Consider the following 55,848-nt stretch of genomic DNA (forward strand, 5'->3'; position numbering starts at 1 on the left):
ATAGAGCGCATCGAGGGCGCCAGCGCTCTGCACCAGGGTGGCTCCTTGCAGGATACCGTCGGCATCGGTGCCGATAGCCACCAGTTCCCCCTTGAGCAGGGGCTTGAGATCTTTACCGGCAGGCAGGGCGAAGGCGGCAGCATCCTTGAGATGCGGATATTTGGCCTGCTGCTCGGCAGTCAGGCCGGTCGCGGTCAAGCTGATATAGGGGAAATCGAACACCCCATCGGCATTGGCCTTGATGGTGCCCGAGTCGCTGTAATAGAGGCGAACGTGGGGCTTGTCCTTGCCTCCTTGCCAAATCAGGATATTACCATCGATCAGATGAGCGCTGGCCCCCGCCACGCCAAAGGCGGCGGTAAAGGCTTCGGCACGGCTGCCAAACAGATCTTTCTTGCCCGCGACGATGGCCACGGTGCGATCCGGATGCTCACTGAAGCTCACCTTCATATCGCTGCCGGTCAGGTTGGCCAGATCGCCGTTGCGAGCGATAAAGTTGATGCACCCTTCCACATTTTTGAGCGGAACAACCCAGGCCGGACCAAAGCTGTCGGCAGTGGCAGGAGTCTTGCTCTTGTCATCCCACCCGGTATTCAGGCCACTATCAGCCGTTGCCTGGCAGGCGTCGTTGTTCCAAAGGTGCAGGCTGTGGCTGTCAAATGGTGCCTTGGCCCCTTTGGCTGCCGACTGGGTATCCACCAGCGCAATGACCACCTGATTCTCCCCGGCAACCAGCAACTCTTTCGGGGGATCCATTTTGGGCAGACGAGCGACAGGCCCATCGGTGACTTCAGGTGTAGGCGGTGTAGGGGGGACGGGGTTCACACCGGAGGCATCAGAGCTGTTGTCATTACAGCCAGACAAAAGCGCGAGCAGTGAGGCTGTTACCAGCGCCACTTTGGTCTTTTTCATATCCATATTTTTATAATTCCCGCTGTAGTTAGTCTCGATAGTCGAGCACCCGGTCATTGCCAGGCGGTGCCATATTAATCAGCGGCAATCGATTCAAATGTGAGCGGAAGGGCAAAAAAACCATCCAGTTTCAACAAGATAACGTTTTCAGATTGAAACTTCGATCCGGCTCACAGACCTCGCGGCCATTTGGCCTCATATCTGGAAAACGGCAGTCACGGGGTCAGAAAAGCAATGTCTGATCAAGTGGATAGACAAGGAGTAAACAATGAAACGGATTGAAGAGCAGGCAAGACGACTCGATCAGGAGTATCAGGCGATCGGGCAGCTGTTCGACCAATTCTGCCAGCAGGCTGGCGCCCTGGCCGAACAGTATCACTTCTTCAACTGGCCCGATTATGAAGACTCGCCCCCGCTGAGCCGCGCCTTCACCCTGCTGGGGGAACCCCGCGAGCTGCGGCTGCGCTGTCAGCCCGGCGAGCGCTCCGCCCTCCATGGCCTGATCCAGGTGGTCTCTGAGGATGGCACCATAGATGCCAGCCTCGGGTTTCGCGCAGATGGTCAGTTGCTGCTGGAGTCCGGCAAGCTGCTGGACAACCCGCCCGGGCTACTGCTCAAGCTGCTGCTCGGCGCTGTGTGGCAACACAAGCCCCAGGATGAGATCACCGGGCAGCCGCACTGACATCAGGGAACCAACGGCACTGAAACCAAGGGGGCCAACGGCCCCCGTTATTTATCCTGTTCGCTGGCGATCTCGATGGTCACATGCACCAGCTCTTCATGGATCGCCAGCCGCTCGCGGATCTGCTGCGCCGGTAGCGGATTGACCATCAGCAAAGAGAGCACGCAGGCATACTGCTGCTGCCCTACCCGCCAGACGTGAAGATCGCGGATATCAGTGCCCGGCAGCTCGGCGATGACCTCGCGGATCTCCGCCACCAGCGGGGTATCCATCTCGGCATCCAGCAGCACCCGACCGGAGTCGCGCAACAGGCCCCAAGCCCATACAGCAACCAGCCCTGCACCCACTATGCCCATCAGCGGATCCAGCCAGTCGGCCCCCCACAACATACCCCCAGTCAGCGCCAGAATCGCCAGCACGGAAGTGGCCGCATCCGCCAGCACGTGGATATAGGCGGCGCGCAGGTTGAGATCCTGATGGCCGTGGTGATCGTCATGGTCATGATGATGGTCGTGGCCGTGATGCTCATGATGGTGGTCATGCCCATGGTGATGGTGGCCGTGATCATCCTTGAGCAGCCAGGCACAGGCGAGATTCACCAGCAGCCCCACCAGCGCGATGGCGATCGCCTGTTGATAGTGGATCGGGCTGGGATCGAGCAGCCGGAACACCGACTCGAACAGCATCAACCCGGCCACTCCTACCAGCAACAGGGCGCTGGTGAAGCCACCCAGCACCTCGATCTTCCAGGTGCCGAAGCTGAATCTGTGGTCGCTGGCGAAATGGCGGGCGGCGCGGTAGGCCAGCACAGAGAGACCGAGCGCCAGTGCGTGGGAGCTCATGTGCCAGCCATCCGCCAACAGCGCCATGGAGTTGTAGAACCAGCCGCCGCCAATCTCCGCCATCATCATGATGACGGTCAACAATACGGCCCAGCGGGTCTTCTGTTCGGCCAGCGGATTGCCCTCGTGGATGACGGGTTGATGGCAGTGTGATTGAGCGAGGGATGACATGGATTTCTCCTGAGAGCGATGATGCAATATACTATACCCCAGTATAGTTTTATTGATCGAGAGGATCCGTCATGTCCCACACCATTCACGACAAAAAAAAGCTGCTGGCACGGGTGCGCCGCATCAAGGGACAGGCCGGTGCGCTGGAGAGCGCGCTGGAGCAGGAGAGCGACTGCGCCGCCATTTTGCAGCAGATCGCCGCCATCCGCGGAGCCGTCAACGGCCTGATGCTGGAGGTGCTGGAGGGACATATGCGCGAGCATCTCGGCGCCGCCGATGCCACCCCGGCCGAGCGGCTGGAGGATCTGGATCAGGTGGTCAGCGTCCTGCGATCCTATTTGAAGTAAGCAGGATCGCGGCGACATCCCTTCAGGCTCGACCAGCGTCGGGCTTGAGCCACCGCCAGCTTTGCGCCATGATGTCCAGCCCGGCTGACCGCCGGTTTTACTGGACAGTCAATTTCAAGGATCCCCCATGTTTGAACACGTCGATGCCTATGCTGGCGACCCCATCCTGACGCTAGTCGAAACCTTCCACAAAGACACCCGCGAGCAGAAGGTGAACCTGGGGATTGGCCTCTATTACGACGAGCAGGGCCGCATTCCGCTGTTGCCGTCGGTGCAGCAGGCCGAAGCCCAGCGCGCCGCCGCCCCTGCCCCGCGCCCCTACCAGCCGATGGAAGGCGCCGCCAACTACCGCACCGCAGTGCAACACCTGCTGTTTGGTGCCGACCATGAAGCGGTCAAGGCGGGACGTATCGCCACTATCCAGACCATCGGTGGCTCCGGCGCACTGAAGATTGGCGCCGACCTGCTCAAGCGCTACTTCCCGACCTCCGAGGTGTGGGTCAGCAATCCCACCTGGGACAACCACAAGGCGATGTTCGAGGGAGCCGGCATCAAGGTGCATGACTACCCCTACTACGATGCGGCCACCGGTGGTGTGCAGTTCGATGCCATGATCGACTGCCTGAGCACCCTGCCGGCCAAGAGCATCGTGCTGCTGCACCCCTGCTGCCACAACCCGACCGGGGTGGATCTCTCCCGCGCCCAGTGGGATCGGGTGATCGCGCTGGTGGTCGAGAAGAACCTTATCCCCTTTATGGATATTGCCTATCAGGGCTTCGGTGACGGACTGGAAGAGGATGCCTATGCCATCCGCGCCATGGTGGTCGCCGGGGTCAGCTTCTTCGTCAGCAACTCGTTTTCCAAGAACCTCTCCTTCTACGGTGAGCGCTGTGGCGGCCTGTCAGTCATCTGCCAGGATGCCGAAGAGGCGGGCCGGGTGCTGGGCCAGATGAAGGCCACCGTGCGCCGCAACTACTCCAGCCCTCCCACTCACGGTGGCCAAATCACCGCGGCGGTGATGAGCCAGCCCGAGCTGCACGCCATGTGGGTCGATGAAGTGACCGAGATGCGCACCCGCATCAAGGCGATGCGCCAGAAGCTGTTCGAGGTGTTGAGCGCCAAAGTGCCAGGCCGAGATTTCAGCTACTTCATCAACCAGCGCGGCATGTTCAGCTACACCGGCTTCACCCCGGAGCAGGTAGATCGCCTGCGCGAGGAGTTCGCCGTCTATCTGGTGCGCTCCGGCCGTATGTGCGTGGCGGGCCTCAACAGCCGCAACGTCGACTACGTAGCCGACGCCATGGCGGCGGTGCTCAAGGGCTAATCCGCATCAGCCCCGCTTTGGCGGGGCTTTTTTGTCTGTTGCGTTCGCAGTCACCTCTTGAGGAGTCTGCTCACCCTCCCCCTGCTGTGAGAGAATGTCAGCAGGTCACGCTGAATCTCCCTGATTCCAAGCCTGTTTATCTTCATCAATTTCAGGAGCCACTATGGATCTGATCGCTCTCTCTAGGCTGGGAGGTCGCCATCTGGTCACCCTGCACCTGCTGCTCGACAACCAGAGCGTCACCCGCACCGCCGAGCGGCTCTGCACCACCCCCTCCACCGTCAGCAAAACCCTCAACCAACTGCGGGATCTGCTGGGGGATCAACTGCTCTACCGTCAGGGAAACCAGCTGTTGCTCACCCCCATGGCCGAGCGACTGGCTCCCACCCTGCATCGACTACTGGGGGAGCTGAACGGCCTCACTCGCCAGAACGCCTTCAACCCGCAGCAGTGGCAGGGCACATTGCGGCTGGGATTGCGCGAGAGCGTGATGACCTGGCCGGTGGGCCCCATTCTGGGTCAGCTGATGAAAGAGGTGCCGGGCATGGTGCCGGAGATCTGGAACAAGGATGAACAGGGGCTGGAGGCGCTGGCAGCGGGCAAACTCGACTTCGTGATCCTGCCCCATGACCAGAGCCAGCCGTTGCCGCGCCAGCCCGGGCTGGTGTGGGAGACCCTGCGGGAAGAAAAACTGGTCTGCCTGCTGCGCAAAGACCACCCCGCGCTGGCCAAACCCTGGGATCTCGATGCCTACCTGAGCTGGCGCCACATCGCCATCCGGGATCAGGAGCTGGCCAACCCCTTCTTCGAGCAGAGCCTGGCCCAGCAGCAGGTGCGTCGCCAGATTGGCGCCACCCTGCCCGATTTTGCCAGCGCGGCGGCTCTGCTGCCTCAAACCGACCTGATCCTCACCGCCATCGGTGGCTGGGCGGCCTGCATGGCCAGTCAGCCGGATCTGGTGATGCGTCCGGCACCGTTCGATTACGGCAAGGTGAGTCACAGTCTGGTCTGGTATGGCCCGGCCGGTGATGGCTCGGCCCGTCACTGGTTCCGCCAGCGGATCCTGCAACTGGGTCGCGAATTGATTGAGCCCTGAGCCGGACGACAGCGAGCAGAGATTGATGTTTCACCGCGGTGAAACATCAACGGCAAGCAGGGACTAGGGACGTTTGGTATAGATGGGGCTGGGGAAGGAGGCAACGTTGCTGCCCAGATCCGTGATGCGAGCTGCCCCCTGCTTTTTCACCTGATCGATGCGCAGCACCTGATGCATGGGAATAAGGGTCTGGCGCACATCGGCAAATTCGCTCTTGAGCTTCTCGTGACTGGGATCGACGATAAGCGCCGTATGGTTATCCCAAACAAAATCGGCGATCTCGATAAAACCAAACAGTTGGCCCTGATTGACTTCGCGCACATAAACTTCGTAGCGCTCGCTGTGGCAAATAAACTGAACCCGATATAACGCCTTGCTTTCACTCATGATTATCTGTCATTGAGGGGGTAAGAAGATGGCCATTATTCTAGCCGCCGTTCTCGCCCCCTCCAATAGACAGAAATCACAGTTGCGGCCTTTCCATGCCGCACCTCACGCCATGACGGTCACCGGATGACGCAGCCACTCAGCCCATCAAGGCAGGCAGTGAGACCGGCCCCAATCCCGCTGCACGCAAACGGCTGGCCAGCTGTTCCAGCTCGGTTTGGTGAGCCTCTGGCCATTGCGCCGCCTCCCCCCGCACCCCGTGGTGGCGAAAGCCGTTGAGGCGAATGGGCACAGCGCCGAGCTGGCGCAGAAAATCGGCGAGACCGCGATCGAGCCTCCTCTCTGCGTCCAGAAAATCGCTCTTGCCCGGCACATGGAGCAGCCGCAGTTCGGTCAGCTTGCCGTGGCGTGCCAGCAGTTGCAGCGATGCCAGCACCCGCTCGCGACCATAGCCGGTCAGGGTGTGATGCACCGAGTCACGCCACCCCTTGAGATCGAGCATGGCGCCGTCGAGCACCGGCAGCAGCCGCTGCCAGCCGGTTTCGGCCAGAGAACCGTTGCTGTCGAGCAGGCAAGTGAGATGGGTCAGATCCGGCGCGCCCTTGATGGCGGCAAACAGCGCAACCACAAAGGGGAGCTGGGTAGTCGCCTCACCGCCTGAGACGGTAATCCCGCTCAGCAGTGGGCCGTAGCGGCGCAGCAGGGCCAACACGTCGGCCACCGTCATGGTGGCAGTCTTGGGATTGGCACTGCGCGGGCAGACATCCAGACAGGCGTCGCAATCGGTACAGAGCGCCGCCTGCCATTGTATCTTGCCTTCGCTCAAGGTGAGGGCACCGCTTGGGCAGACCGCAAGGCAGTCACCGCAATCGTCACACAGCCCTATGGTGTGCGGGTTGTGGCAGCCGGGGCAGCGAAAGTTGCACCCTTGCAGAAACAGCACCAGCCGGTTGCCCGGCCCGTCGACACAGGAGAACGGCAGCACCCTGCTCACCAGGGCGCTGCGTGTTGGCAAGGCGTCAGCCATCAGGTTCGAGCTCAATACTTGCAGATGGTCGATTCGTGGGCGACCACCCGCGGTGCCCGCTGCCGGATGGCAGTCACTTCACTCGCCTCGGCACCAAGACAGGTGGTCTGCAAGCGCGACCCCTCGGCTGCGAAGCGGGCCACGTCGCTCTTGCGGATCATGTAGCCGGTCACCCGCACCAGATCGCTGTCGGCCACGTTGGCGGTGAACTCGCGCATACCGATAGCGAGCGCCCCTTTGCAGAGCTGCAACAGCGCCTGCGGGTTCTGGCGGATGGTGGGATCCAGCGTCAGGATCTCGCTGATCCCCGAATGGTAATAAGTGTGGTGCGGTGCCAGTGCCAGCACATGGCTGGCCGGATCCGGCTCATGCCCGTAGGGAATGCGCACCCCGGGGGTAACAGCCACATCGATGCTGAGGCCACCTTGCGAGTGCAATAAAGCGCGGCCACCCCAGGCATGGGTCTGCGGGGTCGTGGTCACATAGGCGGAGAGTTGGGCCGAGATGCGATAGCCAAGCTGGTTCGCCTCCTCGCCATGGCCGTAGCGATCAGGCAGATTCTCTTTATCCATCAAGATATTGACCGCTTCCGCCATGCCGTAGATACCGAACATGGGGACGAAACGATCCTCATCCAGCAGCCCCTCTTTCACTAGGAAGCTGTCGAAGAAACCGGACTCATCATGGAGGAAAGCAGCCCGCGCTTCGATCAGCTGAGAGGCCAAGCGGCAGTAATGGGGCAGCAGGCAACCGAGGAAGTCATCGATCCCCTGACACTGCTCGGCGACCCGCTTGAGGGAGATGCGCACCAGGGTATTGGCGCCACCGGCCTGCGGCAGGGCGTTGTAGCAGCTGACGATGCCAAAACCACGCTGGTCAAAGGTATCGCGATGGATCGGGTAGTTGGCGATGTGCGGCTTGCTGCACTCGGCGATGTTCTTCACCGCCTGCAACAGCAGGCTGTCCGGGGTCTGCTCCGGATCGTGGAAAAAGGTGAGGTTCGGCGCCACCTGCTTGAGCTCGTTGTCGATGCGCAGGATCAGGCGGCAGATGCGGTTGTCATCCGGCCCGATGTTGACGTGCATGAAGGCATCCGGCAGCACCCGATCCAGATAGATCCAGAACCCCTTCAGCTTGCGATAGAGGGTCTCGTCATCCAGTTCGCCGACAAACGGCAACAGCAGATGGTCGAGCCGCCCCAGCCAGACCGGCATGCCGGTGACGGAGGGGACATGGTGATAGAGGATGCGCAGGGCGTTGAGCGCCTCGTCGAAATCCTGCGGCGCCGCCAGCTCCAGCCAGGCAGAGCCCTGAGTCAGGAATTTTTCATAGTCCGGCAGCACATAACGTGGCTTGTAGGGGGCGTGCCCTTCGAACATGTCGCAGATAAATCCCTGCTCCATCGCCTCGGCGACTGCGGCAGGCAGGTCGGGGTAGGGCAACGCATTCTCGGCGGCCAGCGCCAGCGCGTGGCTCTTCTGGGCAGCGGAGAGATGGGGATCGCGCACGATGCGCTGACAGGTTTCGATCAAAGACATGGGACACTCCTTCACGGATAGAGCCCATATCCTCACCATTTGCAGGCTTTTTTTGAAGTGACATTCACAACAATACGAATGTCTCAAAAAGACATCCGTGAGAGAGGATCACACCCCAAACAGAACGGGGGCCTTGTCTGCCGACAAGGCCCCCGTTGTGCGGATCAGGGTTCGATGACGATGGGCGTACCCGGATCAATCGCGTCCCACACCTCATCCAGCTCGTGATTGAGCATGGCGATACAGCCGTTGGTCCAGTTGGAAGGCTGAACCCTGCGGTTGCCAATGCTGTTGCGCTGGCCGTGGATCATGATCATGCCACCCGGACGAACACCCAGCTCATTGGCACGCTTGATGTCATCCAGGTTCGGATAGTTGATATGGATGGCTTTGTAGTAGCCGGAATTGGTCTTCTTGTAGTCGAGGGTGTAGCGTCCTTCCGGCGTACGCTGATCCCCTTCCTGCTGCTTGTGCCCCTTGGGCGCCGGGCCCAGAGCAATCCAGTAGCGCTTCAGTTCTTTGCCATCCTTCATCAGGGTCAGGCTATAGGTCGACTTCTTGACCACCACCAAATCGGCTTTTTCGGTAAAGGCAAAACTCAATGCGGGCCAAAGCCCCAACAAACACAGTAATACGGCTCTCATTCCATCCCTCGACAAGCCTCTGGTGCGGGCTTTTCTTGTTACCAGATCATCTGAACGATGCCCGCCGAGCGGCGAGCGAGCGCCATGATATTGGATCGCCATCAATACTCAATATGCCCGGCAAAACATATCTTGCAGCAGCCAGGCCATCTTCCTTGAACGCTGTCATTTTGCATTGGTAATTAACAGTTAAAACAACAAGATACAAAAAATTATCGCGCTGGCACCCGGGGCAATGATCGGCGAAGATAACACTCCACTCCCCGACAGGATCATGCCATGCGCTCTTCGTGCCGCCTCGCCACCCTGCTGTTCTCGCCACTCCTGCTCTGGCTGCCCGCCAGTGTCGCCGCCGATGCACTCTGGCTGCGCGAGCCCGCCCTCTCCCCCGATGGCAAGCAGCTTGCCTTCACCTGGCAGGGGCGCATTTTTGTCGCCAGTGCCGAGGGTGGCCCCGCTACGGCGCTCACCGGCAGCGACTACCTGAGCCAGCGGCCAATCTGGTCGCCGGATGGCAAACAGCTCGCCTTTGCCGCCAATCTCTACGGCAACGAAGATGTGTTCGTGGTACCCGCCAGCGGCGGCGAGATGGTGCGCCTCACCCGCGATTCGCGCACCGATCTGCCGCAAGCCTTCAGCGCCGATGGCAAACGACTGCTGCTGAGCAGCCAGCGCCTGGGTGCGCCCGATGCCGACCATTTTGTCGCGGAAGGCTACCAATGGGGCGAGCTCTACTGGACCCCGATCACCGGCGGCACCTTGCAGGCCGATCTGCCGCTGCCTGCGACCCTGGCCCGTCCCCACGGAGAGCGGATCGCCTATCAGATGCCCGCGGCGGATCAATCCTTTCGCAAGCATCAGCACTCGTTCGCGGTACCCCGTCTCTGGCTGTTTGATGGCAAGCAGCACAAGCAGCTGACCGAAGATCGGGTGGCGGCCACCGATCCGGTCTGGAGCGACAAGGGGGACAGCCTCTTTTACCTGAGCGAGCGCAGCGGCGATTTCAACGTCTGGCGCCGGGATCTCGCCAGCGGCAAGGAGCAACAGCTGACCCACTATCAGGGCCATCCGGTGCGGGGGCTCAGCGCCTCTCGCAATGGCGATCTGGTCTGGTCATGGCTGGGCGAGCTCTATCGCCTCGATGCCGGTAGCAGCGAGCCACGCAAGCTGTCCCTTAGCCCGCAAGTGGCGAGCGCGCCGGATGAGGCGAGCGAGGCCCTGACCCAGGCAGATGAAGCGCTGGTCAGCGAAGAGGCGGACGAGCTGATCCTGGTGAGCGAGGGCAACCTGTTTGCCGTCGACCCCGAGCGGGAGCGGGTGCGCCAGCTGACCCGCGATCCGAGCGAGCAATCCAGCCCCCTCTTTGCCGAGCAGGGGCGCGCTCTCATCTATCTGTCGGAGCAACAGGGGCACGCCGCCCTCTATCGCTTGCGCAAGGGGGATCCGGATCTGCTGTTCAGCGATCCCGGCACCCTGACCGAGAGTCTGCTGCTGGCCATTCCCGACAAGGGGATCAGCCGTCCGGTGCTCTCCCCCGACGGCAAGCAGCTCGCCTTCGTGGTGGATGGCCAGGCCATCCACCTGCTGGATCTGGCGAGTAACAAGCAGCGGGAGCTGGTGCCTGCCAGCTTCAACCCGTCGCGCCACGAGGTGCATCTCGCCTTTGCCCCCGACTCACGCCATCTGGCGCTCACCTTCCGCCCCGATGCGGCAGAGCAGGAGATCGCGGTGATCGATACGGCCAATCCCAAGGCCAAACCGGTCAATGTCAGCCTCAACGGCTATCAGGATGGGCAACCGGGCTGGAGTCAGGATGGCGCCATTCTCTACTGGCAATCGACCCGGTTTGGCGCACTGGGGCCCGATGGCGAGCCCCTCGTCACCAACCTGCTCGGCATCTACAGCAGCCGCGCCGCCAGAGCCGATGCCATTGCCGAGCTGGAGCCGCCGAAAGGGGGATACGGCTTTGAGAGCGATCGTCTCAACCATCGAGAAGCGCTACTGCTGCAACCCATCGGCACCCTGCTCGCCAGCCGCATCATCGGCGACCAGCTGATCTATCTGGTGGAGGAGATGGGGGTCAACAGCGAGAGCGAGATCAAGGGCTACAGCCAGGATCTGCGCAAGGGCAAAACCAGCGAACTGTTTGGCGAACAGGCCGGCCCCGCGCTGGCAAGCCTCAACCAGCAGGGCACCCTGGCGACCCTGGTGCGGGATGGGGAGATCACCCGGATCCACCTCGACTCCGGCGAGGCCACCAGTGCCCCCTTCGCCTTGCAGCCCACCAGCCGCTGGCAGGCACGCATGACCGCCGCCTTCGATCAGATCGCCCGGCTCACCCGGGACGAGTTCTATCTGGACGACATGAACGGGGTGAACTGGGAGAGCTATGTCGCCGCTTACCGCCGCCTGCTGCCGGGCATCGGCAACCCGCGGGACTTTGGCAACCTGTTGGCGGAGCTGGCTGGAGAGCTCAATGTCTCCCACACCTGGGGCAGCGGCCCCGCCCCCTTCCCGCGCATGGCGGACGAGACCGCCAGCCTTGGCGGCTACTGGCAGGATGGCGAGCAGGGGGTGATGCTCACCGCCCTGCTCTCTGGCGGCCCGCTGGATCAGGAGAGCGATATCGCCCCGGGCGCCCGCCTGCTCGCCATCAACGGCGTCCCGATTGCCAATCTGACCGAGCTGGATCGGGCCCTCAACCATCAGGCTGGCGCCCGGCTTGCCCTCACCTTCCAGCAGGAGGGCAACAAGCAAACTGACGAGGTGGTGCTCACCGCCATCGACAAACAGCAGGAGTACCAGTTGCAACAGGATCGCTGGATTGAGAAACGGCGGGAGCTGGTGGCCAGGCTGAGCGGAGGACGGGTCGGCTACGTCTATCTGCCGGCAATGAATAGCGAGGTCTACGATGCGGTGGTGGCGGATGCCCTAGGCAGACAGCGCAATCGCGATGCGCTGATCGTCGATGTCCGCTTCAACAGCGGTGGCTATCTCGCCAATACCCTGGTGGAGTTTCTGACCGGCAGCGGCAGCGCCAAGGGGATGGCCAGCAGCTGGCCCCGTCAGGGCAAGGGGGAAACCGATGCCGCCACTCGCCAGTGGACCAAGCCTTCGGTGGTGCTGGTCAACGCTGGCAGCTACTCGGAAGGCTCCGCCTTCCCCGAGTACTACCGCACCCTCAAGGTCGGCCCCATCGTCGGCGATCCGGTGCCCGGCACCGGCACCATGGTCTACAGCCACGACTCCCGGCTGATCCCGGGACTCTCCTACGGCATTCCGACCCTGGGGCTGCGCAAACCGGACGGTACCTTCTACGAGAATCAGGAGCTGATCCCGGACCAGCAGGTGCCCCTCACTCCGGCTGACATGGTGGCTGGACGCGACCCGCAGCTGGAGGCGGCGGTACAAGCCGCCCTCAAGCAGTTGCCAGCCAGCGCCAAATAACGGCGCCCATCGAGCTCAACGAAAGCGAAACAGCTCGCGATGCAGATGCCCGTCCGGCAACAGCCGGGTCAGGGCATCTGCCATCCCCTCCGGCCCGCAAAACCACACCTTCTCAGGCGCATCATGCGCGATGCGGATCAGATCCAGCCGCCCGGCTGTCTTGTCCAGATGCAGCTGATAGCGCACGCCGGTGCGATGACAGAGCTCGGCCAACCGTCGGTGGTAGACAGCTCCCGCCAAATCCGGCGCGCACTGGATCAGGGTGATCCCCTCGCCGCGCTCCCCACGGGCAGCCAGCCCCTCCAGCCAGGCGACGAACGGCGTGATACCTATCCCGGCCCCCAGCCAGAGGGCTCTACCTCCCCCTTGCGGGGCGACAAAGGCGCCATAGGGCCCGGTCACCACCACCCCATCCCCGGCGCGCGCCTCTGCCACCAGCTGACGGGTATGATCCCCGAGCGCCCGCACCGCGATCACCAGCTGGCGTCGATCCGCCGACACCCGCACCAGGGTAAAGGGGTGCGGCCCCTCTTTGGCGTCAAATTCGAAAAAGGCAAACTGACCCGGGCGGTAATGGGCGAGCGGCCTCTCCAGCTGCATGGTCAGCTCGCAGGTCTGATCCGCCAGCGTCCGCACCGCAACGACCCGGCCGGGATGGCGCTTCCGCGCCCCCACTTGCCCCAGCAGGGAGTAAAGGGCACCGATAGCGCCGATCCCGCCGATCAACCAGATTGATACCCCCACGGGAGTCATGGCCCCCACCTGAGGCAACAGACAGAGCCCGTGCCCCCACCCCGCCAGATAGATGAGCGGCGCCAGCCGGTGGATCAGCCGAAAGCGACCATAACTCACCAGCGCCAGCAAGCTCACCACCACCAGCGCGATCAGCAGATAGAAACTCCACTCACCCAGGGTATTGCCAAGGGCATGGAGCGAGATGCCATTACCTGCACCAGCGCCAGCTGTACTGGCCCCACGCCGCGCAGGACGACTCAGCCAACCCGCCGAGACTGCCCACTTGGGCACCTCCACCAGCAGCCAGTGAGCGGTCAGTGCCAATGCGCCGCCGATGGCCGTCTGACGGTGCAATCGCAACATCCGATCCAGACCGCCACACCACACCTCCAGCTGCGGCAGGCGCAATGCCAGCAACAACGAAATGGCCATATAGGTCATCCCCAGCAGGCCGGTCAGTAACAACATCTCATGGCGCCAGGGCCACACCCCGTTGGCATCCCCCGCATACCCGAGCCACCAGACCCCGACCGCCAGCAGTGGCAACAGCCACCACACCCGTTTACTCGTCATAACATGCTCCCTGGTTCCATCGCGGCAGGGCCTCATCTCCCTGCTGATGGCACCATTACACACCCGTCCGGTCACAAGACTTTGCCAGAGGGGGAAGCTTGTGTGGCAATGTGTGACAAACGGAAACAAAAGAGGGGCCGACCGGCCCCTCATGATCACCCTTGTTGGCTCGCCCCTTTTCACAGGAGATGGCGCACAATTCGCCTCAGCTGTGATTGACGACCTGCCAGCAGAAGGAATCAAATGGGGATGTTACATATCTGCGGCGGAAAACCTGCCGCCCACTCCCCCGGACAAGGAGCCCCCCTTGCTTTCATCCACCGAACAACGCGTCTGCCCGAGTTGTCAGTGCGAGACCAACCATGTCGTAGTGCTGGTTGACAAATCCTATGGAAAAGAGGTGAAACCAGAGCAAAAGCGCACTGCATTTATCAAAGACTTCATTACCGGCTGGGCCGCCGGCCCCTTTCTGGCCAACATGGATCGCTTTGAACGACATGCCATCTGCGAGCATTGCGGAAATAAAGTCATTGATGAATGAAAAATTAGGGGCAAAACGACTGGTTTTGGGAGTGTCGGCGACATCGCTATGGCAAACCGGCCCGAAAAAAACGCTTCGAGTACCCCGCCCGCTTCGCAGTGCTTGATCGGTGATAAAAAGTGAGGGGCCGACCTGCCCCTCATGATTACGGCGCTTTTGAGGCCGTTCGCTTGCCCACCAACCGGTGCAGCAGCCTGTTGTATTTCGCCCAGGAGTGGATCAACAGGAAGATGCCGAACAGCAGGGCAAGAAACAGTTGCCCCACCTCGATGGCATCCAGCGAACCGATAAAGCTCTCATCCTCCTCCGTCTCCAGATAGTTGAACCAGGGTTGCAGGGCCAGAAAAATCCAGCCGACCCAGGTCACCAGCAGGATCAGCAGATCCCGCAGCCGATACTTCCAGCTGCGCCGGGCACCGTTGCTGATGATCATCTCCTTCGCCAGCTTATGTTTTGTCACGGAACGACTCCCCCCTGTCAGGACTCTCCCACACCGCCAGCTGGCCACGACGACGCAGGATCGCCTTGGGCACCGCCACCACCACGGTCACCAGATTGAGCAGCCAGTAGATGAGCGGATACCAGACGCACCAGATAAAGCTGCGGGCCATGCTCTTGTCGTAGTGGTTGTCGATAAAGATGCTGACCCCGAACTGCACCAGACAAATCGCGGTCATCATCACCCCGGTCCACTGGAACAGATGACCCACCGCCAGTCCGCTCAAGTCAGGCTCAATCAGCCAGATCAGCGCCAGCAGCAACATGCTGTAGCACCAGGCCACGCTGGAGAGATACTCCAGCAGCAGCAACCAGAAGCGGCGGTTGCGCCAGCGCATCGCCTGCAACCCGTAGCGCAGAAACACCTCGGCGCCCCCCTGCGCCCAGCGCAGCCGCTGCTTGTAAAGACCGCGTACCGTCTCCGGCATCAGCACCCAGCAGAGCGCTTGGGGCTGATAGTGGATGAGCCAGCCGGCCAGCTGCAGCTTCCAGCTGATGTCGATATCCTCAGTCACCATGTCATTGCTCCAGCCACCGACCGCCTCGACCGCCTGCTTGCGAAAGGCCACCACCACCCCGGAGACGGTAAAGACAGTGCCGTAGATCCGCTGGGCCCGCTTGATGAGGCCGATGATGGAGCTGAACTCGCCGGTCTGAATCTTGCCGATGATGGTGGAGCGGGTGCGTACCCGCGGATTGCCGGTGACCGCTCCGACCCTCGGGCTCTCGATGAAGTGCTTCACCATCCAGCGCACCGCGTCATAGTCGAGCACCGCATCGCCGTCGATGCCGACCAGGATCTCCCCGCTGGCCACAGCCAGCCCGTTGTTGAGCGCCATCGCCTTGCCCTGATTGTGCTGGTGGAGCACGGTCAGGCGCGGATCCTGCTGTGCCAGCCGATCCAGCCGCGCGCCTGTGTCGTCCTTGCTGCCGTCGTTGATGGCCAGCACCTCGAAATCGGGATAGCGCTGGCGCAGCAGGTGGCCGATGGTCTCCTCGACGTTGGCCCCCTCGTTGTAGCAGGGCACCATCAAGGTCACTCTGGGGTAATAGGGGAGCTCCAGCCCCCGCTTGGCCAGCGCGATATCCCTTCGCTCCCACTGGAAGTAGTAATAGAGACCACCACAAACCCACACCATGGCCATCAGACTGGGATAGGCCAACGTAAAGATGGCTATCCCTTCCAGAAGATCCTTCACCGCATCGCCTCCCCTTGGGTGGCTTTAGCGGCACTGACTGCGACCGGTGTCACCGGCAGCTGGGTTGGCTGAGGCTGGGTCTGCACCGAGAAGACCGGCTTGAGCACGGCCGGATCCGGCTGGTTGTTGTGAAAATCATCCGGGTAGTAGCCAAAGTTGGTCACCCCCTTGCGCTGGATGATCTGCATCCAGCGCACCAGCTCGGCATCGGGGATAGGCTGGTCGGTGCGCCAGTTGCGGCTCTGCAGTTCGAACACCAGCCGATTGGCCGGCACCTGTGCCAGTGAATCCTCCGCCAGCCTGGCCAGCCACTCATCGGGGTTTTCTGCCTGCTCCATATAGGGCATCGCCATCACGGCGGTGTAGTCATAGGCCTTGGCAAACGCCGCCATGCTCTGGGCAAACCACTGCTGGGATTGCGGCTCTGTCACCAACGCCGCATAGATGTTGCGGGCAGTCTTGAGACCGTCGGCGCCCCCTTGGCGGTAGCGGGCGGCGGCATCGCGCAGCGCCATGGTGAAGTCGATCAGCAAATCGGTCTTCTGCTCCCCCTGCGCCTGCAGCGCATTCGGGGTGCGAGCCAGCGACATCGGCCCCTCGTAGTCGCTGAGGAACGCATCGTCATGGAACAGCAGGCCATCGAACTTGGTGTAAAAACCGAGATCCTCATAGATATCCAGCAGCAGCTGACGGCTGGCAGGATCCCAGGGCGAAAGGCGTAGATACTGCCCCTTGGCGGGGGCGCCGGTACGACTGTCGGTGACATAGGCGTGGTTCGGCCCCATGTCGTAGGCCATCACCGGCATCCAGGCGAACACCTTGACCCCGGCACGGGTCTTGAGCTGCCAGGCCACCCGGTTGAAGAGATCCGCCTTGACCGGCATATGACGGTTGGGGAAATAGAGCGCCTCCGCCACCCCGTCGCCGTTGTCATCGGCATAGGCCTGCAGATAGACGGTGGTGATGCCGTAACCCTTGATCCGGTCCAGCAGCATGTCGATGTTCTTGTTCATCTGCTGCGGATCCTTGTCGTAGACATAGTCCAGATCCACGTGCACCAAGCGCTCCACCTGCCGCTCCCAGGTGTTGCCCCCCATGATCTCGTCCAGGGTTTCGAGGCTGGTGTCCTCCTCCAGCAGATAACGGCGCACCGTGCTGCCCGAGTCACTCAGCTTGTTGAGCCCTTCCGCCAGGGTGAAGGTGTAGGGCATCCCCGCCGCACGGGCCAGATCCAGCGCAGTCTGGTTGAAGGCGCCGTAGGGCCAGACTAGGATCCGTGGTGCCCGACCGGTCTGCTCCCTGAGCTGACTGGCCGATGCGTCGAAGTCGGCTTTTATCCGGGCCCGATAGTCGGCCATGCTCTCGTAGCCATTCTGGCTCCAGCCTGCGGTGGTAACCGCCGGTTGCACGTTGCCCTGCGGGTTGGCGAGCAGCCCATAGTGGGAGGTAAAAGTGTGGGAGGCCAGCTCCACCAGTCCGGAGTCCTGCATCTCGCGGATCTGCGGCCAGCCGACGAAGTAGCTGCGCGGCAGTTTGTCATTGCCGTAGGGGACCATCTTGTCATCAGCCACATCCAGCCAGCTGCCCACCAGCGCAAAGACCGCCGGATAGTTGTAGAGCTTGAGCAGCGGATAGACCAGCCGGTAGAAGCTCTCGTAGCCGTCATCGAAGCTGAGCAGGATCGCCTTCTCCGGCAGCTGTGCCTTGCCCGCTTTGGCATCCAGGATCTGCTGGAAGCTGACCGGGTGATAGCCCTGCTGTTTGATCCAGTTGAAGTGGCGGATCAGGGTGTCGCGCCGGATGGTCTGGGGATAGAGCTTGAGGTTGGGGGTCAATTTCAGATCGACGATATCGTGGTAGCAGAGCACCACGTAGTCATCGGGTTGCCGGGCCGCCTGCGTCAGCGAAGGCAGCAGTGCAAGCAGCAAAACGAAAGAAGCAAGCCAGCGTTTCATCACATGAAACTCCATTGCAGATTGGCGAAGATGAAATTTCCGAACTCGGGGTTGCCGTCATAGATGGCCTGACGGCGGCCCAGACCATAGCCCAGGCTGAGAGCGGGAGAGAGGATCCAGTCATGGCGATAGCTGAGCTGCCACCCCTGATCGCTGCCATAGCCCTGCTGCCAGTAGTGATTGCCACTCATGGTCAGGCTCTGCAGCAAAGAGCGACGGCCGTCCAGCGGCAGTCGATAGCGCCCCGCCAGCTCCAGCTCCAGATTGCGATCCTGCAGGGGGTTGAAGTAGTCGACCTCCACCGCCTCGTTGCGTGAAGTGGCGCCGCGCAAGGTGGTATCGAACCACCAGCGATCCCGACGCCAGAGATCCTGACGCAGCCAGCCGGAGGCCGTCAGCCGCCGGTTGCCATCGCTGATATCCATCCGCTCCAGCCGCAGCGCCCCCTCGCGGGTCTCATCCTGACGCCAGCCCAGATCGAGCTGGTATTGATCGGCGTAGTTGCCGCGCGCCAATGCCCGCAGCGGGGTATCGGCACTGTTGAGGTTGATGGCCGTGCCCAGCGTCCAGTGATCATCCAGCCGCCAGTCGAGGCGACTCCACAGATAGCCTTTGTGGTTGAGCTCGCTCCCCGTGCCCCCCTCCAGCGTCAGCTGCAGCGGGTAGAAAGAAAGCTCGGCCCCCAGCCCGGTATAGGCGGCGCGTTCGGGCCGCTGGTCGAACTCGCCAAAGCTGCCCTGACGACGGACAAACAGCCGATCACCGCCATCGCTGCGAGCGCTGTAGAGGCGGCTGTCGTAGCTCCAGTCACGGCTGGCCTGCACCGAGCCCCCTTCGTTGCGGCCATGGGTCAGGTCGGTGACAAATTTCGGGGCCTGCTCCAGAGCCAGCCGCTGCTGCAACTCCTGACGATCCCGGGTCAGGTTGCCGAGGGTGCGCACGGCCTGCGGCGTGCCCTGCCAGTCGCCCTTGTCGAGCCGGGCATTGAGGCGGCCGGGATCGGCCAGCACGGTGCGTCCGGCAGGCAGCCAGCGCACAGCCTGCTGATAGGCCTGCTCGGCTTCATCGGGATGACCCCGCCAGCGGCGGATATCCCCCAGTTGCAGCCAGAGCCAGGGATTGGCAGGCGCGGTTTTCAGCCACGCTTCCAACTGCCGCTCTGCCGCGCCCGCCTCACCACGCCAGGCCTGCAGCAAGGTTTTCAGCTGCAACACCTTCTCGTAGTCGTCGTTGGCCATCCGCATGTTGCCGGTGAAGTCCCAGCGAGTCGGCGGCTCCTGCCAACCGGCCAGCAGCCCCTGCGCCGCGCCATAGCGCTCTCCATCCGAATAGGCATAGAAGCGCTTCTCCAGCAGGCGTTTGTCTTTGGCCCGTGCAGGGGTCGCCAGTTGCTGGTAAATCACGGAGGCCTCATCCACCCGCCCCAGCCCGGCCAGTGCATCGGCGCGCGCCTCCAGCACATAGTCAGGCAATGGCCCCTCGGCCTGCAGCGTAGCGGACTCCCGTTCGGCTCGGGCAAACTCGCCGAGGGCCACCAGGGTCACCACTACATCTCGGCGGGCACTGATGTAGAGCACATGATCGTGAGGTGCACGGGCCAGGATCCTGTCTTGCAATGCCAAGGTGCGAGTCAGGGAGCGGCGGGCCAGCACCGGATCCTCGGTCTGGGCCGAGATCCGCAGCAGATTGACCGCCTGGTAGTAGTCGAGCCAGAGCCGGTCGACCGGTTTGAACAGCTTGGGGTAACGGCCCATCAGGTCTGCAGCCGCAGGGCCTGCCCCCAGGCTCACGGCTACCCGATAGAGTGCCAGCACCTGATCGGGGTTATCCGGCTCCAGCTCCAGCCACTGCTGGCGGGCCAGCAGCTCGCCCATGGGGTCCTCACCCTGACGGGCGGCATAGATGCGGGCTTCGAGGATCGCCTGATCGCGGCCAAAGTTGGCCTCATATTCACCCGCAGCGTGGCGGGCCAGCTCGCGGTTGCCCTGATCACTGGCGGTGAGAAACAGCCCGAGCCAGCCATTGCGGTTGGCAGGATCGCGTCCCTGCAGGATGCGGTAATAGCTGATCGCCTCGGAGTAGCGCTTCTCGTCGCGAGCGGCACGGGCCACCCCTTCCAGCGTACTGTTGCTGATGGGGTTGAGCTCGCACGGCTCACAGGCGGCCAGCGCCCCCTTGCGATCACCCCGCCACAGCTGCACGGCGATCAGATCATCGAGCACCTTGCCATCACCACTTTGTCGATAGAGAGCATCCAGCCCGTGCGCTGCCGCATCCAGCTCTCCCGCTCGGGCCTTGATGACCCAAGCTTCGCGTGCACTGTCCACCTCACTGGCGCACACCAGCAGGGGCAGCAGCGCCAACATCAAAAAGATGCGATTCATTCGCAACATACCACCCATAACAAACGCTGGTCGTATCGTCCCTGCACGACCATACGGATATACACACCCGTCCGCTCCTGCCTGATGAGCAAGAGGGCTTCCTGACTTGTGTGCTGATTTCGAGGGTGAAAGGCGGGCAACGGCCACACCTTTCCTATGTGCGGCCCAGCCATCTCCGGGCGGAGATCTGAGGCTTTCCGAACCCGATTCACATCGGGGGTGGCAAGGAGGGCGATTTTGCAGCTGTGGACAATTTAGTCAATCCAGCAAGATGGGAATGATTCTCAAAAAGATGAATAGATCAATCTTTATGCACAAAGGTGAGTGCAAAAAACACTATTAACAAAATAAACAAAGATATGAGGCGATAAGGTTCCATGAGCTTATGGCCTACTCTTCACAACCCTATTCATATGAATACATATTTAATCTGAAATCTGCATACCAAAACCATCATGCGACAGTCTGTGTCGTCAACATATCTACAGCTGTACCAGCCATCACCGCGAGCATACATCAGAGCCACGCCAAGAGTGCCCCCGGCTCAAGAACCGGGAGCATTCCAGCTTACGCAACTGAGGCTCGAGCGCTGTGGCTCAGGATCCACGCTTCGAAATCGGCCAGCATGCGGGTTTCCGACTCGCTGTTGTCGGCGATAAGCTCGGCGCCGTGTACCACCCGGATATGGGCGTCGAGCGGGCCTCCCTCGCCAGCCGCGGGGCGCTGCTGGGCGGCGGCCATGCAGACCTGAGCCTGTTGCCAAGCCTCGGCGGCGCTTAGGTTGCATGCCTCGGCCAGCGGCACTGCGCTAAACCCCTCGCCGGTCAGGCTGCGCAGGGTCTCATCATGACTCATGCCGTTGCCCGGCCCCCAGTAGTGGGCGGCCAGATCCGGTCCGATACACGGGTTGTCGGTAAGGTAGCCATCGCGCTTGAGGAAGTAAGCTCGGGTCTGCTCCACCGCCATCAGCGCCAGCAGGTAGCCGTGATAGGCGCAGGCCGACTCCTGATTAAGGAGGTGCGGAATAGCCAGCAGCGGACGCGGGCTCTCCACTCCGACAATCTTGCGCTCCCACTGGCGAGCCAGCGCCAGCACGGCATCCGGGGTGCGTTTGGCCTCATCCATGGCGTAGAGATCCCGCTCGAAGTAGGCCACCAGCGCGATCTGGCGTTCGTTAAAAGCGCGAAACGGCTGACGCGCTTCAATCATCTCCTTGATGAGTGCGTCGGGAACAGCCTCTCCCGCCGCATTTCTGGCGTAGCGTTTGAGCCAGTCGGCATCGTCCAGCAGGCTGTCGCAGAACATCGACTGGGTCTCGGCATAAGCCATAGAGGTGGGCGGGAACTCCTGGGAGAAGCAGGGCGCGTTGCCGGTGACATTGGCAAAATGCGCGGCGTGCCCCCCCTCGTGGAACAGGGTGTTGAGGCCGTTCCAGCCGCTGCCCACCTGCGCCGGATCAGCCAAGCTGGTGAAATTGACCACAGCCGGCACCCACTCCCCCTGCTGGAAGAAGCTCGGTACCGGGCCGTGGCAGAAGCCGTTCTCGTATTTCCCTTCCCGGGTCAGCAAGTCCAGGGTCAGGGTCGCCCCGCGATACTGGATGCCGAGCCGGCGGAAGCTCTCAACCCAATCCCGCAGCGCCCGCGAGAAGGGCACGTAAGGATCTAGCTGGCGGGTCACGTCGCCGCTCACGCTGTAACGCAGGTTGTGAGGCAGCAGTGCCGCCTCCCCCTTGGCAACCTTCAGCTCTTCCAGACTCTGCTGCAACCGGGCGTCGGTGCGGGCGATAAAGTCGTCGAGGATGGCGAACAGCTGCTCCGGGCTCATCTGCTCGTTCTTGCGCACCTTGTAGTCGAAGTAGTCGCGATAGCCAATGGCGCGGGCAAAGCGGTTGCGGATTGCCACCACCTCGAGAAAACCGTTGCCGACCACCCACTGCTCCAGGGTGTGGAACATGGCGAGCGCGCTCTGGCGCACCGCCTCGTTCGGGCTGGCGGCGAGCGAGGTACTGGCGGCAGGCAGGCTGCCTGCGACCTGCTGGCCCTGCTCATCCAGCAGGGTCAGTTTCAGCCCCTTGCGGCGGGCGAACAGCGCCGCCTCGGCAGCCACCAGCTCATCCATCAGGGCGGCAGCGGCGGGATCTTCAATCACATTGCACTCGAAGAAGGCGATCCAGCCTTGCAGACCGCGCTTGAGGTCATCCTCGTCGGCCTGCACCAACATCTCCCGCAATTCGGGCAGACGGGCCGGATTGGCACAAAAGGCCTTGTAGGCCTGCTCGGCCGCGGTGAAACCGGCCTGATCATCGCTGGTGCCCATATAGGTGGACCAGAAGAGATCCTCCTTGCGCCTGTGCACCTGCAGGTAGTCGGCGTTGAGCTGGTTGAAGTAATTCCTGGCAATGGAACTCATAAATTCCCTCTTGTTATGGGGTCACCCGCAGCGGGGCCCACTCCTTTTTTTGAAGAAATGCCAAACCATTCACACTCTTTGGCAAAAATTGCGCTGGGATGCGCATCAACACGCTACCAAAAAGTGGGGGTTGCTGTCTGCTGACTATACTGATGTTAAAACGCTCATTTGAGAAAGCTCGGCAAGAGACTGAAAGTAAATGAGTTGTTAACTCTTACGAACTGGCTGCCGCGGTACAGAGCCACATAAAATCAACAGGGAAATGAGGGTTTAGTCATGTTCAAGCTCGGTGATATTACCGTGAGCCGCAAATTGATTTTGCTGCTCACACTGGCGTTTGTCGGTTTTGTCTCGCTGCTGCTTATCTCGGCCAACGCGCTCCAGCGCAATCTGATGAGCGAGCGAGAGGCGCGGCTCAATGCGGTACTGGAGCAGGCCATGAGCCAGATCCAGTTTCTGGCCAGCACCCTGCCAGCAGAGCAGGCCCAGCAGGAGGCGCGCAAGCTGCTGACCAATACCCGCTTTGATGGCAACAACTACCTGTTCGTCATCGACGAGAACCGCACCATGGTGGTTCACCCTATCCGCCCCGAACTGGTCGGCCAGAAGATGGGTGAAGGGGGCGCCGCCACCGCCGGGCAGTTCTGGTATCAGATGGTGGATATCGCCAAAGGAGGCAAACAGGGCACTCTGCAATATGTGTGGGTCGGCCCGTCGGGTGAGACCGCCGACAAGCTCTCCATGGTATCCGGCTATCAGCCCTGGGGCTGGATCCTCGGTTCCGGCATGCTGCTGCAGGATATTCAGCAGACCATCTGGGCCCAGTACATGAAGATGGGTACCGCCACCGCCATCGTGATCCTGCTGATGGGGCTGCTGGGCTGGCGCATCACCCACTCCATCGTCTCCCCCCTCAGCCAGATCAACCACGCCATGCAGCGGGTCGCCAAGGGGGATCTGGTGGTGAGCATCCCGGTACAGGGCAAGGATGAGCTGGGAGTGGTCGCCCGCTGCACCAATCAGAGTCTCGATGCCATCCGTCACGCCCTGCTGGAGGCCAGTCAGGGGGCTCGCAACGTGGCGGATGCCGCCCTGCGCATCGCCGCCTCTGCCGAGCAGACCAATCAGGCGGTGACCAGCCAGCGGGATCAGCTGGCCCAGCTCGCTACCGCCATGAACGAGATGAGCGCCACCATCTCCGATGTGGCCGGGCACGCCGAAAATACCGCGCGGGATACCCAGGAAGCGACCGGTGAAGCAGGTCTCGGCAACCGTGATGTTCATGCCAGCGTGCACGGCATCAAGGCGCTGGCCACCGAGGTGGAGCAGGCCACCCAGCAGGTCAACCAGCTCAAGGAGGGAGTAATGCAGATCAGCGAAGTGACCGCCGTCATCAGCGCCATTTCGGAGCAGACCAACCTGCTGGCCCTCAACGCCGCCATCGAGGCAGCCCGTGCCGGTGAGCAGGGCCGCGGTTTTGCCGTGGTGGCCGACGAGGTGCGCCAGCTGGCCAGCCGCACTCGCCAATCCACCGAAGAGATCCAGAGCACCATTGCCCAGCTGCAGCAACGGGCCGTCACCGCCGCCAACGCCATGGATACCAGCCGCAAACTGGCAGAGAGCAGCGTCAACCAGTCCCAGCAGGCGGGGCAGGATCTCACCCTGATCGTCAACCACATCCAGCATGTAAGCGACATGGCGACCCAGATCGCTACCGCCGCCGAGCAGCAGAGCATGGTGGCCGAGGATATGAACCGCAATGTCAGCGGCATCAACGACTCGGCGCTGGAGATGTCACAGTCCGCCTCGCAACTGGCGCAGGAGAGCGAGCTGCTGGCCGGTCTCTCCCGCAGCCTGGATGAGCGGCTTGCGGTGTTCAAACTGAGTAAGGAGTCCTCCACTGCGCCGATGATGGCGCCCCTGTCTCCCCCCTCCGGAGAACAGCGCCCCCGTCATTGAGGGCGTCAACCCGTGTCGCCTTGTCACCCGACCTGCCAGCCAAGCTGGCAGGTTTTTTTACGCCGCCAACACGCAATCAGCATGCATCTTATCGGCATATTCAACGTTAATCGGCGCCATTCACAGATAAGAGAACAATTTAAAAACAGTCAGTTAGAATAATTTTCGCGCCATGGGATGATGCATTTAAACATTCAACTTCAAATAACGAATCAATGCAGTGCACAATGCTGATGGCCGAACATTTGGCCCATCACTAATCATCTAGTCATTTGGCAAACTGACCGAAAGGTCGGGACGCAAAGCCTCCGGTCTACAGACGTTTTGTCCAGGATAGCGGGGTTGCCACACGCAAGTGTGTATCGGGGAATCCCCAGGCCAACTGACTGCCCACATCTGTCGAACAGAGGAATGTATGGCAGCAAAAATCCAACTCAATCACATCGCAACGGTGCTGGCTCTGCTGGCCAGCGGCAGCGCCCTGGCTCATGGCTACATCAGCCAGCCAGAGAGCCGCAACTATCTGTGCAAAACCGGTGGCAACAGCCAGTGTGGCGGCGTGCAGTGGGAGCCCCAGAGCGTGGAGGGGCCATCAGGTTTCCCGCAAACCGGCCCGCAGGATGGACAAATCGCCTCGGCGGGCAGCCCGCGCTGGAGCGAGCTGAACATCCAGACCAGCGACCGCTGGACCAAGCGTGAAGTACAGCCCGGCCCCTTCGCCATCAGCTGGACCTTCACCGCAAACCACGTCACCCGCAACTGGCGCTACTACCTCACCAAGCAGGACTGGAACCCCAACCAGCCGCTCACCCGCGCCTCGTTCGATCTGACCCCCTTCTGCGTCATTGACGGCAACATGGTGCAGCCGCCCAAGCAGGTGACCCACAACTGCATCCTGCCGGAGCGCACCGGTTATCAAGTGATCCTCGGCGTGTGGGAAGTGGGCGACACCAGCAACAGCTTCTACAACATCATCGATGCCAAGTTCAAAGATGGCAGCCAGCCGCCGCTGGAGTGGAGCCAGGCAGGCACCATCTACCCCTCCATCGACCTCACGGCAGGCGACAAGGCGATGACCCGGGTATTCGATGCCAACGGCGAGCGCCCCGAGCTGCAGACCGTGCTGACCATCACCACCGCCGAGCAGGGCCAGAAGAATAACTGGGCCCATGCCCTCGCCAGCAAGATCAACGCCGAACAGAGCCTGATCCGCGCCGGTCAGCAAGGAGCCGATGGCCAGTTCAATCCGGTCTATGGCATGAACCCCGTCTATCTGAAGCGAGACAGCAAGCTGAAGCGGGTCGAGATTGACCTGCAACAGCAGCAACCGCCGGTGGTGGACAGTATCAGCGTCAGCGGTCTGGCCAACGACTATATGCTGGACAACGGCAAGGCAACCCTCGATTTCACCGTCACCGCACAGGGCGATCTGGCCGTCTCCAACACCCTCTATGACCACGGCGGCGTGGCCAAAGGTGAAAGCAGTGCCGACATCAAGGACAGCAGCCACACCTTCACCATGGCGCTGGAAGGGCTCAAGGCAGGTCACCACCAGCTGGTGATCAAGGCCACTCCGAAAGCGGGCGGCGAGACCATCCAGCAGACCATGGATCTGATGTTCAAGGAGCAGAGCAGCGGCGAATATGACTTCGTCTTCCCGAACAACATCAAGTCCTACACCGCCGGTACCAAGGTGCAGCAGCCGAAAAATGGCAAGGTCTATCAGTGCAAGCCCTTCCCCTACAGCGGCTACTGCCAGCAGTGGACCACCACAGCCACCCAGTACGAGCCGGGCATCGGCTCCCACTGGCAGATGGCGTGGGATGAAGTGAAGTAACTCCCCACTGGATAGCAAAAGGGGAGCCAATGGATCCCCTTCTGTCATCTCTTCCGATTCAAATCTGGAAGTCGAGGGCGGGCTCGCAGCCCATGGCGCGGGCCTGAATATCCGCCAGCGCCAGCTCGGGGTTGCAGAGCTGGATAAACTGCCAGGCAAAGTTGTGCTGGAACTGCCCCTGCTTGAGGCCAATCCAGGCGGTGTGGGGGGCAAACAGATGGCTGCCATCAAGCTGCACCAGCCCCTGATCACGCTGGCCGTCGAACGCCATGTCGGCCAGTATGCCGACCCCCATCTCCAGCTCGACATAGGTCTTGATGACATCGGAGTCCTGCGCCGTCAGCAGGATCTGCGGTTCGATGCCAGCCGCAGCAAAGGCTTCATCCACCCGCACCCGCCCGGTCAACCCGGCTTGATAGGTGACGATGGGCCAGTTGGCCAGCGCCGCCAGCGTCAGATCCCGCTCGCCTGCCAGCGGATGTTGCTCGGGTACCACGATATTGTGGTGCCAGCGGTAGTAGGGAAATGCCACCACCCCTTCGCTCTTGTCGAGTTGCTCGCTGCTGATGCCGATATCCACCTCGCCGGTCTGCACCAGCCGCACTATCTCCTCCGGGCTGCCCTGACGCAGCTCCAGCTGTACCAGCGGAAACTGCTCGCGAAACGCCTTCACCACCCGCGGCAGGGCATAGCGGGCCTGGGTATGGGTGGTCGCCACCAGCAAGCGGCCCGAGTCGCGGTTGGCAAAGGTACTGGCCAGTTTGCGGATGTTGTTGGCGTCATTGAGAATGCGCTCGGCAATCACCAGCAGCTCCTTGCCAGGCTCGGTCATACCGAGCAGCCGCTTGCCGTAGCGGATAAAGAGCTCGATACCGAGCTCCTCTTCCAGCTCGCGGATATGGCGACTCACCCCGGATTGCGAGGTAAAAAGGGCGTTGGCCACCTCGGTCAGGTTGTAATCCCGCCGCGCTGCCTCCCGGATAATTCGTAACTGCTGAAAATTCACCTTGTCGCCTCCTGCGAAGAGTGGGTGACACAAGCTGGTCACCCCCTCATTTTTGTTATTTGGCCGGATCATGCCCCGGCAGAGCGCCTGAACCCGGGTGGCCATGCCGCCCGCAACAAAAAATCAAATCTGGTAATCGGGATAGAACTGCGCCTGTCTGGCGACCAGCCGCACCCCCTGTCCCGGAGCAAACTGCTTGGCCGCCTCCTTGCTCAGCTCCGCCTCATAGTGGGCCCCTTTGGTTTCGCCATCGCCACGCAGCTCCACCCGAATGCGTGGCCCCATGGGCAGCAGACGGGTGATGGTGGCACGGATCCCGCCCGGCGCATCGGCTGGCAGAATCTCCAGTTCATGGGGACGGACATAGGCGATGGCGGCACTGCCGTGGGCCAGATGAGAAGCCGACGGCCCGCCGAGCAGCTGCTCGCCGACACCGAATCCCTGCTCCGCCACCCGACCGCGGAACTGGTTCACGCTGCCAAGGAAGCTGTGGACGAAGGAGCTGGCGGGCTGGTCATAGACCTCGGCCGGGGTGCCAATCTGCTCGACCCGTCCGGCGTTCATCAGCACCACCCGATCTGCTACCTCCAGCGCCTCCTCCTGATCGTGGGTGACGAACAGGCTGGTGACGTGCAGCTCGTCGTGCAGCTCGCGCAGCCAGCGGCGCAGCTCCTTGCGCACCTGCGCATCGAGGGCGCCGAAGGGCTCGTCCAAGAGCAGTACCTTGGGCTGTACCGCCAGCGCGCGGGCCAACGCAACCCGCTGACGCTGACCACCGGAGAGCTGGGTCGGATAGCGCTCGGCCACGTGGCTGAGTTGCACCAGATCCAGCAGCTCCTTGACCCGGGCACGAATGGCCGCCTCGGCCGGGCGCTCGCTGCGCGGTTTGACCCTAAGGCCAAACGCCACGTTCTCGAATACCGTCATGTGGCGAAACAGGGCGTAGTGCTGGAACACGAAGCCGACGTTGCGCTCGCGCACATGTAGGTCGGAAGCGTCCTCACCGCGGATGATGACGCTGCCACTGTCGGCCTGCTCCAGCCCGGCGATGATACGCAGCAGGGTGGTCTTGCCACAGCCGGAGGGGCCAAGCAGCGCCACCAGCTCACCGTCGTGAAAGTCGAGGTTGATGTCTGCCAGCGCCGCGTACTGATTGAAATGCTTGTTGAGTTGTTGAACCTGAATGCTCATGGCTGCCTCTTTAAAACGGTGATCAGTGAGATTTGGTGGGCTGGGCACGCAGCCGGGCCAACAGGGTTTCCCCCAGCAGGGTGAAGATCCCGAACAGAGCCAAGAGGCTTGCCACTGCAAAGGCGGCACCGGTCTGGTACTCGTTGTAGAGGATCTCGATATGCAGCGGCAGGGTATTGGTCTGGCCGCGAATATGACCGGAAACCACCGACACCGCGCCAAACTCCCCCACCGCGCGGGCGGTACAGAGCAGCAGGCCGTACATCAGGCTCCAGCGAATGCCGGGCAGGGTGACGCGCCAGAACATCTGCAGGCCGCTCGCCCCCAGCATGATGGCCGCCTCTTCCTCTTCCGGGCCGCGCGCCTCCATCTGGGGCAGCAGCTCGCGCACCACGAAGGGCACGGTAATGAAGGTGGTGGCCAAGATGATCCCCGGGGTGGCGAAGATGATCTTGATATCGTGTTCGCTCAGCCAGTCACCGAACCAGCCGCGGCTGCCGAACATCAACACCAGCATCAGACCGGCGATCACCGGCGACACCGAGAAGGGCAGATCGATAATGGTGATGAGCAGCTGCCGACCGGGGAAGCGGAAACGGGCGATAGCCCAGGCCGCCGCGATCCCGAACAGCAGATTGAGTGGAACGGCGCAGAGCGTCACCAACGCGGTGAGACCGAGGGCGCTCAAGGCATCCGGCTCGCTGATGGCGTGCCAGAAGAAGACGAGCCCCGGCGTCAGCGCCTGAATAAAGACGGTGGCCAACGGCAGCAGCAGCAGAGTGGAAAACCAGCCCAAACCGACCGTGATAAGCAGCCACTTGACCCACTGGGGTTCACGGATCACGACCGGTGCCTTGCGAGCGGGGGCAGTCTCCACAGGGGCCACCTCAATGGCGATAGCAGATGAACTCATATCCGGCTCCCTCCGATGCGAGACCAGCTCCAGGCCTGCAACTTGTTGATTAGCAGTAACAAAATGAACGAAATCAGCAGCATCACCACGGCGATGGCGGAGGCACCGGCGTAGTCATACTCCTCCAGGTGGCTCATGATCATCAGCGGCGCGATTTCGGAGACCATCGGCAGGTTGCCGGCGATAAAGATGACCGAACCGTACTCCCCTACCCCGCGGGCAAACGCCAGCGCAAAGCCGGTGAGCAGGGCCGGGATCAGGGTCGGCCAGAGCACCCGCAGAAAGGTCTGCCAGCGATCGGCGCCGAGGCTGGCGGCGGCCTCCTCCTGTTCGGTTTCAACCTCCCGCAACACCGGCTGCAGGGTGCGCACCACAAACGGCAATCCGATAAAGGTGAGTGCGATAACGACGCCGATGGGGTTGTAGGCGAGCTGGATGCCGAGCGGTGCCAGCAATTGGCCGATCCAGCCATTGGGGGCGAAGATGGCGCACAGGGCGATGCCGGACACGGCGGTCGGCATGGCAAACGGCAGGTCGATCAGCGCATCCACCAGACGACGACCGGGGAAGGTGTAGCGCACCAGGATCCAGGCCAGGATCAGGCCAAACAGGCTGTTGAGCAGCGCCGCGACAAAGGCCGCACCAAAGCTCAGGCGAAAGGAGGCGAGCACCCGGGGTGAACCGATCACCTGCCAGAACTCGGCGGCGGTCAGGTTGTTGACCGCAAACAGCACCAGGGCCGAGAGCGGCAACAGCACCAGCAGGCCCAGATAGAGCAGGCTGAACCCCAGGGTGGGGCCAAAACCGGGCAGGACAGAATAAGAACCAAATCGCATAACACATCCATCTGTTATGAAGAATTTTCGATATGGTGATTCTGCGCACTCCCCTCATCGGCAACAAACATCAATTGCGACTTTGCTAATCACTTTTTTGTCTAACCGCAGAGTCACAAGGCTCTTGGCGCACTCCAAATAAAAAAGGTCTTTTATATAAATAAAAGACCTAAGAAATGGAGCAATACGGAGCGGAGCATTCAAAGAACGGGGGCATGGAGTAGCCAGCGAACAGCGCGCTCGCCAACCCTCCAACCACTTCACAGATACCTAGCGAAAGCCCAATACGACCGGCCGGGGCGATGCGGCCTTGACCGGTGCCACTACCAGCTCACCACGGCGGTAGAGAGCCCCCAGCAAATGCAGCCCCTGATGCCAATCCCCATGACCGGACTGGGCATTGATATGGCCCGCCTCACCGGCATCGAACAGCGGCACCTGCCACTGACGGCTCCAGTATTCGGCCCGTTCAAAGCTCATCCAGGGATCATTGCGGCTGGCCACCAGCTGGGCCGACACCTGCAGCGGCCCGGCCAAGGCCTCATCCGCAATGCCAAAACGGGCGGGATCGGCGGGCGCCACCAGAAAGATCGAGGCCACCTTCTCCGGCTGCAAGCGGGCCGCTGCGATGGCGGTCAGGGCGCCGAAAGAGTGGGCCACCAGATGGACCCGGCTGCGGCGACGTTTCAACTTGCTCGCCAGCTTGGCACTCCAGACCCTGAGGTCCGGCTTGTCCCACGGCAGCCCGGTCATCCGCTGCCATTGGGGAAAATGATCGTGCCAGCGGCTCTGCCAGTGATCCGGCCCACTGTTGTGCAGACCGGGAACCAGGAGGATCTTGTTCATCTTGGTGCTCCTATCGGCTGGCACAGGGGCCAGTTCAAAGGGGTTATACGGAGTTACCTGCCTCAGCCACCGGGTTGGTAGATCTGGTCAAACAGACCGCCCTGGGCGAAGTGTTTCTTCTGGGCTTTCTCCCAATCCCCTTCCAGATCCTTGACGGTAAATAAGGCAAGCTGCGGGAACTGGGCTGCCGTCTCCTTCAGGATCGCCGGGTTGCTGGGGCGATAGTGATGTTTGGCGACGATATGCTGCCCCTCGTCAGAGTAGAGATAATCGAGATAGGCCTTGGCCACCGCTTCGGTACCGTGCTTCTTGGCCACCTTGTCCACCACCGCGACCGGCGGCTCCGCCAGAATGGAGACCGAAGGCACCACCAGCTCGAACTTGTCGCTGGCCCCCGCCTGACCAAGCACCAGCAGGGCTTCGTTCTCCCACGCCAGCAGCACGTCACCGAGACCGCGCTCGGTAAAGCTGGTGGTGGCACCGCGGGCGCCTGAGTCCAGCACCTTCACGTTCTTGAATAGATCGCCAACAAACTGCTTGGCCCCCTCTTCACTGCCGCTCTTCTTCAGGGCATAGCCCCAGGCGGCCAGATAGTTCCAGCGTGCCCCGCCGGAGGTCTTGGGGTTGGGAGTAACGATGGCGACATCCTTGCGCACCAGATCATCCCAATCCTTGATCTGCTTGGGATTGCCCTTGCGCACCAGGAAGACAATGGTGGAGGTATAGGGCGAGGCGTTGTTGCCGAGGCGACTCTGCCAGTCGGCAGCGGTCAGCCCCGCCTTGGCGATGGCATTGACATCGTAGGCCAGCGCCAGCGATACCACGTCGGCCTCCAGCCCATCCACCACAGCACGGGCCTGCTTGCCGGAGCCACCGTGAGACTGGCTCACCACCACGTCGTCGCCGGTTTTGGCCTTCCACTCCTTGGCAAAGGCGGCGTTGTACTCCTGAAACAGCTCGCGGGTCGGATCGTAAGAGACGTTGAGCAGGCGGATCTCGGCGGCATTGGCCTGGCCAAATGCCAGCAGAGAGAGCAGGGTCAGGGCGGTCATTCGCAGTTTCATGGTGATACTCCATATCTTGTTGGGTTGAGAACAGCATGCCGTGGAGTTGTTATGCCCAGAAGAAAGAAATAACTCTTTGCTTATCTCTTTTGCTCATATCAACTCAGCCACCCGCACCGGGAGCCGGACGCAGACTCTGTGAGCCATGCCCCTCAGTGACCTCAAGCGCTGTGCCATCATGGGAACAAGGCAGGCAGATGACGAAAAGGAAGTTGTTATGTGGATCAATGCAGAACCGGTCAACGGAGCCCTGGTCTCGCTGGCCATCGGCCTGATTATCGGACTGGAGCGGGGCTGGCAGGTGCGCCAGCTGGGGGATAACCAGCGCATCGCCGGGATGCGTACCTACGGCCTTATCGGCCTGCTTGGCGGGGTCTGCGGTTTGCTGCTGCCGACTCTGGGCCCCTGGCTGCCACTGCTCGGCCTGCTGGCGGTGGTGATCGGCTGCGGCCTCTCGGTCTGGCTGGCCCAACGCTGGCAAGGGGAGTTCGGTCTCACCAGCTCGGTAGCCATGCTGCTCACCTATCTACTGGGGCTGATGTCGGTACTGCTGAGCCCGAGCGAGGCGGTCGCCTGCGCCGTGCTGGCCGCCCTGTTGATGGGCTTGAAGGGACAGATCCAGCAGGGGATGCTGTTTCTGAGCGAAACCGAATTCCACGCCACCCTGCGTTTTCTGCTCATCTCGCTGGTGCTGCTGCCGGTGCTGCCCAACGAGGAGATGGGCCCCCTCGATGCCTTTAACCCCTTCAAGATCTGGCTGATGGTGGTGGTGATCGCCGGCATCTCGTTTTGTGGCCACTTCGCGGTGCGACTGCTCGGCACCCGCGCCGGGCTGGTGCTCACCAGCATACTGGCGGGATTGGCCTCCTCCACCGCCCTTACCCTGCAGTTCGCCCGTCTCAACAAGGAGCAGGGGGGGCTGGAACGGCTGCTGGCCACCGGCATCCTGCTGGCGGGGGCCACCATGTGGTTGCGGCTGCTGGTGCTGCTCATTCACAGCGAACTGGCGATGCGCCTCGTCGCCCCCCTGTTGCTGCTGGCCACCACAGTCTACGGCTTTGCCTTCTGGTTCTGGCGCCAGCGCGAGGAGCTGACCGACGGCCCGGTACAGCCGGAAACCAGCAACCCGCTCGATCTGGCCACCGCCATCAAGTTCGGCCTGCTGCTGGCGCTGATCGGCTTTATGGCCACCCTGCTGCAAGACAAGGTAGGCAACTCGGGGGTTTATCTGCTGTCGCTGGTCTCGGGGATCACCGACGTGGACGCCATCACCTTGTCGCTCTCCCAGCTCTCCCACAAGGAGCTGGCGCTGGAGGTGGCTGCCCGCGGCATCCTGCTCGCCGGTTTGATCAACTCGCTGGTGAAGGGGTTGCTGGCCCTCGGCATCGGTGGTCGCAGTCTGGGGCTGCGGGTGCTGCTCCCCTACTTCGTCTCGGCCCTGCTGATCCTGCCCCTCGTCTGGCCCACATGTTGACGGGGATCACCTGCAACAAGTGACAGACTGACGGCGCCCCTGACAGTCACGTATACTGCCTGCTCTTGCAGCATGGGGAGGTAGCAATGGCGAGCGACTGGGACAAGGTACTGGCAGGTGGGGCACTGGATAGTCAGAGCGAGGAGATAGCCAACGACCGGATCCGCGGTCAGGCGCTGCTGGCCAAGCTCAATGGTTCATCGGCAGGCGATGCCCCTCTGCGCCAGCAGATCTGCCGCGAGCTCTTTGGCCACTGCCCCGACTCCTGCTGGATCAGCACGCCGTTTACCTGCGAATTCGGCCGCAACATCCATATCGGCGAGAAGACCTTCTTCAACTTCAACGTCACCATTCTCGACGTGGGCGAAGTGCACATCGGCAGCCATGTGCTGCTGGCCCCCAACGTGCAGATCTACACCGCCACCCACACCATGAACTATCTGGAGCGACGCAACTGGACCGCCTACAACAAGCCGGTGCGGATCGGTGACGACTGCTGGATTGGCGGCGGTGCCATCATCTGCCCCGGCGTCACCATAGGGCCGCGCTCCATCATTGGCGCGGGCGCAGTGGTCACTCGCGACATCCCGGCCGACTCGGTGGCGGTGGGCAATCCGGCCAAGGTGATCCGCACCCTCAAGCAGGACGAGGAGCGCTGCTGGGAGCTGGCCCAATGATGGCGCTGGCGCTGCTGCCACTGGGCGCCGCCCTCTGGCTCGGCCTCGACGGCCAGCAGTGGTGGCCGCTGGCCGTGTTGCTCTTCATGAGCCTGCTCACGGTAGCTGCCTACGCCTGGGACAAGCGGCAGGCGGTACGGGGTGAGTGGCGCATGCCCGAATCGAGGCTCCATCTGCTGGAGCTGTGCGGCGGCTGGCCGGGGGCGCTGGTTGCCCGCCAGTGGCTGCGCCACAAGACCCAGAAGCGCAGCTACCGGCTGGTCTTCTGGTTTATCGTGCTGCTGCACCTCACCCTGTGGGCCCTCTGGCTTGGCCGCCCTCTCTGGCAGCAATAGCCACCCGGGTAACAAGGTGGTGGCTTGGCCGCCCGCTCTGGCAGCAATAGCCAACTGCATCACAAAGGCGAAACGGGCCCCATTGCGGCCAATTGGCGGCTATGAGAAAACAGAACGGATCCATCAGCGTTTTCGCCGTTTATAGACGACAAGGAGTCGTGACATGACCATGTGGACAGGCATAGTCCTGATCGTATTTATCAGCGTATTGTTCGGATATCTCGGCAAGCGGGCCCGCTATCAGATGGGGGATGCCCGCATCACCGACCGCCTCGGCAAACAGGATATGATCATCAGAGAATTGCAGGAGCGGATCGCCAATCTGGAGGCGATCGTCATTGAGGAAGAGAAACGGCGCCCGTTTCGGGAGTTGTGATTTTTTCACCGCCAGGTTTCAGATACTGAGAGGGCTGCACGATGCAGCCCTCTCTCGTTTCAGCAGACTCAGATTGCCAGCGGCAGCAACTCGGCATAGTCGCGGATCGCCGGAAAAGCGGTGATGCTCTGCTCCGGCTTGCAGCTATCCGGATTCTGGATCGCCAGCTGATAGCCGATACCATAGTCGGCGGCAGCCCGCAGGATCCGCTCGCTGTCATCCACAAACAGGGTGCGGGCCGGATCGAACGCCAGCCGCTCGGCCAGTGCCTGCCAGCAGTGCTGGCTCTCCTTCGACCAACCCAGTTCGTGGGTACTCACCATCAGATCCAGATGGTTGCTTAGTCCCAGCTGCGCATCCTTCACCGACAGACTGGCGGGGTGGGCATTGGTGAAAAGCACCAGCTGCTTGCCCGCGGCGCGCAGCGCGGCCAGAAAGGGGATGGCGTGGGGACGCCACTGGATCTTCGCCAGCAGCTCCTGCTTGAGGGCACGAATATCGAGCCCCAGGGTCTCGCTCCAGTAATCCACGCAGTACCAGTTGAGGGTGCCGTTGACGGCGTGATAATGGACATCGATCTGCGCCTTTGCTTCATCCAGCGGCAGCCCGAGTCGCTCGGCGTAACGCTCCGGCACCAGCTGCTGCCAGAGGTGGTTGTCAAAATGCAGATCGATCAGGGTGCCATCCATATCGAGCAAGACGGTATCAATCTGGTGCCAGGGCAAGGTGGTGGAGCGGGAGTGTGGCATCGGGCCTCTTGATCGCGGATCTCGGAAAACGGGGCGGCAGTATAACGGATTTTTCCTCTCCCTTTCCCCTCCCTGCCCCGTGGTGTTCGGTGTGGGAGTCGTTTACTCTTGAAGCACGATTTTTTAACGAGCAGCCAGCGTCCGATGAGCGACCCCAACAAGAGCAAACCCGAGCACATCTCAGCCGACCAACTGGATCACCCCAAGAGCAAGCCGGAGATCCTCAAGGCCGATATCGTCGCCGAGAGCCGACTGTTCAAGGTGGAATCGCTACACCTCAAATTCTCCAATGGCGAAGAGCGGGTCTACGAGCGGATGCGCGGCGGCAATCGTGGCGCCGTCATGGTGGTGCCGCTGTTCGATGCCCACACCCTGCTGCTGGTGCGCGAATATGCCGCCGGCACCCACTCCTACGAGCTGGGCTTTCCCAAGGGGCTGATCGACCCGGGCGAAGATGCCTTCGAGGCGGGTAACCGGGAATTGATGGAAGAGGCGGGCTTTGGCGCCAACAGCCTGACCTTGCTCAAGCAGGTGTCGCTAGCGCCCGGTTACTTCTCCAGCCGGATGGATATCCTGCTGGCCCGGGATCTCTTCCCCGAACAGCGGATCGGCGATGAACCCGAACCACTGGAGGTGATCCCCTGGCCGCTGAACCGGATCGACGAATTGCTGGCGCGACCCGACTTCACCGAGTCGCGCAGCATCAGTGCCCTGCTCCTGGCCCAGAAGTGGCTGGCGGAGCAGGCAGAATAGCCCGCAGACGGGCAGTTAACAGACAGAGGATAACGAGATGCAGGAGTTGTTGGCCTGGGTGCCGGGGGTCAAGGAGATTGCCCGCGAAGCCGGAAGGATCCTTCACGACATCTATCACGGCGGTCAGTTCGAGCGTCAGCTGAAGGAGGATGCGACCCCGGTCACCAGTGCCGATCTTGCTGCCGATGCCTACCTCAAACAGGCGCTATCGGCGCTCACCCCCCATGTGCCGGTGCTGACCGAAGAGGCAGCCGACATCCCCTTCAGCCAGCGCTCCAACTGGCGGCAGTACTGGCTGGTGGACCCCCTCGACGGCACTGGCGAATTTATCGCGGGCAGCGGCGACTTTGCCACCCTGATCGCCCTGGTGCGGGACAATGTGCCGGTGCTCGGGGTCATCTACGCTCCCGAGTCCAACGTGCTTTACTGGGCGGTGCGCGGCTACGGCGCCTTCAAGGAGGTGAATGGCGAGGTACTGCCCATCAGCGCCATGCATCACGAGCATGACCAGCCCGACTCGCTGGTAGTAGCCATCAGCCGCCGCCAGAAGCTGGAGAACCTCACCCGCCGCCTCAACCCGGCCATCAACTACGAGCTGATCCCGCTTGGTTCCAGCTCCCTCAAATCCTGTCTGGTGGCGGAAGGTGCGGCAGATTGCTACGTGCGGCTCGGCCCCACCGGCGAGTGGGACACCGCCGCCGCCCAGTGCATCGTCGAGGCGGCCGGTGGCCGCATCCTCAGCCTGGCGTTGCAGCCACTCAGTTACAACGAAACCGAGTCGCTGGAAAACCCTGACTTTATCGTGATGGGGGATCCGGATCTCGCCTGGGGCAACATTCTGGCCCACTAGACGGATAGCGATATCATCACACCAGACAAGCAGGCGGCCCGATAGCCGCCTGCTTTTTCAGGGAAGTTGCCCCGGGTGATGACCGGAGTGATCCGCTGGTCAAGGCGCTCTTGAACAGCGTGATACGCTGGCAAAGCGGCAAAATGATAGTGAAACATCACAATCGGTCGGCGAGAAATGGTGCGATTTTTCACGTAATTCTGAAAACACCTGATTAGCCAAAATAAAAAAACGAGTGAAGATCAAATTTTGGTTTTATATTTCACAAAAATGACCATTGTCAGTTTTGTTGCATTCTGTGATCCAGATTCCATTCCCAATCTCGCTGGCTAAACCCCGCAATGGCAGTGATATGTTTCAGTCTCGCCTTTTGAGAATTAAATCCCGATAAACCACAATGAACTCAGATTAAAACACTAACAAAAAGTGAATTAGTAATGAGTTTATCTGTAGAGGCTACCAAGGAGCTATCCGGTTCCTGCTCCACCACTGCCAGCACCACCCGCTGGCGCCGTCACGACACCCACTGGGTTATCAGCCTGTTTGGCACCGCCGTTGGCGCCGGCATCCTGTTCCTGCCCATCAATCTGGGTCTGGGCGGCATCTGGCCCCTCGTTATCGTCGCGGTACTGGCAGGCCCCATGACCTTCCTCGCCCACCGCGGGCTGGCGCGCTTCGTGCTCTCCTCGTCACGCCCCCACGCCGACTTCACCGAAGTGGCAGAGGAGCATTTCGGCAAAATGGCCGGTCGCCTCATCTCGGCGCTCTACTTCCTCTCCATCTTCCCGATCCTGCTCATCTACGGGGTCGGGCTGACCAACACGGTGGAAAGCTTTATGGTCAACCAGCTCGGCATGGCGACCCCGGATCGGGTGATGCTCTCCGGCGTACTGGTATTCGCCATGATCGCTGTGATGCTGGCGGGTGAGAAAGCGATGCTGCGCGCCTTCGCCTTTATGGTCTATCCGCTGGCGGCCATTCTGGCGGCGCTCTCCTGCTACCTGATCCCTCAGTGGCAATGGCCGGAAGTGGCCGCGTTTGAAGGGGTCAGCTTCCTCAACACCGTCTGGCTGGCGCTGCCGGTCACCGTGTTCGCCTTCAGCCACGCCGCAGCCATCTCCGGCTTTGCCAACGTGCAGCGTCGTGAATATGGCGAGCAGGCAGAAGCCAAGAGCGGCCTGATCCTGCGCAACACCACAGTGATGCTGGTGGGCTTCGTGCTGTTCTTCGTCTTCTCCTGCGTGCTGAGCCTGTCGCCAGCCCAGCTGGCTGAAGCCAAGGCCCAGAACGTCTCTGTGCTCTCCTATCTCGCCAACATCACCGATAACCCGGTGATCGTGACTCTGGGGCCGCTCATCGCCTTTATCGCCATCAGCTCCTCCTTCCTCGGCCACTTCCTCGGTGCCCGCGAAAGCCTCAAAAGCCTGATCGCCAAGCCCACCGGCCTGCCGCTGGCCAAGGCGGACAAAGTCGGCATCGCCCTGATGTTCTTCTCTATCTGGGGTGCAGCCGTCATCAACCCGGGCATTCTGGGCCTGATGGAAACCCTCTCCGGCCCGGTCATCGCCATGATCCTGTTCATCATGCCGGTGATTGCCATCTACAAGGTGGAGGCGCTGGCCCGCTTCCGTCACGGCTGGACCAACGGCTTTATCCTGCTGACCGGTTCGCTGGCGGTATCGGCGCTGATCTTCAGCCTGTTGAAGTAACGACTCGCAACAGAAAACAAAAAGAGAGGCGACCTTGGGTCGCCTCTCTTGTCTCTGTTCGGGTGTGAACTCAGCCCAGCCTGGCGCCGTTCTCCACCGCTTGCTCGGGGATAGCCATCACTACGGCGCCATCCGGCCGGTAGAAACCGGTCAGCAGAAACTCCGACTGAAACGGGCCGATCTGCTTGGTCGGGAAGTTGACTACGGCGATGATCTGGCGGCCCACCAGCTGCTCTGGCTGGTAGAGGGCGGTGATCTGGGCACTGCTCTTGCGAATCCCCAGTTCAGGGCCAAAATCCGCCCACACCTTGAAGGCCGGTTTGCGCGCCTCGGGGAACGGCTCGACCCGCACCAGGGTGCCCACCCTCAGCTCCACCATCTCGAAATCCTGCCAGCTAATCGTCTCCATTTCGGCTCCTGTTTATCGTGCACCTTGCATGACCCGCAGCATGGCCCAAAGAGAGAACCCTGTCTTCGGCGATCAGCCGTTTCGTTGCGGCAGGTGGCCGTTTTGCTGGCACCAGAGGGACGGAGTGAGCCCGGTCTCGGCCAGGAAGCGCTCGCTGAACGCCCCCTGATTCTGGTAACCGCAGCGGCTGGCAATCTCGCCAACGGGCAGTTGCGTGCCGGCAAGCAGGATACGCGCCAGCGCCATGCGTCGACTGCGAATGTAGTGGGAGACGCTCACCCCCAACTGCTGGCGAAATGCGAGCTTGAACTGGCTCTGGCCAAGGCAGGCAATGGCGGCGAGTTGCTGATTGGTCAGCGGGGCGGCGAGGTTGGCCTCGATATGGCGTTGCACCTTGAGGATGCGGGCGGCAAGACGCGGCGTGGCTGCGTTCTGCATCCCCTGCCCTTCCGCCAGCAGGAAGAGCCACACCTGCTCCATGCCCGCCACCTGCCGCCCCTCGGCCACCATGCGGTGCAGAAAAGCGAGGTAGTGACGCTGGGGTTCATCCAGCTCGATAAAGGGGCGGACTGCCAGATCTCCGGGCAGCCAGTCGCTCTCTTGCACCAGAAACGAAAGCGCGGGATCGGCGGCGTAGTCGTGCCGCTCGCCGGGGGCGATGACGCAGGCAGAACCGGGGGCAAGCCGGCGCCCCCGGCCCTGCACATCGATCTCGAGGGGGCCGTCGAGGGGGATCACCAGCTGGGCAAAGTCGTGACTATGGCTGCAAACGTGATGGTGATAGTGGCGCAGGCTGAAGCGGGACATGGTAGATAGCAATGACGCGGCCAGGGCCGCGTCATTGGGGGTTATTCCTTGTCGAAATCTTCGATCTCTTTGCCCAGCGCTTCCATGATGGCGCGCGCTTCGGCCGGGACACTGTCCGGTTGATCCTTGCGCAAGTCTTCGTCGCAAGGGAGCGGCTGGCCGGTGAAAGCGTGCAGGAAGGCTTCACAGAGCAGCTCGCTGTTGGTCGCATGACGCAGGTTGTTCACCTGACGGCGGGTGCGCTCATCGGTCAACACTTTCAACACCTTGAGCGGGATCGAGACGGTAATCTTCTTGACCTGTTCGCTCTTCTTACCGTGTTCCGCGTAGGGGCTGACGTAGTCGCCGTTCCACTCTGTTCCCATGACTCACCTGTTCTCATTTAGCCGTGAGCGCGGATTTTAACCCTTAAGGAAATTAATGGCAATCCAACAGCAAAGCCATTTAGACGTCTAGAAGTGTTGACGGCTTTTTTAAGCTGGCGTAGTGTGGTTGTCCATGAGCCCGCAATGGCGGGATGGCGCGTGGCAGCAAGATGCCGGCGTGTAAAGAGACATCAAGGAGAGTGATATGACCCACAAGGCCACCCTGGCGGTTCGCACCGGGATTGAGACAGACCAGCAACACGGTGCCGTGGTGCCCCCCATCTACCTCTCCAGCAACTACACCTTTGCCGACTTTGGCGAGCCCCGTCAATACGATTATGCCCGCTCCGGCAATCCGACCCGCACCAATCTGGCGGACGCGCTGGCGGCGTTGGAAGGGGGCGCTGGCGCCGTGGTTACCGGCACCGGCATGGGGGCCGTCCATCTGGTCACCACAGCACTGCTCAAGGCGGGGGATCTGCTGCTCGCCCCCCACGACTGCTACGGCGGCACCTGGCGTCTGTTTGAGTATCTGGCGGCCAAGGGCCACTACCGGGTGCAGTTTGTCGATCAGGGTGACGAGGCCGCACTGGCCGCCGCACTGGCGCAAAAGCCTGCGCTGGTATGGGTCGAGACCCCCTCCAACCCGCTGCTGCGGGTGGTGGATATCAGCACCATTGCCAGCGCCGCCCACGAGGTGGGTGCGCAGGTGGTGGTGGACAACACCTTCCTCTCCCCCTTGCTGCAACAACCGCTGGCCCTCGGTGCCGACGTGGTGGTGCACTCCACCACCAAGTACATCAACGGCCACTCCGACGTGGTGGGCGGGGTGGCGATTGCCAAAAAGGCGGCACTGGCCGAGTCGCTGGTGTGGTGGGCCAACTGTCTGGGGCTCACCTCCGGGGCGTTCGACTCCTACCTCACCCTGCGCGGTCTGCGCACTCTGGCCCCCAGATTGCGCACCCATCAGGAGAATACCGACCGCATCCTCGCCTTCCTGCAACAGCAGCCGCTGGTGAAACGTATCTATCACCCCAGTCTGCCGAGCCATCCGGGCCACGATATTGCGCGCCGTCAACAGTCCGGCTTCGGCGCCATGCTAAGTTTTGAACTCGATTGCAGCGAGGCAGGCATTCGCGCCTTCCTCGCGGCCCTCACCCTCTTCTCGGTGGCCGAGTCCCTCGGCGGGGTAGAGAGTCTGGTAGCCCATCCGGCCAGCATGACCCACAGGGCCATGACCCCGGTCGCGCAGCAGGCAGCAGGTATCAGCGCCCAGCTGCTGCGGTTGTCGGTCGGTATTGAACACGGTGAAGACCTGGTGGCCGATCTGGCTCAGGCTTTTGAACAGGCGCAGCAGGCAGAACAGGTAGCGAAGTAATGGAACAGCAGCAACAAGGAGAGATCGCGGTGGCAGCAGAAGCAGGATTGAAACGGCGTCACGTCCACAAATTTGGTGGCAGCAGTCTGGCGGATCCGGTCTGTTATCGCCGGGTCGCCAGCATCGTTGAACAACAGGTGGGTGGCGACGAGCTGATCGTGGTCTCCGCCGCCGGCAAGACCACCAACCGGCTGATCCAGCTGGTGGAGCTGGCCGAAGCGGGGGACGAAGCCGCCGGTGAAGCCATCTCGGCCCTGCAGGCCTATCAGCAGAGCCTGATCGACGGCCTGCTGGAAGGCGAGCTACAGCTTGATCTGAGCAAGCAGCTGGCCGACGACATGCAACTGATCGCCAAAACGCTTGAAGGGCAGTTTGATCGCTTCGCCCGCAACGGCCTGCTCGCTTTTGGCGAAGTGTGGTCGGCGCGCCTGCTGGCGGCCCTGCTCACCAGCCGCAGCGACAAGGCTATCTGGCTCGATGCCCGCAGTTTCCTGCGCGCCGAGGATGGCGCTCTGGTCAAGGTGGATACCGCCCTCTCCAGCGAACTGCTCAAGGCGCGACTGGCGGAGCATGCCGGTCGCATCGTGGTAACCGGCTTTATCGCCGCCGACATGGAGGGGCGCTCCCTGCTGCTCGGTCGCAATGGATCCGACTACAGCGCCAGCCTGTTGGCCCTGCTGGCGGACGGCGAATCCACCACCATCTGGAGCGACGTGGCCGGTGTCTACAGCGCCGACCCGCGCCGGGTGAAGGAGGCTCGCCTGCTGGAGCGCCTGAGCCTAGCCGAAGCCAACGAGCTGGCCCGCCTCGGCTCCTCGGTCTTGCACTCCCGTACCCTACAACCTGTGGCCGACAGTCGTCAGCGCCTCACCCTGCGCTGCAGCTACAACCCGGACGAAGGCTGCACCCACATCCTGCGCCGCGCCCCCCGCTCCGGCGGTGCCCGCATCGTCTCCTCGGTGGATCAGATCGCTCTCATCGAGCTGAAGGTGCTGCCGCAGACCAACTATGAGCAGACGGTGGCCACCATCGAGGCCCATCTGGCCCGTCACCGCCTCAACCCGCTCACCCTGCAGCGCCAGCCGGATCGCCGGATCCTGCGCCTCGCCTACACCCTCGAGGTGGCACAAGGCGCCTTCGAGCTGCTGCGGGACTTCCAGCTGCAAGGGAGCTTCACCGGCCTCATTCAGAAAGAGGGGTACAGTCTGGTGGCGCTGGTCGGCGCCGGTGTCACCGACAACGCGGAGCAGTGTCACCGCTTCTATCAGCTGCTGGCAGATCAACCGCTGGAGTTCGTCCAGGTGGCCCGAGATGGCCTGAGTCTGGTGGCCGTGCTGCGTCAGGTAGTGCTGGAGCCGCTGCTCATCGCCCTGCACAGCGCCCTCTTCAGCCGCCCAACCCGGGTTGGACTGGTGGTGTTCGGCAAGGGCAATATCGGCGGCCACTGGCTGAGCCTCTACGCCCGCGAAAAGGCACGGCTGGAACATGAACTCAATCTGGCGCTCACCCTCTACGGGGTGTTCAGCTCGGAAGGGGGTCTGCTGGATGAAGAGGGGCTCAACCCCCTCAAGGTACAGGACAACTTCAATCCCAAACCGCTGATCTGGCCGGAGCTGCTCTCCCAGCTTGAGCAGCACGGCTTCGATGCGCTGATTGCGCTGGACATGACCGCCAGCGAAACGGTGAGCCGCTACTATCCGGATTTTGCCCAGCTCGGCATTCACATCATCGCCGCCAACAAGTTTGCCGGTGCCGCCGACAGCGAGTTCTACCAACGTATCAAGCAAACCTGCCGTGACCATCAGGTGCAGTGGCGCTACAACGCCACCGTGGGCGCCGGGCTGCCAATCCAGTCCAGCATCCAGATGCTGCGCCAGAGCGGCGACCGCATTCAGGGGGTCTCCGGCATCTTCTCCGGCACCCTCTCCTGGCTGTTCCAGCAGTATGACGGCACCCGCCCCTTCTCCGAGCTGGTGGACGAGGCGTGGCAGCACGGTCTGACCGAACCGGATCCCCGCGAAGATCTCTCCGGTCAGGATGTGCGGCGCAAGCTGCTCATTCTGGCGCGGGAGGCGGGCTTCGAGCTCGACTCCGCCGATATCGAGCTGGAGAATCTGGTGCCCGTTCCGCTGCGCAAGGTGACCGCCGATCAGTTTATGGATCGCCTGAAAGAGCTGGATGGCCCGATCCAGACCGCCTTCGAGGGAGCCAAGCGCCTCGGTAAGGTGCTGCGCTACGTGGCCCGCTTCGAGCATGACGGCAAGGCGCGGGTCGGACTGGAGGCGCTGGAGCCCCACCACCCGTTTGCCAACCTCTTGCCGTGCGACAACATCTTCGCCATCGAGAGCGACAGCTACCGCACCAACCCGCTGGTGATCCAGGGGCCGGGGGCGGGTCGGGAAGTGACCGCCGCCGCTATCCAGTACGATCTGTGGCAAATCTGCGCCAGCCTCTAAGGCTGATGTGCAAAGGGAGCAGCACCTCAGCTCCCGCGCACAATAAAAAAGCCCGAGTCGATGACTCGGGCTTTTTGCTGAATGCTGCTTCGATTAGGAGAAGCAGGCCTGCAGCACGTAGAAGATGGCGATAGCCAGGATGGCACCGGCAGGCAGGGTGATGATCCAGGAGACCACGATGTTGCGCAGTACCCCCAGGTTCAGCGCCGCAATGCCGCGCGCCAGACCGACACCCATCACAGCACCGACCAGGGTCTGGGTGGTGGAGATGGGCAGACCGGTGCCGGAGGCAATCACCACGGTCGCGGCAGTGGCCAGCTGGGCAGCAAAACCACGGCTCGGGGTCAGGTGAGTGATGCCGGTACCGACCGTCGCCATCACCTTCTCGCCCATGGTCGCCAGACCGATCACAATACCGATACCGCCAAGGGGCAGGATCCACCAGGCAATGGCTGCCTGACTGGAAATCTCGCCACCGGAAGCCACGATAGAGGCCACCGCAGAGAGCGGGCCAATGGCGTTGGCCACGTCGTTGGAACCGTGGGCAAAGGCCATGGCACAGGCGGTGATCACCATCAGGATGCCGAACACCTTCTCCACGTTGGCGAAGTGCATCTTGCTGTCATCCTGCGGGTTGTACTTCTGGCCGCGAATGTAGATCCAGCCGGCAAACGCCACTGCGATGGAGATGGCGATGGAGAGCAGAATGCCCTCGCCATCACTCAGGTGCAGACCGACGTGGGTCAGCCCCTTCTTGATGGTCACCAGACAGATCACCAGCGCAGTCAGGAACATGTAGAACGGCACATAGCGCTTGGCGTTGTTCAGGGGATCATCGGTGTTGAAGATAAGCTTCTGCACGCTGATGAACATGAAGTAGGCGATGACACCTGAGATGGCCGGGGTGATGACCCAGGAGCCGACGATGCCGCCAAACTTGCTCCACTGCACCGCTTCCGGGCCAATGCTCACCACCGCAAAACCGACGATGGCGCCGATGATGGAGTGAGTGGTGGAAACAGGCCAGCCGAAGTAGGAGGCGAGGATCAACCAAGCGCCCGCCGCCAGCAGGGAGGCGATCATGCCGAGCACCAGCAGGTCCGGGCTATCGACAAACGCATTGCTGTCGATGATGCCGTTACGGATGGTGGCCGTCACTTCGCCACCGGCCAGATAGGCACCGGCAAATTCGAAGATCATGGCAATAATGATCGCCTGACGGATGGTCAGGGATTTGGTGCCGACCGATGTCCCCATGGCGTTGGCTACGTCATTCGCGCCAATACCCCAAGCCATCAAAAAGCCGAACAAGGCCGCCACGAGCACCAGAGTGGTGCCGTAATTCGCGATAATGTCCATTAATAGTGTTTACCCAGTCAGTCGATTACGAACGAGCCAGCATCAGTTCCAGACGGGCGCCTACGCGCTCGGCCTGATCTGCCAGGTCACCTACCCATTCGAGGATCTTGTAAAGGAACATCACATCGATCGGATTGTAATTGTGCTCAACCGCTTGCAGCTGTTGGCGCAGTCCGATCTGCATGGTGTCTGTATCGTCCTCGATCAGGTCCAGCTGGTGGATCATCTCGGCAACCATTTCCACTTCCCGTCCTTTGAAGCCGGTCTCGAGCAGCTCGTCGAGCTCCCCGATCGCTTTCTCGGCCTGAGCGGTCGCATCAATACAACGTTTGAGGTAAGCCATGAAATCCGTCCGCATTTCGGCGGGGAACTCCATGCGACGGCCAAGCATGCGGCCGGAGATATCCTTGGCACGGTTGGCAATCTTGTCTTGCTGGGTCAACAGCTCCAGCAGGTCGGTACGTGCAACCGGCAGGAACAGGCCGCGAGGCAGTTTCAGACGGATTTCACGCTTGAGGGTATCTGCCTCTTTTTCCAGCTGGGCGATCTGCTGCCGGATCTTCTCGGCATCTTCCCAACGGTCTTCGGCAACGGCGTCAAAGAAGGGAACCAACTGCTGTGAGCACTGGTGAACCTTGACGATATGCTTCTGCAGCGGCTTGATGGGGGACTTGGCAAAAAGCCCCAAAATAGTATTTACTGGCATGGCCAAACCTGTGTCGGTGAAAAAACACTCGATACGATTTTATGAGGCGCGCATGGTAACCGAACTGCGCCCTCAATTAAACCGCGAATTAATCTAGTCGTCTCGCGGGCATTATATCCCCGCGACCCGAATCCTGCCCCCCAAAGTTGCCTGCCAGCCCGGAATGACTATGCAAACTGAGATCGAGATAAAGTTTTTTGTCGCCCGCGACATTCAAGCCGAGTTATCCAACCTGCTGAATTCTCTTGAGATTAAAGAATCATCGCAACAGCAGCTCGGCAACGTCTATTTCGACACGCCGACCCTTGCCCTGCGTCGTCTGGACATGGGGCTGCGCATTCGCCGCTGCGATGCCTTCGCCGAGCAGACCATCAAATGCCGTGGCCAGGTGGTGGGCGGCCTGCATGCCAGACCCGAGTACAACGCCCCCGTGAGCAGCGATCTGCCGACCCTCTCGACCTTTCCCGATGAGATTTGGCCGACCCTGAGCGAGCGCGACCACATTCAGCAACAGCTGGTCGCTCAGTTTCGTACCGACTTCCTGCGCCGCCATTGGCTGATCGCCTTCGAGGGGGCCGAGATTGAGCTGGCCTGGGATCAGGGAGAGATAGTAGGCAGTCAGGGCAGCACCACCATCAACGAGCTGGAACTGGAGCTCAAATCAGGCGCTACCGCGGCGCTGTTTGCACTGGCCCAACGCCTCGCCAGGATAGGCGGGCTGCGCCTTGGCGCCCAATCCAAAGCCCAGCGCGGCTATCGACTGGCCGGGCTCGGCAAACCGCTGGCCCTGCAGGCGCTGGTCAAACATGAAGGTATGGATGGCATAACGGAGGTAAGCGAAGGGCTGCGTCACTGGCAACACCACGAGCAGCTCTGGCTGGAGCATCCGCAGGATGAAGATGCTCAACAGCAGGCACTCGCAGCCCTGTGCTTGGGGATCGATCTGGTCGCCCGCAGTGCAGCCACACTGCCACAACCCGCCCCCTGGCTGCCAGCTCTGACCAGCCTGCACGCCCATCTGCAAGCCCAATCGGGCGAGCAAAACGAGTGGCCTGCCGAACTGGCCGATCTCTTCCTCTATCCGGCATATGTCGAGTTGCAGCTGGCCATCGCCGCCTGGCTGCATCACGCAATCTGAGTAGGGCGATGTCGTAAATACAAAGGCCAGAAACAAAAGCCGAAAACAAAACGGGTGAGCCTTGGCTCACCCGTTTTGCATTACAGCAGGTTGAGCTGCTGCATGGCGCTGCGAATGCGCTCGCGGGTCGCTTCCGACAGCGGCATCACCGGCAGGCGGCACTCCTCGCTACAGAAACCGAGCAGGGAAGCGGCATATTTGGCACCAGCCGGGCTCGGCTCGGCAAACATCGCCTGATGGAGCGGAATGAGCTTGTCTTGCAGCTCACGCGCTTCTTGCCACTTGCCCGCCAGCGTGAGGTTCTGCACCTCGGCCACCAGCTTGGGCGCCACGTTGGCGGTCACAGAGATACAGCCCTGACCACCGCCGATGTTGTAGGCCACAGCAGTGGCATCTTCACCGGATAGCCAGGAGAAGGGCTTTTTGATCAGCTGGCGCTCGGTCCAGGGGCGCGCCATGTCGCCGGTGGCATCTTTCACCCCGGCAATGCGCGGCAGCTCGGCCAGACGGGCCAGGGTCGCCGGCTGCACGTCGACGATGGCACGCGGCGGAATGTTGTAGACGATGATCGGCTTGGCGGTGGCATCGTGGACAGCCTTGAAGTGGTGGTAGAGCCCCTCCTGATTGGGACGGTTGTAGTAACCGGCCACATGCAGAGTGGCATCAGCCCCCACCCGCTCGGCATGGAGGGTGTACTCGATGGCTTCGACCGGATTGTTGGAGCCCGCTCCGGCAATCACCGGAATACGGCCAGCGACCTGTTTGACCACCAGCTCCACCACCCGGCAGTGCTCGTCATGGGTCAGTGTCGGGCTTTCGCCAGTGGTGCCCACCGGCACAATGCCGTGAGTACCCTGATCGATATGCCACTCCACCAGACGCAGCAACGCCTCTTCATCCAGCTTTCCCTGTCGAAACGGGGTGATCAACGCAACGATTGAACCTTGAAACATGGGATCTCCTTCTCCTAAATGACGCGCATATGGCAATAAAAAACCCCGGTACGATGTGCGCAACCGGGGTTTGAAGCTTCTCAGGGATGAGAGGTTACGCGCGAACGTCGGCAGGCCCGAATTTCAGGCTTTTTTTGTGCTTTCGTTTCAACCCGTTGAACCGCATTTCGTCATCTCTGGTCAAAAAATGGTGTCTGGGCATATTTCGGGAACACGGCATAAATGTCAAGGCGAAAGGGGCTATGTATAATGGCCGCCCAAAATTGCGTGGAGAGACCCGATGAGCAGCCCTATCAGTGCCGTCAGCCAGATGCTGGAACGAAACCAAGCCCTCTTTGTCGGCAAGCGGCTACTTGTCTGCGGCGCGCTGGAGGATGACTACCCCCGCCAACTGGCGAGCCTGGCCCGGACCCTGACCGTCTTTACCACCGATTACTGCTACTACCGCAGCCAGCAGGCCGCCCTCGGCGAGGCTATCCTGTTCGACCACCAGCTCGGTGGCGCCCCCCGCTTCGATGCCCTGTTGCTGCTGATGCCCAAGGCCAAGGCCGAGGCACAATATCTGCTGGCCATGATGACCCCCTTGCTGGAAGCGGGTGCCGATCTGTTCCTCGCCGGTGAAAACCGCGGCGGCATCAATGGTGCCGACAAGCTGCTGGCCCCCTATGGCGAAAAGCCGATCAAGCGCGATTCGGCCCGCCGCTGCTCGCTCTATCACGGTGAGCTCTGCAAACCGGTCGCCCCGTTCGATCTGGATAGCTGGTTTGGCCGCTATCAGTGCAAGGCCGGTGATACCGAGCTGACCGTGCTGGCGCTGCCCGGCGTCTTCAGCGCCGCCGAGCTGGATCTCGGCACCCAGATGCTGCTGGCTGCGGTGCCACCGATGAAGGGCGAATTGCTCGATTTCGGTTGTGGCGCCGGGGTGATTGGGTCTGTGCTGGCCAAGCGCAATCCGGATCTGCGGGTCAACATGGTGGATATCAGCGCACTGGCACTCGAATCGAGCCGCCGCACCCTGGCGATCAACGGTCTGCAGGGCAAGGTCACCGCTTCCGATGTCTATTCGGATGTCTCCACCCGTTTCCAGCACATCGTCTCCAACCCGCCATTCCATGCGGGTCTCAAAACCTTCTATGCGGCAACCGAGCAGTTCCTGGCCAAGGCGCCGGAATTTTTGCTGCCAAATGGTTCGCTGACCATTGTTGCCAACGCCTTCTTGCGCTACCAGCCTATACTGGAGACACACTTCAAACGGACTGAAGTGATCAGCAGTGATGCCAAATTCAAGGTCTATCTGAGCAAAATGTAAATAAGTGTAAGCAGCACAATAAAACAGCTAGAGAGCGCCATCCGGCATCTGATAAGGTATTAAGCACACGATAAAAACCACCCCTTTAGGGGTGTTTTTATACCGAACATTGAAAACCTTTTCATGTTGTTAATTCAGGGAGAGAAATACGATGGCAGGCATATTGACCATGATCCTGGCTGGTGGCGAAGGTACTCGCCTGCAGCCTCTGACCACTACCCGCAGCAAGCCTTCCGTCCCCTTTGGTGGCAGCTACCGGCTGATCGACTTTGTCCTCAACAACTTCGTCAACGCCGACTTTCTGCGCATCTATGTACTGACCCAATTCAAATCACAGTCCCTCTACCTACACATGAAGAAGGGGTGGAATATCGTCGGCATCACCGACCGCTTTATCGATCCCATCCCGGCCCAGATGCGGATGGGCAAACGCTGGTATGACGGCACCGCCGACGCCATTTACCAGAACCTCGGCTTTATCGAGCGGGCCGAACCAGATCACGTCTGCATCTTCGGTTCCGACCACATCTACAAGATGGATGTGAGCCAGATGGTCACCTTCCACAAGCAGAAGAACGCCGCCATGACGGTCGCGGCCCTGCGCATGCCCATCGAAGAGGCCAGCGCCTTCGGGGTGATCGAGGTGGATACCGAAGGGCGGATGATCGGCTTTCAGGAAAAGCCGAAGCAGCCCAAGCACATTCCCGGCGATCCGACCCAGGCGCTGGTCTCCATGGGCAACTACATCTTCGAGACCGATGCCCTCTGCCGCGAGTTGAAGCGGGATGCCGCCGAAGAGAACTCCAGCCACGACTTTGGCAAGGATGTGATCCCGAGCCTCTACCCACGTGCCCCCGTCTATGTCTATGACTACAGCACCAACGTCATCCCCGGCGAGAAACCGCACGTCTACTGGCGGGATGTGGGCACCCTCGACTCTTATTGGCAAGCACACATGGACTTGGTGGCCGACAATCCCCCCTTCTCCCTCTATAACCGCAAGTGGCCCCTGCACACCCACTATCCAGCGCTGCCGCCTGCTACCTTCATCGACAGCGACGAGTGCAAGGTGAAGATCGCCAACTCGCTGATCTCCGCCGGTTGCTTCATTCAGGGCAGCCAGATCCAGCGATCCATCCTCGGTTTCCGCTGCAATATCGGCGCGTGCAGCCATATCAGTGAATCCGTTCTGCTGGGGGATGTGAAGATTGGTGAAGGCTGCTCCATCCGGCGCGCCATCATTGATAAAAACGTTGAAATTGCGCCAGGCACCGTTATCGGTGAAAATCTGGACCACGATAGAGAGCGATTTACCGTATCCGAAGGCGGTATCGTGGTGGTACCTAAGGGAGCAAGAGTTGGCTATTAACCCACTGAAAATCCTGTTTGTTGCCTCGGAAGTTGAGGGGCTGGTCAAGACCGGGGGCCTGGCCGATGTCGCCAGAGCCCTGCCGATGTACCTGGCCCAGAAGGGACATGATGTCAGGATCATGCTGCCCTTCTACAAGACGATAAAGCGACGGGATGAGGCCAGACTGGTGGCGTCACGCTGGTTGCCAACCCACCCCGGGCTGCCGGATATCGGTTATCGCATCTACCAGATGGAGCTGGATGGCGTCTGCGTCTATCTGCTCGATTGCCCGCAATATTTCGATCGTCCCCAGCTCTACGCCGAGAACAATCAGGCCTATCCGGATAATGGCGAGCGCTTTGCCTTCTTCTCGGCCGCAGCCCTCCATGCCTGCGAGCAGCTTGGCTTTGCTCCGGATATCGCCCACTGCAATGACTGGCACACCGGCCTGCTGCCACTGCTGCTGAAAACCCGTCACGCCCACAACCCCTTCTTCCAGCAGACCCGCAGCGTGATCAGCATTCACAACGCGGCGTTTCAGGGGGTGTTTGGCCGCGAGCAGTTCTGGGCCATGCCCGAGATCGCCGACTACGAACGCCGCATCAACTACGACTACGGCCACGTTAATCTGCTCAAATGTGGGGTGCTCTACGCCGACAAGATCAATGCGGTCAGCCCCAACTATGCCCAGGAGCTGCTGACTCACCTTGGCGCCCACGGCATGGCGCATATCTTCCAGCAACGGGCGGCGGATCTCTGTGGCATCCTCAACGGTTGCGACTACAAGGACTGGGATCCGGAGTTCGACGAATTCCTACCTGCGACCTACAGCATCGACAACATGGCTGGCAAACAGATCTGCAAGCAGAGCCTGCAGCAGGAAGCGGGGCTGGCCGTGGCGGACTTGCCCATCTACGGCATGGTTTGCCGCCTGACCGAGCAAAAGGGCGTTCCCCTGCTGCTCCCTGCGTTGGAGAAATTCCTCCACCATCAAGTACAAGTGGTGATCGTCGGCTCTGGCGATCCTGCGCTCGCCACGCAACTGCAAACCATGGCCCGGGATTATCCGGGCAAGCTCGCCTTCATCAACACCTATGACGATCGGCTGGCTCATATGGTCGAAGCCGGTGCCGACTTCTTCCTGATGCCCTCGCTGTTCGAGCCTTGCGGCCTCAACCAGATGTACAGTCTCGCCTATGGCACCCTGCCACTGGTGCGGGCCGTGGGTGGTCTGAAAGATACCGTGGTGGATTGGGATGCAGATCCCGAGCATGCCACCGGCTTCTGCTTCAACGATCCGACTGCCGCTATCCTGCTCGATACCATGCGTCGCAGCCTGCTCTATTTTCTGCAGGACAAAGAGCGCTTTGCCAAGGTGCAGCGCAATGCCATGAGTACCCGCTTCAACTGGCCTGACTCGGTCACCCAGTATGAACGGATGTATCAGAGCGCATTGGGCCGTTACTGAATGCCAAACGTCAGCTAATTGCTGAAGTTTTGTACCCTTGGCTTCACTTTGAGCGTCAACAGCGAAAAAAGTCCCCTTTGGCTGTTGACGCTCCCCCAAAACTCTATAGAATCCCCCTCCGCAGTGATGCGAAGGTGGCGGAATTGGTAGACGCGCTAGCTTCAGGTGTTAGTGTCCCACGGATGTGAGGGTTCGAGTCCCTCTCTTCGCACCAATACTGCCATGCTGATTCAGCAGCATGTAAATCCAACTAGAAGACCCGAATGTGCGAAGGTGGCGGAATTGGTAGACGCGCTAGCTTCAGGTGTTAGTGCCCCCCGGGTGTGAGGGTTCGAGTCCCTCTCTTCGCACCATGCTTCTCCAGACAGCATGTAAATCAAAACTGGTAACACAATGTGCGAAGGTGGCGGAATTGGTAGACGCGCTAGCTTCAGGTGTTAGTGTCCCACGGATGTGAGGGTTCGAGTCCCTCTCTTCGCACCATGCTTTATCCAGACAGCATGTAAATCCAGACTGGAAACCCGAATGTGCGAAGGTGGCGGAATTGGTAGACGCGCTAGCTTCAGGTGTTAGTGCCCCCCGGGTGTGAGGGTTCGAGTCCCTCTCTTCGCACCATGATTCTGACATGTAAACACAGAGCAATGCGCTCCAACCGCATTTAAAAACCAGCTGGAGAAAATCAGTGTGCGAAGGTGGCGGAATTGGTAGACGCGCTAGCTTCAGGTGTTAGTGTCCCACGGATGTGAGGGTTCGAGTCCCTCTCTTCGCACCATTCATTACGCAAAAGGCCCATCACGAAAGTGATGGGCCTTTTGTTTTTACTCCTTGTTATGGCTATGCTTTTGACGACTCCCCGCTCATCGTCATGCCAAGGAACGCATATGATACTGGATACCGACATTCACAACTTTTACGAACATCTGGTGCTCAAGGAGATTGAGAAACAGGGGCTGCAGCAAAAGCTCAACAGCGATCAGATGGCCGACCTCTGCTGCCTCACCCTCAACCAGCTCCCCGCCCACTATATTCGCCACAATGTCGACATGATCTACTTCCTGACCGACGCCAAGCGCACCGAAATGGAGAAACTGGTGGTCGAATCGCTCAAGGTGGCACAGCAGAAGATCAAGCAGGCTCCCGTCAAAAGCTCATAACCAGGGCTGCTGCCAGAGCAGGGGGACGATACCGGTCAACCCGGCCACTGGCAGCAAGATCAAGGCGGGCCGCAATCCGGGCTCCAGCATCACCCAAGCAGCCAGCAGAAAACCTACACTCCAGGTGCCGTACTCTTTATCCTGACCCCATGCGAGTACGGCCACCGCCACCAGCAACATCATCCCCCGCAATATCCAGCGCATTGTTTTCTCCCCAACCAATAATTGATAATAATTATCATCTTCATCTACTGGGGATGCAAGTGGCGTCACAGGCAAGCTTCGTATGTAACCCTTTGTGTCAACAGGCCGCTCAAAAACGGGTTATGAGATCAACTAATTTGTGATTTTTTCAATCAAATGTGCATTTTTGCCAATTTGATGGGGCTTTAACCCGTCAGGTTTGTGGTAGATTGCGGCCTCTTTTTGGGTTGCCTCCTCGGGATCGATGTATCCACAGGACGAGAGGGAGTGACCTTGGCGAGCAAGAGTTTAGGAAGTATCTATGCAAAACCAACAAAACCACATCCGACTACCGGGCATGGCACAGGTGTTTGCCTGTCTGGCCATTTTCCTGGCCCTGGCATTCTCGTTCACCAGCGTGCTCGATCTGCCGATCCAGTTGGCGTTGTTCATCGCCTGGTTCGTCATCATGGGGCTTGGCATCAAACTCGGCCACGATTACAAATCCCTGGAACAGGCAGCCGTTGACGGCGTTGCCAAGGGAATGGGGGCTATCCTGATCCTGGTCTCCGTCGGTGCCCTGGTCGGCACCTGGATTGCCGGCGGCATTGTTCCCAGCATCATCTATTTCGGCCTCAAGGTGATCCATCCGTCCATCTTCCTGCTGGCAACCTTGATCATCTGCTCCCTGACCTCGCTGGCCACCGGCACCTCCTGGGGCTCTGCTGCCACGGCCGGCATCGCCATGATGGGGATCGGCCACAGCCTCGGCGTGCCTGCGCCGCTGGTAGCCGGTGCCGTGCTCTCCGGCGTCTATTTTGGTGACAAGCTCTCTCCGCTCTCCGACTCAGTAGTGCTGGCTTCGACCATGTCCAACGTCGACGTGGTGGAGCATATCAAGGGGATGCTGCCCATCAGCCTGCTCTCCTATGTCATCACCGCCGTGCTGTTCACCGTAGTGGGCATGCAGTATTCGGGCAACGTCAGCCTGGAGCAGGTCAATCTGGTGATGGAGGCTCTCGACAACCAGTTCAACATCACCCCGCTGGCTATAGTGCCGGTGGTGCTGGTACTGGGCCTGTTGGCCAATCGCAAGCCCGCCTTCCCGGTGATCAGCTTCGGCGCCCTGCTGGGCCTGATCTGGGCCATCGCCTTCCAGGGCATGGATCCGGTCAAGGCGATGCACTCGGCTTATAGTCCGTTTGCCATCACCTCCGGCATCGACTTTATCGACAACATTCTCGGTCGCGGCGGCATGGAGTCCATGCTGGGCTCGGTCGCGGTCATCATCTTCGGTCTCGGGTTTGGCGGCCTGCTGGAGAAGGTCGGTATTCTGGAAGTGATCGCCAGCGCCTTCGAGAAGCGCATCAATAGCGTCGGCAGCCTGACCAGCCACACCATCGGCACCGCGTTTCTGGCCAACGTGTTCGGCTCAGCCATGTATGTGTCGCTGATCCTGACACCCAAGATCATGGCCAAGAACTACGACCGGCTGGGACTGGCGCGCAAGAACCTCTCTCGCA

General features: G+C 61.1%; 49 protein-coding genes, 5 tRNA genes and 1 riboswitch (2 of these 55 running past the window's edge). Of the genes, 28 read left to right on the forward strand and 26 right to left on the reverse strand.

The genetic code is table 11. The features are described 5' to 3' along the window. On the reverse strand, window positions 1-918 hold the 5' portion of the coding sequence (gene pulA, locus AB5Y71_RS20645; protein ID WP_368172335.1) for a pullulanase-type alpha-1,6-glucosidase. It extends 3,147 nt beyond the left edge of the window; only the first 918 of its 4,065 coding nucleotides appear in the window; its start codon is at window positions 916-918; its stop codon lies off the left edge, out of view. A 262-nt stretch (window positions 919-1,180) separates the two neighbouring features. Between pulA and AB5Y71_RS20650 the strand changes: the two genes are divergently transcribed. Beyond that, a complete protein-coding gene (locus AB5Y71_RS20650; RefSeq protein WP_139436672.1) occupies window positions 1,181-1,594 on the forward strand; it encodes a hypothetical protein in 414 nt (137 codons plus the stop codon). 47 nt (window positions 1,595-1,641) lie between these two features. Here AB5Y71_RS20650 and dmeF read toward each other — a convergent pair whose 3' ends face one another. Further along, on the reverse strand, window positions 1,642-2,607 hold the full coding sequence (gene dmeF / locus AB5Y71_RS20655) for a CDF family Co(II)/Ni(II) efflux transporter DmeF (RefSeq protein ID WP_005348833.1): 966 nt from the start codon (window positions 2,605-2,607) through the stop codon (window positions 1,642-1,644). A 71-nt stretch (window positions 2,608-2,678) separates the two neighbouring features. On the opposite strand from dmeF, the gene AB5Y71_RS20660 reads away from it, so the two are divergent. The 3 genes from AB5Y71_RS20660 (at window position 2,679) to AB5Y71_RS20670 (ending at window position 5,374) form a co-directional block, all read left to right on the forward strand. After that, the gene (locus AB5Y71_RS20660) at window positions 2,679-2,954 is read left to right on the forward strand and encodes a metal/formaldehyde-sensitive transcriptional repressor (RefSeq protein WP_005348831.1); all 276 of its coding nucleotides are present in this window, start codon (window positions 2,679-2,681) and stop codon (window positions 2,952-2,954) included. Between the two features lie 127 nt (window positions 2,955-3,081). Continuing rightward, a complete protein-coding gene (locus AB5Y71_RS20665; protein WP_139432427.1) occupies window positions 3,082-4,278 on the forward strand; it encodes an amino acid aminotransferase in 1,197 nt (398 codons plus the stop codon). A gap of 163 nt (window positions 4,279-4,441) precedes the next feature. Further along, on the forward strand, window positions 4,442-5,374 hold the full coding sequence (locus AB5Y71_RS20670) for a LysR family transcriptional regulator (RefSeq protein ID WP_100646832.1): 933 nt from the start codon (window positions 4,442-4,444) through the stop codon (window positions 5,372-5,374). A 63-nt stretch (window positions 5,375-5,437) separates the two neighbouring features. Here the strand turns inward: AB5Y71_RS20670 and AB5Y71_RS20675 are convergent, their stop codons facing one another. The 4 genes from AB5Y71_RS20675 to AB5Y71_RS20690 all read right to left on the reverse strand — a co-directional run bounded on the left by AB5Y71_RS20675 (window position 5,438) and on the right by AB5Y71_RS20690 (window position 8,970). Continuing rightward, on the reverse strand, window positions 5,438-5,761 hold the full coding sequence (locus AB5Y71_RS20675) for a DUF1820 family protein (RefSeq protein WP_005340296.1): 324 nt from the start codon (window positions 5,759-5,761) through the stop codon (window positions 5,438-5,440). Window positions 5,762-5,900: 139 nt separating this feature from the next. Next, window positions 5,901-6,788 carry a YjjW family glycine radical enzyme activase gene (locus tag AB5Y71_RS20680; RefSeq protein WP_368172336.1) on the reverse strand — a complete coding sequence of 296 codons (888 nt, stop codon included), beginning with the start codon at window positions 6,786-6,788 and terminating at the stop codon, window positions 5,901-5,903. Window positions 6,789-6,799: 11 nt separating this feature from the next. Next, on the reverse strand, window positions 6,800-8,326 hold the full coding sequence (locus tag AB5Y71_RS20685) for a YjjI family glycine radical enzyme (RefSeq protein WP_368172337.1): 1,527 nt from the start codon (window positions 8,324-8,326) through the stop codon (window positions 6,800-6,802). 164 nt (window positions 8,327-8,490) lie between these two features. Then, window positions 8,491-8,970: a murein L,D-transpeptidase family protein gene (locus AB5Y71_RS20690; RefSeq protein ID WP_042084254.1), complete on the reverse strand. Its 480-nt coding sequence runs from the start codon at window positions 8,968-8,970 to the stop codon at window positions 8,491-8,493. 279 nt (window positions 8,971-9,249) lie between these two features. Between AB5Y71_RS20690 and AB5Y71_RS20695 the strand changes: the two genes are divergently transcribed. After that, window positions 9,250-12,417: a S41 family peptidase gene (locus tag AB5Y71_RS20695; protein WP_368172338.1), complete on the forward strand. Its 3,168-nt coding sequence runs from the start codon at window positions 9,250-9,252 to the stop codon at window positions 12,415-12,417. A 15-nt stretch (window positions 12,418-12,432) separates the two neighbouring features. Here AB5Y71_RS20695 and AB5Y71_RS20700 read toward each other — a convergent pair whose 3' ends face one another. Beyond that, window positions 12,433-13,725, reverse strand: a complete 1,293-nt coding sequence (locus tag AB5Y71_RS20700) for a ferric reductase-like transmembrane domain-containing protein (RefSeq protein WP_368172339.1) — start codon at window positions 13,723-13,725, stop codon at window positions 12,433-12,435. Window positions 13,726-13,876: 151 nt separating this feature from the next. Between AB5Y71_RS20700 and AB5Y71_RS20705 the strand changes: the two genes are divergently transcribed. Next, complete coding sequence (locus AB5Y71_RS20705; RefSeq protein ID WP_368172340.1) at window positions 13,877-14,266, forward strand: hypothetical protein; 390 nt, start codon at window positions 13,877-13,879, stop codon at window positions 14,264-14,266. A 145-nt stretch (window positions 14,267-14,411) separates the two neighbouring features. On the opposite strand, the gene AB5Y71_RS20710 is transcribed toward AB5Y71_RS20705, so the two are convergent. The 5 genes from AB5Y71_RS20710 to AB5Y71_RS20730 form a co-directional block, all read right to left on the reverse strand. Beyond that, window positions 14,412-14,726, reverse strand: a complete 315-nt coding sequence (locus AB5Y71_RS20710) for a hypothetical protein (RefSeq protein WP_368172341.1) — start codon at window positions 14,724-14,726, stop codon at window positions 14,412-14,414. Next, window positions 14,713-15,963 carry a poly-beta-1,6-N-acetyl-D-glucosamine synthase gene (gene pgaC, locus AB5Y71_RS20715; protein ID WP_120414727.1) on the reverse strand — a complete coding sequence of 417 codons (1,251 nt, stop codon included), beginning with the start codon at window positions 15,961-15,963 and terminating at the stop codon, window positions 14,713-14,715. Before pgaC ends, AB5Y71_RS20710 begins: the two co-directional genes overlap by 14 nt. After that, complete coding sequence (gene pgaB / locus AB5Y71_RS20720) at window positions 15,960-17,918, reverse strand: poly-beta-1,6-N-acetyl-D-glucosamine N-deacetylase PgaB (protein WP_368172342.1); 1,959 nt, start codon at window positions 17,916-17,918, stop codon at window positions 15,960-15,962. The genes pgaC and pgaB overlap by 4 nt, the downstream gene beginning before the upstream one ends. Further along, a complete protein-coding gene (gene pgaA, locus AB5Y71_RS20725; RefSeq protein WP_279465327.1) occupies window positions 17,918-20,302 on the reverse strand; it encodes a poly-beta-1,6 N-acetyl-D-glucosamine export porin PgaA in 2,385 nt (794 codons plus the stop codon). Before pgaA ends, pgaB begins: the two co-directional genes overlap by 1 nt. Before the next feature lie 567 nt (window positions 20,303-20,869). Further along, entirely contained in the window at window positions 20,870-22,714 is a 1,845-nt protein-coding gene (locus AB5Y71_RS20730) for a M3 family metallopeptidase (protein ID WP_368172343.1), read from the reverse strand. A 276-nt stretch (window positions 22,715-22,990) separates the two neighbouring features. On the opposite strand from AB5Y71_RS20730, the gene AB5Y71_RS20735 reads away from it, so the two are divergent. Continuing rightward, window positions 22,991-24,673 carry a methyl-accepting chemotaxis protein gene (locus AB5Y71_RS20735; protein WP_368172344.1) on the forward strand — a complete coding sequence of 561 codons (1,683 nt, stop codon included), beginning with the start codon at window positions 22,991-22,993 and terminating at the stop codon, window positions 24,671-24,673. Between the two features lie 264 nt (window positions 24,674-24,937). Continuing rightward, a riboswitch (cyclic di-GMP riboswitch) is annotated at window positions 24,938-25,023 on the forward strand. A 65-nt stretch (window positions 25,024-25,088) separates the two neighbouring features. Continuing rightward, complete coding sequence (gene gbpA / locus AB5Y71_RS20740; protein ID WP_368172345.1) at window positions 25,089-26,510, forward strand: N-acetylglucosamine-binding protein GbpA; 1,422 nt, start codon at window positions 25,089-25,091, stop codon at window positions 26,508-26,510. A gap of 58 nt (window positions 26,511-26,568) precedes the next feature. Here the strand turns inward: gbpA and cbl are convergent, their stop codons facing one another. The 6 genes from cbl to AB5Y71_RS20770 all read right to left on the reverse strand — a co-directional run bounded on the left by cbl (window position 26,569) and on the right by AB5Y71_RS20770 (window position 32,366). Beyond that, complete coding sequence (gene cbl / locus AB5Y71_RS20745; RefSeq protein WP_368172346.1) at window positions 26,569-27,516, reverse strand: HTH-type transcriptional regulator Cbl; 948 nt, start codon at window positions 27,514-27,516, stop codon at window positions 26,569-26,571. A gap of 123 nt (window positions 27,517-27,639) precedes the next feature. Next, the gene (locus AB5Y71_RS20750) at window positions 27,640-28,707 is read right to left on the reverse strand and encodes a sulfate/molybdate ABC transporter ATP-binding protein (protein WP_058058577.1); all 1,068 of its coding nucleotides are present in this window, start codon (window positions 28,705-28,707) and stop codon (window positions 27,640-27,642) included. Between the two features lie 22 nt (window positions 28,708-28,729). Continuing rightward, window positions 28,730-29,620: a sulfate ABC transporter permease subunit CysW gene (gene cysW / locus AB5Y71_RS20755; protein WP_368172347.1), complete on the reverse strand. Its 891-nt coding sequence runs from the start codon at window positions 29,618-29,620 to the stop codon at window positions 28,730-28,732. Then, window positions 29,617-30,456 carry a sulfate ABC transporter permease subunit CysT gene (gene cysT, locus AB5Y71_RS20760; protein WP_368172348.1) on the reverse strand — a complete coding sequence of 280 codons (840 nt, stop codon included), beginning with the start codon at window positions 30,454-30,456 and terminating at the stop codon, window positions 29,617-29,619. The genes cysW and cysT overlap by 4 nt, the downstream gene beginning before the upstream one ends. Window positions 30,457-30,726: 270 nt before the next feature. After that, a complete protein-coding gene (locus tag AB5Y71_RS20765) occupies window positions 30,727-31,302 on the reverse strand; it encodes an alpha/beta hydrolase (RefSeq protein ID WP_040067346.1) in 576 nt (191 codons plus the stop codon). Window positions 31,303-31,364: 62 nt separating this feature from the next. Then, entirely contained in the window at window positions 31,365-32,366 is a 1,002-nt protein-coding gene (locus AB5Y71_RS20770) for a sulfate ABC transporter substrate-binding protein (protein ID WP_335874149.1), read from the reverse strand. Between the two features lie 217 nt (window positions 32,367-32,583). Between AB5Y71_RS20770 and AB5Y71_RS20775 the strand changes: the two genes are divergently transcribed. The 4 genes from AB5Y71_RS20775 (at window position 32,584) to AB5Y71_RS20790 (ending at window position 35,228) form a co-directional block, all read left to right on the forward strand. Further along, window positions 32,584-33,840 carry an MgtC/SapB family protein gene (locus tag AB5Y71_RS20775; protein WP_368172349.1) on the forward strand — a complete coding sequence of 419 codons (1,257 nt, stop codon included), beginning with the start codon at window positions 32,584-32,586 and terminating at the stop codon, window positions 33,838-33,840. An 86-nt stretch (window positions 33,841-33,926) separates the two neighbouring features. Beyond that, window positions 33,927-34,517, forward strand: a complete 591-nt coding sequence (locus AB5Y71_RS20780; RefSeq protein ID WP_368172350.1) for a sugar O-acetyltransferase — start codon at window positions 33,927-33,929, stop codon at window positions 34,515-34,517. Next, window positions 34,514-34,852, forward strand: coding sequence for a DUF1294 domain-containing protein (locus AB5Y71_RS20785; protein ID WP_201990726.1), 339 nt, complete (start codon window positions 34,514-34,516; stop codon window positions 34,850-34,852). The genes AB5Y71_RS20780 and AB5Y71_RS20785 overlap by 4 nt, the downstream gene beginning before the upstream one ends. Window positions 34,853-35,015: 163 nt before the next feature. After that, on the forward strand, window positions 35,016-35,228 hold the full coding sequence (locus AB5Y71_RS20790) for a hypothetical protein (RefSeq protein WP_005340264.1): 213 nt from the start codon (window positions 35,016-35,018) through the stop codon (window positions 35,226-35,228). Window positions 35,229-35,296: 68 nt separating this feature from the next. On the opposite strand, the gene yrfG is transcribed toward AB5Y71_RS20790, so the two are convergent. Beyond that, entirely contained in the window at window positions 35,297-35,977 is a 681-nt protein-coding gene (gene yrfG / locus AB5Y71_RS20795; RefSeq protein WP_368172351.1) for a GMP/IMP nucleotidase, read from the reverse strand. A 144-nt stretch (window positions 35,978-36,121) separates the two neighbouring features. Here yrfG and nudE point away from each other — a divergent pair, with 144 nt between their 5' ends. The 3 genes from nudE (at window position 36,122) to AB5Y71_RS20810 (ending at window position 39,289) form a co-directional block, all read left to right on the forward strand. Beyond that, a complete protein-coding gene (gene nudE, locus AB5Y71_RS20800) occupies window positions 36,122-36,730 on the forward strand; it encodes an ADP compounds hydrolase NudE (RefSeq protein WP_368172352.1) in 609 nt (202 codons plus the stop codon). A gap of 37 nt (window positions 36,731-36,767) precedes the next feature. After that, complete coding sequence (gene cysQ / locus AB5Y71_RS20805; protein ID WP_005357849.1) at window positions 36,768-37,580, forward strand: 3'(2'),5'-bisphosphate nucleotidase CysQ; 813 nt, start codon at window positions 36,768-36,770, stop codon at window positions 37,578-37,580. A gap of 437 nt (window positions 37,581-38,017) precedes the next feature. After that, the gene (locus AB5Y71_RS20810) at window positions 38,018-39,289 is read left to right on the forward strand and encodes an aromatic amino acid transport family protein (protein WP_069530011.1); all 1,272 of its coding nucleotides are present in this window, start codon (window positions 38,018-38,020) and stop codon (window positions 39,287-39,289) included. Window positions 39,290-39,359: 70 nt separating this feature from the next. Here the strand turns inward: AB5Y71_RS20810 and AB5Y71_RS20815 are convergent, their stop codons facing one another. The 3 genes from AB5Y71_RS20815 to metJ form a co-directional block, all read right to left on the reverse strand. Then, entirely contained in the window at window positions 39,360-39,698 is a 339-nt protein-coding gene (locus tag AB5Y71_RS20815; protein WP_368172353.1) for a tRNA-binding protein, read from the reverse strand. A 72-nt stretch (window positions 39,699-39,770) separates the two neighbouring features. Further along, window positions 39,771-40,505 (reverse strand): helix-turn-helix domain-containing protein, encoded by a 735-nt coding sequence (locus AB5Y71_RS20820; RefSeq protein ID WP_368172354.1) that lies wholly within the window; start codon window positions 40,503-40,505, stop codon window positions 39,771-39,773. Between the two features lie 41 nt (window positions 40,506-40,546). Then, entirely contained in the window at window positions 40,547-40,870 is a 324-nt protein-coding gene (gene metJ, locus AB5Y71_RS20825) for a met regulon transcriptional regulator MetJ (protein WP_005340251.1), read from the reverse strand. Between the two features lie 205 nt (window positions 40,871-41,075). On the opposite strand from metJ, the gene metB reads away from it, so the two are divergent. Both metB and AB5Y71_RS20835 read left to right on the forward strand, forming a co-directional pair. Continuing rightward, window positions 41,076-42,248 carry a cystathionine gamma-synthase gene (gene metB / locus AB5Y71_RS20830; RefSeq protein WP_368172355.1) on the forward strand — a complete coding sequence of 391 codons (1,173 nt, stop codon included), beginning with the start codon at window positions 41,076-41,078 and terminating at the stop codon, window positions 42,246-42,248. After that, window positions 42,248-44,704 carry a bifunctional aspartate kinase/homoserine dehydrogenase II gene (locus AB5Y71_RS20835; protein WP_368172356.1) on the forward strand — a complete coding sequence of 819 codons (2,457 nt, stop codon included), beginning with the start codon at window positions 42,248-42,250 and terminating at the stop codon, window positions 44,702-44,704. Before metB ends, AB5Y71_RS20835 begins: the two co-directional genes overlap by 1 nt. 93 nt (window positions 44,705-44,797) lie before the next feature. Here the strand turns inward: AB5Y71_RS20835 and AB5Y71_RS20840 are convergent, their stop codons facing one another. Next, window positions 44,798-46,063, reverse strand: coding sequence for an inorganic phosphate transporter (locus tag AB5Y71_RS20840; protein ID WP_005343043.1), 1,266 nt, complete (start codon window positions 46,061-46,063; stop codon window positions 44,798-44,800). Window positions 46,064-46,088: 25 nt separating this feature from the next. Next, window positions 46,089-46,769 (reverse strand): TIGR00153 family protein, encoded by a 681-nt coding sequence (locus AB5Y71_RS20845; RefSeq protein WP_005340244.1) that lies wholly within the window; start codon window positions 46,767-46,769, stop codon window positions 46,089-46,091. 169 nt (window positions 46,770-46,938) lie between these two features. Between AB5Y71_RS20845 and AB5Y71_RS20850 the strand changes: the two genes are divergently transcribed. Further along, window positions 46,939-47,907, forward strand: coding sequence for an inorganic triphosphatase (locus AB5Y71_RS20850; RefSeq protein ID WP_368172357.1), 969 nt, complete (start codon window positions 46,939-46,941; stop codon window positions 47,905-47,907). Between the two features lie 80 nt (window positions 47,908-47,987). Here AB5Y71_RS20850 and dapA read toward each other — a convergent pair whose 3' ends face one another. After that, the gene (dapA, locus tag AB5Y71_RS20855) at window positions 47,988-48,860 is read right to left on the reverse strand and encodes a 4-hydroxy-tetrahydrodipicolinate synthase (RefSeq protein ID WP_368172358.1); all 873 of its coding nucleotides are present in this window, start codon (window positions 48,858-48,860) and stop codon (window positions 47,988-47,990) included. Between the two features lie 280 nt (window positions 48,861-49,140). Between dapA and rsmC the strand changes: the two genes are divergently transcribed. The 9 genes from rsmC (at window position 49,141) to AB5Y71_RS20900 (ending at window position 54,142) form a co-directional block, all read left to right on the forward strand. Beyond that, window positions 49,141-50,169 (forward strand): 16S rRNA (guanine(1207)-N(2))-methyltransferase RsmC, encoded by a 1,029-nt coding sequence (gene rsmC / locus AB5Y71_RS20860; protein ID WP_368172359.1) that lies wholly within the window; start codon window positions 49,141-49,143, stop codon window positions 50,167-50,169. 151 nt (window positions 50,170-50,320) lie between these two features. Continuing rightward, entirely contained in the window at window positions 50,321-51,538 is a 1,218-nt protein-coding gene (glgC, locus tag AB5Y71_RS20865; RefSeq protein WP_005340236.1) for a glucose-1-phosphate adenylyltransferase, read from the forward strand. Next, a complete protein-coding gene (gene glgA / locus AB5Y71_RS20870; protein WP_120414709.1) occupies window positions 51,528-52,988 on the forward strand; it encodes a glycogen synthase GlgA in 1,461 nt (486 codons plus the stop codon). Before glgC ends, glgA begins: the two co-directional genes overlap by 11 nt. Before the next feature lie 128 nt (window positions 52,989-53,116). Further along, window positions 53,117-53,202, forward strand: a tRNA-Leu gene (locus AB5Y71_RS20875). A gap of 53 nt (window positions 53,203-53,255) precedes the next feature. Further along, window positions 53,256-53,341: transfer RNA gene (locus AB5Y71_RS20880), tRNA-Leu, on the forward strand. 44 nt (window positions 53,342-53,385) lie between these two features. Beyond that, window positions 53,386-53,471 (forward strand) — tRNA-Leu (locus AB5Y71_RS20885). 46 nt (window positions 53,472-53,517) lie between these two features. Further along, window positions 53,518-53,603: transfer RNA gene (locus tag AB5Y71_RS20890), tRNA-Leu, on the forward strand. A gap of 71 nt (window positions 53,604-53,674) precedes the next feature. Next, window positions 53,675-53,760: transfer RNA gene (locus AB5Y71_RS20895), tRNA-Leu, on the forward strand. Between the two features lie 109 nt (window positions 53,761-53,869). Beyond that, window positions 53,870-54,142: a late competence development ComFB family protein gene (locus AB5Y71_RS20900; protein WP_005343036.1), complete on the forward strand. Its 273-nt coding sequence runs from the start codon at window positions 53,870-53,872 to the stop codon at window positions 54,140-54,142. Here AB5Y71_RS20900 and AB5Y71_RS20905 read toward each other — a convergent pair. Further along, complete coding sequence (locus tag AB5Y71_RS20905; protein WP_368172360.1) at window positions 54,137-54,346, reverse strand: hypothetical protein; 210 nt, start codon at window positions 54,344-54,346, stop codon at window positions 54,137-54,139. The two genes, AB5Y71_RS20900 and AB5Y71_RS20905, sit on opposite strands and share 6 nt — an antisense overlap. Window positions 54,347-54,647: 301 nt before the next feature. Here AB5Y71_RS20905 and nhaC point away from each other — a divergent pair, with 301 nt between their 5' ends. Continuing rightward, window positions 54,648-55,848, forward strand: partial view of a Na+/H+ antiporter NhaC gene (nhaC, locus tag AB5Y71_RS20910; protein WP_005357819.1) — the 5' portion only. It continues 209 nt past the right edge of the window; only the first 1,201 of its 1,410 coding nucleotides appear in the window; its start codon is at window positions 54,648-54,650; its stop codon lies off the right edge, out of view.

It is taken from the genome of Aeromonas sp. R9-2 (assembly GCF_040908025.1).
GTDB lineage: Bacteria > Pseudomonadota > Gammaproteobacteria > Enterobacterales > Aeromonadaceae > Aeromonas > Aeromonas veronii.

Bases quoted from the DNA above. Each gene is read 5' to 3' on its own strand.
- AB5Y71_RS20650 (WP_139436672.1), top strand. From the start codon at position 1,181: ATGAAACGGATTGAAGAGCAGGCAAGACGACTCGATCAGGAGTATCAG.
- dmeF (WP_005348833.1), bottom strand. From the start codon at position 2,607: ATGTCATCCCTCGCTCAATCACACTGCCATCAACCCGTCATCCACGAG.
- AB5Y71_RS20660 (WP_005348831.1), top strand. From the start codon at position 2,679: ATGTCCCACACCATTCACGACAAAAAAAAGCTGCTGGCACGGGTGCGC.
- AB5Y71_RS20665 (WP_139432427.1), top strand. From the start codon at position 3,082: ATGTTTGAACACGTCGATGCCTATGCTGGCGACCCCATCCTGACGCTA.
- AB5Y71_RS20670 (WP_100646832.1), top strand. From the start codon at position 4,442: ATGGATCTGATCGCTCTCTCTAGGCTGGGAGGTCGCCATCTGGTCACC.
- AB5Y71_RS20675 (WP_005340296.1), bottom strand. From the start codon at position 5,761: ATGAGTGAAAGCAAGGCGTTATATCGGGTTCAGTTTATTTGCCACAGC.
- AB5Y71_RS20680 (WP_368172336.1), bottom strand. From the start codon at position 6,788: ATGGCTGACGCCTTGCCAACACGCAGCGCCCTGGTGAGCAGGGTGCTG.
- AB5Y71_RS20685 (WP_368172337.1), bottom strand. From the start codon at position 8,326: ATGTCTTTGATCGAAACCTGTCAGCGCATCGTGCGCGATCCCCATCTC.
- AB5Y71_RS20690 (WP_042084254.1), bottom strand. From the start codon at position 8,970: ATGAGAGCCGTATTACTGTGTTTGTTGGGGCTTTGGCCCGCATTGAGT.
- AB5Y71_RS20695 (WP_368172338.1), top strand. From the start codon at position 9,250: ATGCGCTCTTCGTGCCGCCTCGCCACCCTGCTGTTCTCGCCACTCCTG.
- AB5Y71_RS20700 (WP_368172339.1), bottom strand. From the start codon at position 13,725: ATGACGAGTAAACGGGTGTGGTGGCTGTTGCCACTGCTGGCGGTCGGG.
- AB5Y71_RS20705 (WP_368172340.1), top strand. From the start codon at position 13,877: ATGATCACCCTTGTTGGCTCGCCCCTTTTCACAGGAGATGGCGCACAA.
- pgaB (WP_368172342.1), bottom strand. From the start codon at position 17,918: ATGAAACGCTGGCTTGCTTCTTTCGTTTTGCTGCTTGCACTGCTGCCT.
- pgaA (WP_279465327.1), bottom strand. From the start codon at position 20,302: ATGAATCGCATCTTTTTGATGTTGGCGCTGCTGCCCCTGCTGGTGTGC.
- AB5Y71_RS20730 (WP_368172343.1), bottom strand. From the start codon at position 22,714: ATGAGTTCCATTGCCAGGAATTACTTCAACCAGCTCAACGCCGACTAC.
- AB5Y71_RS20735 (WP_368172344.1), top strand. From the start codon at position 22,991: ATGTTCAAGCTCGGTGATATTACCGTGAGCCGCAAATTGATTTTGCTG.
- gbpA (WP_368172345.1), top strand. From the start codon at position 25,089: ATGGCAGCAAAAATCCAACTCAATCACATCGCAACGGTGCTGGCTCTG.
- AB5Y71_RS20750 (WP_058058577.1), bottom strand. From the start codon at position 28,707: ATGAGCATTCAGGTTCAACAACTCAACAAGCATTTCAATCAGTACGCG.
- cysW (WP_368172347.1), bottom strand. From the start codon at position 29,620: ATGAGTTCATCTGCTATCGCCATTGAGGTGGCCCCTGTGGAGACTGCC.
- cysT (WP_368172348.1), bottom strand. From the start codon at position 30,456: ATGCGATTTGGTTCTTATTCTGTCCTGCCCGGTTTTGGCCCCACCCTG.
- AB5Y71_RS20765 (WP_040067346.1), bottom strand. From the start codon at position 31,302: ATGAACAAGATCCTCCTGGTTCCCGGTCTGCACAACAGTGGGCCGGAT.
- AB5Y71_RS20770 (WP_335874149.1), bottom strand. From the start codon at position 32,366: ATGAAACTGCGAATGACCGCCCTGACCCTGCTCTCTCTGCTGGCATTT.
- AB5Y71_RS20775 (WP_368172349.1), top strand. From the start codon at position 32,584: ATGTGGATCAATGCAGAACCGGTCAACGGAGCCCTGGTCTCGCTGGCC.
- AB5Y71_RS20780 (WP_368172350.1), top strand. From the start codon at position 33,927: ATGGCGAGCGACTGGGACAAGGTACTGGCAGGTGGGGCACTGGATAGT.
- AB5Y71_RS20785 (WP_201990726.1), top strand. From the start codon at position 34,514: ATGATGGCGCTGGCGCTGCTGCCACTGGGCGCCGCCCTCTGGCTCGGC.
- AB5Y71_RS20790 (WP_005340264.1), top strand. From the start codon at position 35,016: ATGACCATGTGGACAGGCATAGTCCTGATCGTATTTATCAGCGTATTG.
- yrfG (WP_368172351.1), bottom strand. From the start codon at position 35,977: ATGCCACACTCCCGCTCCACCACCTTGCCCTGGCACCAGATTGATACC.
- nudE (WP_368172352.1), top strand. From the start codon at position 36,122: ATGAGCGACCCCAACAAGAGCAAACCCGAGCACATCTCAGCCGACCAA.
- cysQ (WP_005357849.1), top strand. From the start codon at position 36,768: ATGCAGGAGTTGTTGGCCTGGGTGCCGGGGGTCAAGGAGATTGCCCGC.
- AB5Y71_RS20810 (WP_069530011.1), top strand. From the start codon at position 38,018: ATGAGTTTATCTGTAGAGGCTACCAAGGAGCTATCCGGTTCCTGCTCC.
- AB5Y71_RS20815 (WP_368172353.1), bottom strand. From the start codon at position 39,698: ATGGAGACGATTAGCTGGCAGGATTTCGAGATGGTGGAGCTGAGGGTG.
- AB5Y71_RS20820 (WP_368172354.1), bottom strand. From the start codon at position 40,505: ATGTCCCGCTTCAGCCTGCGCCACTATCACCATCACGTTTGCAGCCAT.
- metJ (WP_005340251.1), bottom strand. From the start codon at position 40,870: ATGGGAACAGAGTGGAACGGCGACTACGTCAGCCCCTACGCGGAACAC.
- metB (WP_368172355.1), top strand. From the start codon at position 41,076: ATGACCCACAAGGCCACCCTGGCGGTTCGCACCGGGATTGAGACAGAC.
- AB5Y71_RS20835 (WP_368172356.1), top strand. From the start codon at position 42,248: ATGGAACAGCAGCAACAAGGAGAGATCGCGGTGGCAGCAGAAGCAGGA.
- AB5Y71_RS20840 (WP_005343043.1), bottom strand. From the start codon at position 46,063: ATGGACATTATCGCGAATTACGGCACCACTCTGGTGCTCGTGGCGGCC.
- AB5Y71_RS20845 (WP_005340244.1), bottom strand. From the start codon at position 46,769: ATGCCAGTAAATACTATTTTGGGGCTTTTTGCCAAGTCCCCCATCAAG.
- AB5Y71_RS20850 (WP_368172357.1), top strand. From the start codon at position 46,939: ATGCAAACTGAGATCGAGATAAAGTTTTTTGTCGCCCGCGACATTCAA.
- dapA (WP_368172358.1), bottom strand. From the start codon at position 48,860: ATGTTTCAAGGTTCAATCGTTGCGTTGATCACCCCGTTTCGACAGGGA.
- rsmC (WP_368172359.1), top strand. From the start codon at position 49,141: ATGAGCAGCCCTATCAGTGCCGTCAGCCAGATGCTGGAACGAAACCAA.
- glgC (WP_005340236.1), top strand. From the start codon at position 50,321: ATGGCAGGCATATTGACCATGATCCTGGCTGGTGGCGAAGGTACTCGC.
- AB5Y71_RS20900 (WP_005343036.1), top strand. From the start codon at position 53,870: ATGATACTGGATACCGACATTCACAACTTTTACGAACATCTGGTGCTC.
- AB5Y71_RS20905 (WP_368172360.1), bottom strand. From the start codon at position 54,346: ATGCGCTGGATATTGCGGGGGATGATGTTGCTGGTGGCGGTGGCCGTA.